The 44,126-nt window shown below is 41.2% G+C and carries 37 protein-coding genes and 1 tRNA gene; 25 read left to right on the forward strand and 13 right to left on the reverse strand.

The window, feature by feature from the left end; translation table 11 throughout:
* Positions 1-36 precede the first annotated feature (36 nt).
* Positions 37-870 (forward strand): TlyA family RNA methyltransferase, encoded by an 834-nt coding sequence (locus PL11201_RS08195; RefSeq protein ID WP_079678185.1) that lies wholly within the window; start codon positions 37-39, stop codon positions 868-870.
* 71 nt (positions 871-941) lie between these two features.
* Positions 942-1,577 carry a hypothetical protein gene (locus PL11201_RS08200; RefSeq protein WP_234996644.1) on the forward strand — a complete coding sequence of 212 codons (636 nt, stop codon included), beginning with the start codon at positions 942-944 and terminating at the stop codon, positions 1,575-1,577.
* 179 nt (positions 1,578-1,756) lie between these two features.
* On the opposite strand, the gene PL11201_RS08205 is transcribed toward PL11201_RS08200, so the two are convergent.
* On the reverse strand, positions 1,757-2,170 hold the full coding sequence (locus PL11201_RS08205; RefSeq protein WP_144017698.1) for a peptide chain release factor 1: 414 nt from the start codon (positions 2,168-2,170) through the stop codon (positions 1,757-1,759).
* A gap of 154 nt (positions 2,171-2,324) precedes the next feature.
* On the opposite strand from PL11201_RS08205, the gene PL11201_RS08210 reads away from it, so the two are divergent.
* On the forward strand, positions 2,325-2,531 hold the full coding sequence (locus tag PL11201_RS08210; protein ID WP_079678111.1) for a hypothetical protein: 207 nt from the start codon (positions 2,325-2,327) through the stop codon (positions 2,529-2,531).
* A 93-nt stretch (positions 2,532-2,624) separates the two neighbouring features.
* On the opposite strand, the gene PL11201_RS08215 is transcribed toward PL11201_RS08210, so the two are convergent.
* Positions 2,625-3,425 carry a class I SAM-dependent methyltransferase gene (locus PL11201_RS08215; RefSeq protein ID WP_079678112.1) on the reverse strand — a complete coding sequence of 267 codons (801 nt, stop codon included), beginning with the start codon at positions 3,423-3,425 and terminating at the stop codon, positions 2,625-2,627.
* Between the two features lie 652 nt (positions 3,426-4,077).
* Between PL11201_RS08215 and PL11201_RS08220 the strand changes: the two genes are divergently transcribed.
* The 3 genes from PL11201_RS08220 (at position 4,078) to PL11201_RS08230 (ending at position 7,222) form a co-directional block, all read left to right on the forward strand.
* Positions 4,078-5,397, forward strand: coding sequence for a bile acid:sodium symporter family protein (locus PL11201_RS08220; protein WP_234996645.1), 1,320 nt, complete (start codon positions 4,078-4,080; stop codon positions 5,395-5,397).
* 115 nt (positions 5,398-5,512) lie between these two features.
* On the forward strand, positions 5,513-6,454 hold the full coding sequence (locus PL11201_RS08225) for a spermine/spermidine synthase domain-containing protein (RefSeq protein WP_079678114.1): 942 nt from the start codon (positions 5,513-5,515) through the stop codon (positions 6,452-6,454).
* A gap of 171 nt (positions 6,455-6,625) precedes the next feature.
* A complete protein-coding gene (locus PL11201_RS08230; protein WP_079678115.1) occupies positions 6,626-7,222 on the forward strand; it encodes a M23 family metallopeptidase in 597 nt (198 codons plus the stop codon).
* A 290-nt stretch (positions 7,223-7,512) separates the two neighbouring features.
* On the opposite strand, the gene PL11201_RS08235 is transcribed toward PL11201_RS08230, so the two are convergent.
* A complete protein-coding gene (locus PL11201_RS08235; RefSeq protein WP_079678116.1) occupies positions 7,513-7,890 on the reverse strand; it encodes a hypothetical protein in 378 nt (125 codons plus the stop codon).
* Between the two features lie 387 nt (positions 7,891-8,277).
* Here PL11201_RS08235 and PL11201_RS08240 point away from each other — a divergent pair, with 387 nt between their 5' ends.
* Both PL11201_RS08240 and PL11201_RS08245 read left to right on the forward strand, forming a co-directional pair.
* Positions 8,278-9,747 (forward strand): CIA30 family protein, encoded by a 1,470-nt coding sequence (locus tag PL11201_RS08240; protein WP_079678117.1) that lies wholly within the window; start codon positions 8,278-8,280, stop codon positions 9,745-9,747.
* 145 nt (positions 9,748-9,892) lie between these two features.
* Positions 9,893-10,780, forward strand: coding sequence for a carbohydrate ABC transporter permease (locus PL11201_RS08245; RefSeq protein WP_079678118.1), 888 nt, complete (start codon positions 9,893-9,895; stop codon positions 10,778-10,780).
* Positions 10,781-10,976: 196 nt separating this feature from the next.
* On the opposite strand, the gene PL11201_RS08250 is transcribed toward PL11201_RS08245, so the two are convergent.
* Positions 10,977-12,170 (reverse strand): GNAT family protein, encoded by a 1,194-nt coding sequence (locus PL11201_RS08250; protein ID WP_079678119.1) that lies wholly within the window; start codon positions 12,168-12,170, stop codon positions 10,977-10,979.
* A 646-nt stretch (positions 12,171-12,816) separates the two neighbouring features.
* Between PL11201_RS08250 and ppsA the strand changes: the two genes are divergently transcribed.
* Complete coding sequence (gene ppsA, locus PL11201_RS08255; RefSeq protein WP_079678120.1) at positions 12,817-15,360, forward strand: phosphoenolpyruvate synthase; 2,544 nt, start codon at positions 12,817-12,819, stop codon at positions 15,358-15,360.
* Positions 15,361-15,535: 175 nt separating this feature from the next.
* On the opposite strand, the gene PL11201_RS08260 is transcribed toward ppsA, so the two are convergent.
* Entirely contained in the window at positions 15,536-16,870 is a 1,335-nt protein-coding gene (locus tag PL11201_RS08260; protein ID WP_079676739.1) for an IS701 family transposase, read from the reverse strand.
* 199 nt (positions 16,871-17,069) lie between these two features.
* Here PL11201_RS08260 and PL11201_RS08265 point away from each other — a divergent pair, with 199 nt between their 5' ends.
* From PL11201_RS08265 to PL11201_RS08275, 3 genes are all read left to right on the forward strand, one after another.
* A complete protein-coding gene (locus tag PL11201_RS08265; RefSeq protein WP_079678121.1) occupies positions 17,070-17,498 on the forward strand; it encodes a DUF488 domain-containing protein in 429 nt (142 codons plus the stop codon).
* 90 nt (positions 17,499-17,588) lie between these two features.
* Entirely contained in the window at positions 17,589-19,997 is a 2,409-nt protein-coding gene (locus PL11201_RS08270) for a penicillin-binding protein 1C (protein WP_079678122.1), read from the forward strand.
* 199 nt (positions 19,998-20,196) lie between these two features.
* Positions 20,197-20,457, forward strand: a complete 261-nt coding sequence (locus PL11201_RS08275) for a Mo-dependent nitrogenase C-terminal domain-containing protein (RefSeq protein WP_079678123.1) — start codon at positions 20,197-20,199, stop codon at positions 20,455-20,457.
* 94 nt (positions 20,458-20,551) lie between these two features.
* On the opposite strand, the gene PL11201_RS08280 is transcribed toward PL11201_RS08275, so the two are convergent.
* The 3 genes from PL11201_RS08280 to PL11201_RS08290 all read right to left on the reverse strand — a co-directional run bounded on the left by PL11201_RS08280 (position 20,552) and on the right by PL11201_RS08290 (position 25,999).
* On the reverse strand, positions 20,552-23,248 hold the full coding sequence (locus tag PL11201_RS08280; RefSeq protein WP_079678124.1) for a chloride channel protein: 2,697 nt from the start codon (positions 23,246-23,248) through the stop codon (positions 20,552-20,554).
* 70 nt (positions 23,249-23,318) lie between these two features.
* Positions 23,319-24,833, reverse strand: coding sequence for a bifunctional pantoate--beta-alanine ligase/(d)CMP kinase (locus PL11201_RS08285; RefSeq protein ID WP_079678186.1), 1,515 nt, complete (start codon positions 24,831-24,833; stop codon positions 23,319-23,321).
* 128 nt (positions 24,834-24,961) lie between these two features.
* Positions 24,962-25,999 carry a septal ring lytic transglycosylase RlpA family protein gene (locus PL11201_RS08290; protein ID WP_079678125.1) on the reverse strand — a complete coding sequence of 346 codons (1,038 nt, stop codon included), beginning with the start codon at positions 25,997-25,999 and terminating at the stop codon, positions 24,962-24,964.
* Positions 26,000-26,586: 587 nt separating this feature from the next.
* On the opposite strand from PL11201_RS08290, the gene PL11201_RS08300 reads away from it, so the two are divergent.
* The 3 genes from PL11201_RS08300 (at position 26,587) to menB (ending at position 29,791) form a co-directional block, all read left to right on the forward strand.
* The gene (locus tag PL11201_RS08300; protein WP_079678127.1) at positions 26,587-27,819 is read left to right on the forward strand and encodes an RNA-guided endonuclease InsQ/TnpB family protein; all 1,233 of its coding nucleotides are present in this window, start codon (positions 26,587-26,589) and stop codon (positions 27,817-27,819) included.
* 37 nt (positions 27,820-27,856) lie between these two features.
* On the forward strand, positions 27,857-28,888 hold the full coding sequence (purM, locus tag PL11201_RS08305; RefSeq protein WP_079678128.1) for a phosphoribosylformylglycinamidine cyclo-ligase: 1,032 nt from the start codon (positions 27,857-27,859) through the stop codon (positions 28,886-28,888).
* Positions 28,889-28,957: 69 nt separating this feature from the next.
* Positions 28,958-29,791, forward strand: a complete 834-nt coding sequence (menB, locus tag PL11201_RS08310) for a 1,4-dihydroxy-2-naphthoyl-CoA synthase (protein ID WP_079678129.1) — start codon at positions 28,958-28,960, stop codon at positions 29,789-29,791.
* A 54-nt stretch (positions 29,792-29,845) separates the two neighbouring features.
* Here the strand turns inward: menB and PL11201_RS08315 are convergent, their stop codons facing one another.
* Entirely contained in the window at positions 29,846-30,115 is a 270-nt protein-coding gene (locus PL11201_RS08315) for a hypothetical protein (RefSeq protein ID WP_079678130.1), read from the reverse strand.
* A 462-nt stretch (positions 30,116-30,577) separates the two neighbouring features.
* Positions 30,578-30,649: transfer RNA gene (locus PL11201_RS08320), tRNA-Gly, on the reverse strand.
* A 595-nt stretch (positions 30,650-31,244) separates the two neighbouring features.
* On the opposite strand from PL11201_RS08320, the gene PL11201_RS08325 reads away from it, so the two are divergent.
* Entirely contained in the window at positions 31,245-32,228 is a 984-nt protein-coding gene (locus PL11201_RS08325; RefSeq protein WP_079678187.1) for a LysR family transcriptional regulator, read from the forward strand.
* Positions 32,229-32,372: 144 nt separating this feature from the next.
* Here the strand turns inward: PL11201_RS08325 and acnB are convergent, their stop codons facing one another.
* Positions 32,373-34,976: a bifunctional aconitate hydratase 2/2-methylisocitrate dehydratase gene (gene acnB, locus PL11201_RS08330; protein ID WP_079678131.1), complete on the reverse strand. Its 2,604-nt coding sequence runs from the start codon at positions 34,974-34,976 to the stop codon at positions 32,373-32,375.
* Between the two features lie 143 nt (positions 34,977-35,119).
* On the opposite strand from acnB, the gene PL11201_RS08335 reads away from it, so the two are divergent.
* The 3 genes from PL11201_RS08335 (at position 35,120) to PL11201_RS08345 (ending at position 36,502) form a co-directional block, all read left to right on the forward strand.
* Positions 35,120-35,335, forward strand: coding sequence for a hypothetical protein (locus PL11201_RS08335; RefSeq protein WP_200816727.1), 216 nt, complete (start codon positions 35,120-35,122; stop codon positions 35,333-35,335).
* Positions 35,325-35,732, forward strand: coding sequence for a type II toxin-antitoxin system VapC family toxin (locus PL11201_RS08340; RefSeq protein ID WP_079678132.1), 408 nt, complete (start codon positions 35,325-35,327; stop codon positions 35,730-35,732). Before PL11201_RS08335 ends, PL11201_RS08340 begins: the two co-directional genes overlap by 11 nt.
* A 221-nt stretch (positions 35,733-35,953) precedes the next feature.
* Complete coding sequence (locus tag PL11201_RS08345) at positions 35,954-36,502, forward strand: cold shock domain-containing protein (RefSeq protein WP_079678133.1); 549 nt, start codon at positions 35,954-35,956, stop codon at positions 36,500-36,502.
* 411 nt (positions 36,503-36,913) lie between these two features.
* On the opposite strand, the gene PL11201_RS08355 is transcribed toward PL11201_RS08345, so the two are convergent.
* Both PL11201_RS08355 and PL11201_RS08360 read right to left on the reverse strand, forming a co-directional pair.
* Positions 36,914-37,276, reverse strand: a complete 363-nt coding sequence (locus tag PL11201_RS08355; protein ID WP_079678134.1) for a type II toxin-antitoxin system RelE family toxin — start codon at positions 37,274-37,276, stop codon at positions 36,914-36,916.
* Positions 37,266-37,517: a type II toxin-antitoxin system RelN family antitoxin gene (locus tag PL11201_RS08360; protein ID WP_079678135.1), complete on the reverse strand. Its 252-nt coding sequence runs from the start codon at positions 37,515-37,517 to the stop codon at positions 37,266-37,268. Before PL11201_RS08360 ends, PL11201_RS08355 begins: the two co-directional genes overlap by 11 nt.
* A gap of 263 nt (positions 37,518-37,780) precedes the next feature.
* On the opposite strand from PL11201_RS08360, the gene PL11201_RS08365 reads away from it, so the two are divergent.
* The 6 genes from PL11201_RS08365 to PL11201_RS08390 all read left to right on the forward strand — a co-directional run bounded on the left by PL11201_RS08365 (position 37,781) and on the right by PL11201_RS08390 (position 44,049).
* The gene (locus PL11201_RS08365) at positions 37,781-38,068 is read left to right on the forward strand and encodes a hypothetical protein (RefSeq protein ID WP_079678189.1); all 288 of its coding nucleotides are present in this window, start codon (positions 37,781-37,783) and stop codon (positions 38,066-38,068) included.
* A 205-nt stretch (positions 38,069-38,273) separates the two neighbouring features.
* Positions 38,274-39,482, forward strand: coding sequence for a sodium/glutamate symporter (gene gltS, locus PL11201_RS08370; protein ID WP_079678136.1), 1,209 nt, complete (start codon positions 38,274-38,276; stop codon positions 39,480-39,482).
* Between the two features lie 331 nt (positions 39,483-39,813).
* Positions 39,814-40,890 carry an AOC03_06830 family ribosome hibernation factor gene (locus tag PL11201_RS08375; protein ID WP_079678137.1) on the forward strand — a complete coding sequence of 359 codons (1,077 nt, stop codon included), beginning with the start codon at positions 39,814-39,816 and terminating at the stop codon, positions 40,888-40,890.
* A gap of 123 nt (positions 40,891-41,013) precedes the next feature.
* Positions 41,014-41,592, forward strand: a complete 579-nt coding sequence (locus tag PL11201_RS08380) for a hypothetical protein (RefSeq protein ID WP_079678138.1) — start codon at positions 41,014-41,016, stop codon at positions 41,590-41,592.
* Positions 41,593-41,659: 67 nt separating this feature from the next.
* On the forward strand, positions 41,660-42,358 hold the full coding sequence (locus PL11201_RS08385) for a pirin family protein (RefSeq protein WP_079678139.1): 699 nt from the start codon (positions 41,660-41,662) through the stop codon (positions 42,356-42,358).
* Positions 42,359-42,456: 98 nt separating this feature from the next.
* The gene (locus PL11201_RS08390) at positions 42,457-44,049 is read left to right on the forward strand and encodes a glycoside hydrolase family 57 protein (protein ID WP_079678140.1); all 1,593 of its coding nucleotides are present in this window, start codon (positions 42,457-42,459) and stop codon (positions 44,047-44,049) included.
* Positions 44,050-44,126: the final 77 nt, after the last annotated feature.

Below are 44,126 nucleotides of genomic sequence, written 5' to 3' on the forward strand. Positions count from 1 at the left end.
CCCCTGCTCCCCTGCTCCCCCTGCTCCCCATTTCCCGTGAAACAACGACTTGATACCTTATTAGTAGACCTTAATTTATGTGAGTCCCGCCAACAGGCTCAAGGGTTAATCCGGGCGGGATCGGTTTTAGTGAATCAACAAATGATTGATAAACCTGGAACGGAAGTTAATGTAGAAGCCCAGATTCAGGTGAAACAGCGATCGCGTTTTGTCTCCAGAGGTGGGGAAAAACTCGCTAAAGCCCTAGAGGAATTTAAAATTGAGGTGAGCGATCGCGTCTGTCTGGATGGGGGAATTTCCACTGGCGGTTTCACCGATTGTTTATTAAAAGCCGGGGCGACAAAAGTTTATGGTGTGGATGTCGGTTATGGACAAGTAGACTGGGGAATTAGAAATGATCCCCGGGTGGTTTTGAAAGAACGGACAAACCTGCGCTATTTAACTCCCGATCAATTGTATGGAGAATTAGATACACCGGAAAATTATCCTGATTTTGCCGTTGTGGATGTATCATTTATTTCTTTAACCAAAATTTTGCCCCCGTTGTGGCAATTGTTAAAGCCGAATCGGGAAGTGGTACTGTTAGTCAAACCTCAATTTGAGGTGGGTAGAGAACGGGTGGGTAAAAAGGGAGTTGTCCGAGATTCTAAGGATCACGCCCGTGCTATCTTTCAGGTGGGTTCTGTTGCGATATCCTTGGGATGGCAATATCGAGGTTTAACTTGGTCGCCTCTCCAGGGCCCGGCCGGAAATATTGAATATTTGTTGTGGCTACATACGGTCGGTCAACCCCTTCCTTCTGAGTTGGCGATCGCCCAAATTACTCAACTCGCCCAACAAACCCTAACCCAATCCCCCAGTCACCCTTAACTTTTTCAGTCTCTGTAATGAATTTATCCAAACTACTAAAGCGCATTACGATTTATGTCATCAGCGCTTTCATGTTTGTTTTTTGTGTGATTGTCCTCACGGTTGTGGCGATCGCCATTAAGGTTTTAGTCTTGAAACTTGCCCATAGATTTGTTTACCCCATTTTTATATTTGGCGATTTACTCAGGGGTTTAGAAATTATTGATTTACTTAATATTTTGGTGTTTGCGATTTTAGGGATGGGATTAGGAGTCGCAACGGGTTTGTTACCCACTCGAGATGCTCGAAAAATTAGTCAAGTTTTTCTGATTATTTTAATTCCAATTATTTTAGCGGTTCCTCAAGTCGTTAAATACAATCTTTGGGTCGAGGATATTGCTCAGGATGATGATCTTTCCTTTCCGCAAGCGCAAACTGTAGCTGATTCTTTTCTTCAACGCAGAATTAATCAGGATGGGGTTTTCGGGTTTTATTTATATACTGGACAATTTCCCATGGTTCCGACCCGACAACTGCAAATGCAGGAATTGGAACGTTTGGAACAGCAAATTAACTCTAAATTTGTGCGGGTAAGCGGGATTCCTCCGACTTTAATTACGATAATTATGGGGGTTTGTTTTTGGGGAATTCGGATGTTTTATTTTTCGGTTGCTGTGATTACGGCGATCGCCCATTATCGAGAAGGATTAAAGATTGTTGCCAAATAGTCAAATTTTAGAGGGTTGCTATATTGATTAAAAAGTCAAGTTTATGCTCATGTTAGCCGTAAGGATATTATCTCCCAAATCGAGATTTTTGTCAAGTAGTCGGGTCAACTAATCTGGCGAAAATTTCGGATGAAGTGGGATCTTGAAGCAGAAAATGGGGAGTTATGGGTTGAGAAAAGTCAACGCCAATAGGGTCTACCTTTCCAAAATAGACCGATTAAAATTCCCATGGTGGTAATTTGAGAGGTACTGAGTAAAATCACAGGGGGAAAGATGGATTTATAGAGGAATAAAACGACTAATAAACAAAGGAATAATGCCCATAAACAAGCAACGTTAAGAATAACTTTAGAGGGCTGAACTTCTATTAAATAAATTGATAAGGCTCCCACTCCCACCCCTACTCCAAATATAATCAACATCCCCAGGGGAGGAGTCAATAAAAGCAGCATCATTTGTTTGAATGCTGGAGAGTGAGTGATTCCCCAGAGGGTAAAAACTTCTGCGATCGCAACTATTAAATAAGTCAAGGCGACATTTTGTAACAAAGACGACCAGGGCAAATTTTTTAGCCGTTGGATAAAATTATTCATAGATTTTTTACTAAAATTCACCAGTCTTAACGGGTCTACCCAGTTGAACTTAATTTTATCGATTTTTTGATTCAACTCACGTTAAAATTTTTGATGTTGAGAACCCCGAACCCATTCCAAGTCTAAGACCGATAACGCAACAGAGGAGAAACCGATGATAGAAACATCAATTAACTGTGCAGAAGCCTGTATAAATGGCTGTGTTTTGGGGGATAAATGCCCCAATCGGGAATATATCCCAGAAACGGAGAACTTTATCAATAATACATCCTTAGACCAAATGTTAGAAATGGCGGAGGAAGCGATGCGGAAGAAAAGAATGCAGCCCCCCACTTGGGTTTTACCGGATTTTCCTGAGTAAATCTATGTCGGGTTGGGGGAATTAAGACCCACTAATTAACGATGGGAAAAGGGATAAAACTAATTATAAGATGCCCTTTTCCCTTTGAATCTATTAGTTAATTTTATTAGCTACAATCCGAATCCGCTTATAGTCAGCAATCCAAGTCCCATTCTTAAATAATTTGGGACGTAGGCGACTTTCGATATCGTTCATAATATTTAGTTGTTCTGAGGCTGGAATCCCTTTAAAAAATTCTCCAGCAAACATTCTCAACCAGTTATTTAAGCCTTTGTCTCCATCTGTTAATGGAGTGGGACGATCCACCAAGGTTGCCAGCTTTAACTCAAATCCTTGGGTTTCTAAAAGCATTCCATATTCGCTAATACTGGGAAAATACCAGGGATTCAGGGTTTTATTTTTGGGGTATCCCGCAGCATCTAAAGCCTGATCCATTGCTGTAATAATTGTATCAATATTGCCTTTCCCGCCAAATTCTGCCACAAAACGTCCCCCGGGTTTTAAGGCTCGACAAACTCCAGAAATGACCTTTTCCGGTTGCTTAATCCAATGTAAAACCGCATTGGAAAACACCGCATCAAACTGTTCTTTCCAGACTAAGTTGGCTCCATCAATCACCAAAAAATTCAGACCAGGATAGGTTTGATTGGCTTTTTTAACCATGGTTGAGGCTTTATCAATGCCGATAACTTCAGCCCCTGTGTTTGTGATTTTGTAACTCAAGTGACCTGTACCACAACCGAGATCAAGAATGTGTTCTCCTACACGGGGATCAAGCAATTCCAAGAGATCCACAGCTAAATTGGAGACAAAGCTATGGTGACTATCGTATAATTTTGCATCCCAATAAGGCACAGGAGCCATGGGAGCATAGTTTACGGTCTTAGTATTCATGGTGGCAGTAAGGCAGAATTTACTTGTCGTTTCTTATTATGCAACATTCTGTTCATGATTAACTAAAAGTCAAGGAAAATTTAGACTGATTTCAAGAGGCAGGTTTTGTGTTAAAGCCCAAAAGTTGATTCCATCGAGAAAAGCCGATCTTGACTCCTTGCGATTGGGAAACAGGAATCTCTTTATACCATCTGGTGAAGCGTTATTTCATCTAGTTGAAGATAGAGATTTACTCAACCCCTTATTTTATTTTTATCAAACTATTTAAAATTCTGAGAAAATGGTCATTACCGAAAGTATAGTTGCTTTGGGGTTAATCGGAATTGACAAAACAAACTAAATATGGTATCGATGTCCCATGGCACAAAATTGGGTCAAACAAATCTATCCTAAATACATTTTAACTTCACATTGGGAAACAATATTAGGCCCAAAGAATGATGCAATTTTAGTTGGGGTGATTACGCAAGGTTATGATCTAACGAAATCATGGTTTTCATCATTTATCCTTAGTATCCAGGACAGTTAATTTATGTTTCCCTTAAAATCCGATCTAATTTACAAAAGAATTTCTAGCCGAGCTTTTTTGATTAGTGTTCTGGCAGTTTTCACAGTGATTCTGACCGTGACACTGCACTCTGCATCCTTTGCTATGAATAATCCTGATTCAGCAATGAATCAAACAGTCCATGCTCAGGAGTTAATAGCCCAGGTGTCAACCTCGGATCAACCTTCCCCGAGCGCCCCTTCTGACATCCCAACCGCCGATACAGCTTTGTTGTTTCAAAATGACCGTTATGCGGTGAGAGTGTTTCGACAAGGAAACAAGGCTTATGTCAATATCTATGACAAAGAAAACAAAACTCTAACCCTTAAAAAAATCCCAGTTTCAATTACTCCGGCTAAAAATCCCAAAAAAGATCCGATTAAATACGTTGCTACGATCGATAACCAAAAATATATCGTCATTATTAATCCGTTAGGTGCTTCGGAGTTAACCATTTTGAAGGGGGAAACGGTAGTCTACCGCCAGGAGAGTAATCAGGTTGAGGTTGCCCAAAAAGTTCCGGGCATTTCTGACCAAACTGAACCAGTTAACCCAACCCTGGCTCTAGTCAGAACAATATTCATCAATTATGCCAAACTAACCATCTTTGCTCTGATGTTTGCGATGGCAATTCGCTGGCGGTTTGAGGATGTGATCTGGTTGGGTCAACAACCGTCTCTCCTGCTGCGATCGCTAGTCTCAGTATTCATTGCCGTGCCCTTATTAGGGGCATTAACCATGCTGATTCCGGGGTTGACCGTGGCACAACACATTGGGATTTGGGCGATGATCACCTGTCCCGGCGCGCCGATGATTCCGTTTAAAAGCCTACAAGCCGGGGGAAATGCCAAATTTGTCGCCAGTTTACAGTTTATGGTGTGCATTCTAGCAATTATTAGCATTCCCTTAACGGTTATGATTCTAGCTCAGTTCTCTCCCAATGAACCCTGGTTGTCGCCCCAAGAAATTGCCAAACAAATCTTTTTTGCTCAGGTGTTGCCCATGGGAATTGGTGTTTTACTGGCTGAATACGCGCCCAAATTTGCAGAGGATCTGGTGGAACCCGCGACCAAAATTGCCAAATTCATGCTTTTGCTGGTGGTGATTATTTTGCTCGCCGTCAGCCTAGAAAAAGTTCTTAATGCCGGATTTACGGCTTACTTGGCGATGGCTTTTCTCTCGATTACTTCCCTGGCCTGTGGTCATTTCTTGGGCGGATCTGAACCTGACACTCAAACCGTTCTAGCATACTCAACGGCCACTCGCAATGCTGGTTTAGCGGTTCTACTGGTCAGCTTAAATTTCCCCAATCTGGATTATGTTAAAGGTGGGATTATTAATACGCTGATTACCTATGCCTTAATGGCAGCCTTTGTATCTATTCCTTATACAATCTGGCGGAAACGAACAATGGTTAAAAATTAGAGCGGTATTAGTTAGTAAAAGATTAAGGTTAAGTTAAGCGACTTTAACATTTTGTAGCAGATCCAGAATGTTCTACCCTAGAACATTGGATCTGTATTTTTGAGGAAAAGTAATTATGTCAGGTAGCGAATTAAAAGCTGATTTTTGGGTGAGCGAGTATATCACACCTTGGGATATTTATGTTCATGGAATTACCAAGGTATTAGCCTATAAAAAAACTCCCTATCAAGATATGTATGTGGTGGAAACCGGGGCCTATGGAAAAGCCTTAGTTCTTGATGGGAAATGGCAATCTTGTACCGGAGATGAATTTCTCTACCACGAACCCTTAGTCCATGTCGCCTCGGTCTATCATGGGTCTCCTAAAAAAGTTGCGGTTTTAGGTGGGGGAGAGGGGGCGACCATTCGGGAGGTTTTGCGCTGGAAAACCATTGAATCTGTGGCAATGATTGACTTAGATGGGGATGTGGTCGAAGCCTGTAAAGAATATCTCCCAGAAATGCACGAAAATGCCTTTGATGACCCCCGCACCCAACTGATTATCGGGGATGCCATCGACTTTTTAGATCAGACCCAGGAAAAATGGGATATTGTGATTTCTGATTTATCCGATCCGATTGAAGATGGGCCATCCTTTAAACTGTTCACTAAAGAATATTTTGAAAAAATTCGTCAAATTTTAACCCCCGAGGGCTACGGGGTAATTCAAGCTGGCCCGGTTTCCCCGAATGAGATGAAACTGCACGTTCGTCTGGTGAATACCCTGAAAACGGTTTTTCCCCATGTTCACTCCTATACCAGTTATATTTCCACCTACGGAAGTCCCTGGAGTTTTATTATCGTTTCTGCTCAACCGATTAATACCCGTCCTGAACCGGAAAATGTGGATAAAGTGTTACAAGAGCAAACCACCGGAGGGCTACGGATGTTTGACGGGACAACCATGTTAGGAATGTTACAAGTTCCGAAACATTTGCGGGATGCGATCGCGGCTGAAACCGAAATTTATACCTTAGCTGAACCGCCGAAATTCTTTGGCAAAGGGGCTAACGCTTAATAAATAGTTATCTATTTGAACACTTTCCCATTATTTTAAGGTGGGAGAGTGTTAACAATTAACCAAAATCTAGTAGAATACATCCCGATACCCGCGTTCTGTGTACCGAAAAATTAATTATAAAAAATCCCACTAACAACCCCTTTTTAGTGATTGAGGAGTCAAACATTAATGGCAAAATCTAAATTATTTCGTCCGGGCAATATTATTTTACTAGCAGGATTAATCGGTCTGGGTTTTGGGGGACTGGGATGGAAACAACAGTTCGCCAAAGCTCAAAATGCTGAAGTCGCAACAGGTTTAAACTGGTCGGGGGCTTCTTTCCCCGTTGAAGGCTTTCAAGAATACACCTCCCCCTTCGGATATCGAGGGTCAGGTTTTCACTATGGTTTAGATTTAGCAGCCCCCCAAGGCAGTTATATTCGCAGTTGGTGGCAGGGGACGGTGACAGAGGTTTGGCAAGATGACCGTTGCGGGACTGGCATTGCGATTCAGTCTGGTCAATGGGAACATATTTATTGTCATATTCAAGGCAGCGTGGAAAAAAACGCTCAAGGGACTTATTTCATTGACCGACAAGGAGGAATTCAACTCTGGGAAGGTCAACAAGTTCCTTCAGGGACGAGAATTGCTAGGGTGGGAATGAGTGGACGAACAACAGGCCCCCACCTACACTGGGGATTAAAGCATAATGGCAACTGGGTTGATCCCGGTCGGGTATTGCGCTCGATGTACAATCAGCAAGTTCAACAGGCGAATCGGGGTTAATTCTTGACTCGTACCGCCTCAAGTTAAATTTCTGTCAAAAAAATGAGTAACCCTTGATACAATAGTTAACGTGAGATTTGAAAATTTCTACCCGCAGGCTGATGTAGAACGCGGCGTTTATGTGTCTTCAAATCGAAACAACAACGGTATCCATAAATTGAGACCAGCAATTGAGATTTTGCGCTGGTCTTTTTTGTTGGGTAATCGGGATCACGGATTTAAGAGGATTTCACGGATTTCACGGATTTTAATCTTTGTTAATATGCGTAGTTTCAGAAGATTTCATCGCTTTAGTTAAAGGCTGGATTCTGGAATTTGCTCATTATTTTTTGAGTTAATGAAACTATTTTTTCGATAAAATATTTTAAATGTTTAGGAGATTTAATCGCCCAAATATTAATGACTAAACAGGTTGTTCCTAGGGATAATAGAATATAGGTGGGAATCATCACCACACCAATCATAAACCAACTGAAAACGTGCAGCACCATCAATCCCGAATATAAACTAGCAAACCCAGAAATAAGGAGGATTTGAGAAGATGGACGATTTAGACCGATAAAAATTAAGGTTTGTAAGGTAGCCAATAAATTAAACGGGATTAAAAACGCACAAATTCCTAAACAATTATTTCGAGAAAACTCAGCAAGTAGGGTTAAATCCATCATGATCAAAACTCTGGTTTTTGAAAATAGCTAGAGATGCAATATTTTTTATAGTTTGGACTTTTCTATTATAGCCTTTTTAATGGCTATCGTTTCTTGGTTGTCCAAAAATTAGTAAACATCATCAAAAAACTACCGACCACAATCACTAAAGCGAGTCCGACGGGGATCGCCGTTTCCAAATCAATATTTTCCATTGTTTTTGTTTCTATGCAATCAAGAGATACCTTAACACAGATATTTCTACTTGGGGAAGGGAAAGGCCATAATTTTGAGGACTGACGATTTCACAGACCTTGAGCAACTTTGGCTTTCTTCTGTTACCATTAAATTTGTTACATATCTTAATCTATAGGAATAGTCATTTAACAAAATTATTGGGAGAAGGCAATGGTAGAGCAACAAAAAGGACAATGGGATGGGGGACGGTTTCTCAAAACCCTGGCTTATTTTGGGGTTGTTCCCTTTATTGGTAATATTAACTGGATACAAAATTTATTGGGAATAGGGAAAAAACAACCCAAACCGAAACCGAATATTATATTAGTAGTTGGGGCGACCGGAGGGGTGGGAAAACGGGTAGTAAAACGGTTGCAACAACGGGGAATCACGGTGCGTTGTTTGGTGAGAGATATTAAAAGAGCTAGAACCATATTAGGGAATACGGTAGAATTAATTGAAGCAGATTTAACCATTCCTGAAACCTTAACTCCGGCTATTTTTCAAGATGTTACCACGATTATTTGTTGTAATGGAACTAAAGTTCAACCCGTGGAGGGAGATACTCCCAACCGAGAAAAATATTATCAAGGAATTAAGTTTTATTTGCCGGAAGTGGTTGATGTACCGGAATTAGTGGAATATAAAGGAATCCAAAATCTGATTTATGCTGCATCTGGAACCCTCAAGAAAGCGGGAGATAAAATTATATTTGATTTTACCAAACCCACGGAGGAGATCAAGGAAATTTGGGGAGCCTTAGATGATATTGTCATGGGGGGAATTAGTGAAAGTTCGTTAAAATTAATCCCCGATGGCGGATTATTTACCGGATATGTTTCAACGGCTAACTCAGGGGGTTTTGTTTCGGTGAGAACTCGCAATTTTGAACCTGCTTTAGATTTATCAGACTATCAGGGAATTGAGTTACGAGTCAAAGGCGATGGAAAACGATATAAATTTATTATTCGCTGTAATGACGGTTGGGATAGTGTGGGCTATTGTTATTCCTTTGATACGGTTTATAATATTCCGATTACCATTAGAATTCCCTTTGCAGAATTAATTCCGGTATTTCGAGCTAAAACGATAAATGACGGAAAACCTTTTGATTCTAGTCAGGTATTTTCTCTCCAGTTAATGTTGAGTAAGTTTGAATATGATGGAGCTTTAAACCCGAAATTTCAACCGGGATTATTTCAATTAGAAATTGAGTCTATTAAGGCTTATGGTGGGAAAGTATTACCTCGGTTTGTTCAGGTAAGTTCGGCGGGGGTAACTCGTCCTGGGAAACCCGGATTAAATTTAGCAGAAGAACCCCCTGCGGTACGTTTAAATGAACAATTGGGAGGGATTTTAACTTGGAAGTTAAAAGGAGAAGATGTGATTCGTTCTAGCGGTATTCCCTATACGATTATTCGTCCCTGTGCGTTAACGGAAGCCCCCGGAGGTTCGGCTTTAAAATTTGCCCAAGGTGATACAATTAAAGGGCAAGTGAGTCGAGATGATATTGCCGAATTATGTATTCAAGTATTAACTCAACCGTCAGCTTGTAATACGACCTTTGAAGTTAAAACAGAACCGGATAGTCAATTTTCAGGAAATTGGGATGAGTTATTTTCTGAGTTAAAATCCGATTAACATAATTCGTTGTTGCGCTTCAGCGCAATCTTGAGGGCTAAAGCCCAACAACGTTAAAATCCGATTAACATAATTCGTTGTTGCGCTTCAGCACAATCTTGAGGGCTAAAGCCCAACAACGAATTTTATTATTGAATGGAACGTGATGTTAAAGTTTAAACCCGTTTTCACCCCTTATTTATTTTTATTTCCGGCTTTATTAATGCTTACTTTGACCGTATTTTGGCCAGCATTACAAGCCTTTTATTTGAGTTTATTTAGTTACGATTTACTCACACCCCCCGAATGGGTGGGGTTAAAAAATTTTCAACGGTTATGGACAGATGAAGTATTCTGGGAAACCTTAAAAAACACCTTTCTTTATTTAATCATAGTAGTTCCTATTTTAGTCTTTGCACCCCTAACATTAGCAATTTTAGTTAATCAAAAATTACGGGGAATGAATGGATTTAGAACTGCTTATTATGTCCCGGTTGTAATTTCCATGGTCGTGGCGGGAATTGCTTGGAAATGGTTATATGCAGAAAATGGTTTTTTTAATCAACTTTTGAACGCTATTGCTATTCCGCCGATTCCTTGGTTAACCAGTCCGAATATTACCTTATTTAGTGTGATGGCGGTGACTATTTGGAAAGGGTTAGGCTATTATATGGTAATATATTTAGCAGGATTGCAAAGTATTCCCTTAGAACTCTATGAAGCCGCCAGTATTGATGGTTCTGATGGGTTTAAAAAACATTGGGATATTACGTTACCTTTGATGAAACCCTATATGGTTTTAGTCGGGGTAATTTCGGCGATTTCCTCAACTAAGGTATTTGAAGAAGTTTATATTATGACCCAAGGAGGGCCGAGAAATAGCTCTAAAACCATTGTTTATTATTTATATGAACGAGGATTCCTACAGTTAGAATTCGGTTACGCTTGTACGATTGGGTTAGTTCTATTTTTAATTGTTTTAGGATTATCGATTTTACGATTAGTGATTGAACGGTTTACGGAAAATATCAATAGCAGTAATCATTTGATTTGACACTCCCACACCTGAAGGCAGGGGGATTCTTGAATCAACGACCGAACGTAAAATAATTATTGGCTTAAATTTCAAAAAACCTAGGGGCGATGTCAGCATCACCCCGGAAGATAACTAGATATTTTCTAGGGTAAAAGATCTGGTTCGTTCTTTTTTACAATTCGTTGAAGCCTGCTAGAGATTAATTATTCAGGATTTAATTATAGGAACGAGTCTCAATTTTGCCATCAGGATAGGCTAAATAAATTTGTTTCAAGTTAGGAAAACTATTACTTTTCAGCCTGCCTTCAAAACTTGGTGTTTGCACTTCCTCACCCTTTACCCCGACAGTGGCAACGAGCTTGTTATCCTGAATATGAATCAGGTATTTAGATTGTAGAATTTCCTGCTGTTTGTCTGAACAGAACTTGATTTGATATTTATAATAGGTGTGATCAAGATAGTGACAATTAGCCCCCCATTTGCCCTTAAACTGTAGTAATCCATTATTCAAAATCGGAGGGACAACACCCAAATCAATCGCCGTATTTCCTCTCTGAATTGCTGTATTGAACATTTGATAATAAAGAGCAATATTGACAAGATTTAACTGGACTGCATCCTGGCTAACCTGATCGATTATCCCGACTTTATTAAAATACGCAGGAGACCCCGCTAATTTAGGCCAGAGGACGTGTATTCCTCCCAAGCGTTTTCCCCCACTTTTAACAAAAATTAGTGAAGAACGAGCCACCTGCTCCTCTGTATAAAGTGTTTGAAACGGATGAATCGAGGCATTCGCATCGTGACGCCGTTTCATCAGTGGAACCCACATCTGCTCATAAAACTCTCGATAGTCTGTCTCCGTTTCCCCAAACTCGATCTCAAAACCGGCTTTCAATGCTTTTCGAGTTTTGCGGCGTTCAGTCTCAGGTAGTTGGGACAGCAATTCTTCAATGGTTTTTGGTAAGGGGGCAATTGATTCTAGGAACATTGGAGCCAGATACACACCTTTTTTTGGGGGTCTTGCCCAGAAAAGGTGGTTAGTGACGACAACATCAAGATCCGATAATTCCGGGTAGGACTGTTCGTGGTATCGTCCCAATGGGTTGATTCGGCCGAGGTCTTGTTTTTGGAAAGTGTTCAGATCAAAAAATATGTCATTCACCATGTGAGTTTGCTTTGTATTCCCCAAAAACAACACCTTGATTGTGGTGTCGCTTCCAGGCAAATTACCGGAGAGATAAGTAGCGCGAAATAGGTCTGAATTTACTAAGTCTCCGAGGTAATGTCCAAAAGACCGTAACTTCTTCAGTGGACGAAGAGCATCAGCCAGGGCTGTTTTTAACTGAAGTTTTTGGTGCATCAAGGTATTTATTCCTAAAAATTGGGTTATGTGTTTTGTGATCATCGCTCTCATCTATCGATGACAATGGATCAGATTGTATATTTTGGCTATGGTCTTGATCTGGAAACGCACCCGGTGAAAAATTTTTCAGCCCAAATTCGGTAGGAAATTGATTATGGCTGAAAGAGTATGGTTGACCAATTGTATACTCCTGCTCGAACAAATGACCAGTGCCAGGGCTGTTTGATGATTGGGAGGGTTAAGTCTTAAAGAAACGAAACAAAATCCTCAAATATTCGCAACATTTGTTAATTTTAAGAAACGTTCTGAAGAAAACATATTTTTTTACAAAAAGCCTGTATCGCTTTACTGACAATATTCTTTTACTTTTAGTTACTATAGGCATAAAAAGAACCTATATTGCAATAATGAGAGAAAGTAGTAACATTTTAGATGGAGGGAAAAAACCCTCTCCTGACTACAAAAGTTCAAGCCTAGAGAGAACAAAGGAGAGAAATCTGAAGAACTGCAAAGTTCAAGATTCAAAATTCAGGAGTTCTAAACATTAAATTTGTTATGATTTAGAGCGAGTAAATTCAGAATGTACAGGTAAGGATTAATACATTCCAATCTAAGTTTGAACTTAAATAAACAATAAAGATTGACTGAATTTTAATAGAACAGTCATTCCAATGGGAGGAACTTTAACATGGTTGACGCTTATGCAACGACTGCAACAGTAAATTCAGAAGCGAAAGAAAAAGCTTTTGTACTGTGGTTTGATGAAGTAGGAATTTCTGATATTCCATCGGTGGGCGGGAAAAACGCATCTTTGGGTGAAATGATTCGAGAACTCACTTCCCAAGGTGTTAATGTTCCCAATGGATTTGCTACCACTGCTTATGCTTATCGTTATTTTATTGAGTCTGCGGGTTTAGAGAAAAAACTACGGGAACTCTTTGCAGACCTCGACGTTGAAGATATGCCGAACCTGCGACAACGGGGTAAACAGGCTCGTTCATTAATCCTTGACACTCCGTTTCCACCCGAATTAGAAGCAGCGATTACCAGCGCTTATAAAACACTCTGCGAACGCTACAGCACGGACGGCGATTTTTGTAATCAGTTTGGCGACGAATATAAAGAGGAATGCAAACGTTATTCCAATGATGTGGACGTTGCTGTGCGTTCCTCCGCCACCGCCGAAGACTTACCCGATGCTAGTTTTGCCGGACAACAGGAAACCTACTTAAACGTTTATGGCGAAGAAGGAGTTTTAGAATCCTGCCATAAGTGCTTTGCCTCAATTTTCACCGACCGAGCAATTTCCTATCGCACCATTAAAAATTTCGACCATTTTAACGTGGCTCTGTCCGTCGGTGTGCAAAAAATGGTACGGTCTGACCTGGCTTGTTCCGGGGTGATGTTCTCCATTGATACGGAAACCGGATTCAAAAATGCCGCCTTAGTTACTGGGGCCTATGGGTTAGGAGAAAACATTGTTCAAGGTACGGTTAACCCCGATGAATATTTCGTATTCAAACCGACCTTACTGCAAGGGTTCCGTCCTATCTTAGAAAAACGCTTAGGCAGTAAAGAACTGAAGATGGTCTATGACATCGGAGGTTCTAAACTAACTAAAAATATCTCAGTTCCGCAATCGGAACGGGATAAATACTGTATTACTGACGACGAAATTCTACAACTGGCGAAGTGGGCTTGTATTATTGAAAACCACTATTCGCAAGTCCGGGGTACTTATACTCCGATGGATATTGAATGGGCAAAAGATGGGATTACCGGACAATTATTCATCGTCCAAGCCCGTCCCGAAACCGTGCAATCCCAGAAATCCGCTTCCGTTCTGCGCAACTTTAAACTGCTAGGAACCAGTAAGGTTCTGTCTCGCGGTCGGGCCGTGGGTGAAATGATTGGTCAAGGCAAAGCCCGGGTGATTCTGGACGTGCATAAAATTGATGAATTCCAAGCGGGTGAAGTGTTGGTCACCAATAAGACTGACCCCGACTGGGAACCGATTATGAAGAAATCTAGCGCTATTGTTACCAACGCGGGCGGACGGACGTGCCACGCGGCAATTATCGCGCGGGAAATGGGCATTCCCGCCATTGTCGGTTGCGGTGATGCCACCTCAGTAATTAAAAACGGCCAAGAAATTACCGTTTCCTCATCTGAAGGAGAAGAAGGTCGGGTTTATGAGGGGTTAGTTCCCTTTGAAATCCAAGAAACCGTTCTCGATAATCTGCCCAAAACCCGCACGAAAATTTTAATGAACGTGGGCAACCCCGAAGAAGCCTTCGGTTTGTCTTCGATTCCCTGCGATGGTGTGGGGTTAGCGCGGCTGGAGTTTATTATTGCTAACCATATTAAAGCCCACCCCCTAGCGTTGTTGAAATTTGACCAACTCGAAGATGAGTTAGCCAAACGGGAAATCGCCGAGATGACCAAAATCTACGACCATAAACCGGACTTCTTCGTCGATAAACTGGCCCATGGTATCGGGATGATTGCCGCGGCCTTCTATCCGAATCCGGTGATTGTGCGGATGTCCGACTTCAAGAGTAACGAATACGCTAACCTGTTAGGCGGCCGTCAGTTTGAACCCAAGGAAGAAAACCCGATGATTGGTTGGCGCGGTGCCTCCCGTTACTACGACCCCAACTACCGCGAAGCCTATGGGTTAGAATGCGTGGCCCTGAAACGGGTGCGGGACGAAATGGGTTTAACCAACGTTACCCCGATGATTCCCTTCTGTCGCACCCCCGATGAAGGTCGGAAAGTGTTAGCAGAAATGGAAAAACACGGGCTGAAACGGGGCGAAAATGGTTTAGAAGTTTATGTGATGTGTGAACTTCCCAGTAACGTGATTTTTGCCGATGAATTTGCCGCCGTGTTCGATGGATTCTCGATTGGGTCTAACGATTTAACCCAATTAACATTAGGCTTAGACCGGGATTCTGCGTTAGTTGCTCATATCTTTGATGAACGCAATGAAGCGGTGCTGCGGATGGTGACTATTGCCATTAAAGCGGCGAAAAAATATGGTCGCAAGATTGGAATTTGTGGTCAAGCACCCAGTGATTATCCTGAGTTTGCCCGGTTCTTGGTGGAGTTGGGAATTGATTCAATTAGTTTGAATCCTGACTCGGTGATTAAAACGATTCTGGATATTGGCAAGATGGAAGAAGCTGGCACGTTGTTAGATGAAGTGATGGACGTTGCCAAAGCCAAATAAACTATTGTAGAGACGTGCCACGGCGCGTCTCTCTCTATAGAGATTGTTTCCTAAATTTTAGGATTTGATATATTAGGGTATGGCGATGCTGTACCCTTTATTTATGGGCATAATCTTGCCAGTGAATATCCCTCTTCTGTCAGTCTCCGAAACCAACAAGTAATAAAAAGTAGAGTTATCCATTGGGAAAATAAGATTGAAATTGATTAATATTCTGAATTAATTTATGAAACCCAAGCAATAAATAACGATCAGGAAAAACATCTAACCACGGGGCAATCAACCACAATATAATAGTAGGCTGAATTATTAAACGCAAATTATTTAAAACATTTTTCCATCCCTCTTTATGATTCCATTGTTGGTGATTCGAGCAATCTGTGGTGTTTTTTTTGCTCTCCGATTCTCTGGGACTTCCTTGACTTAAAGACCGGAAAACTTCGGAGTTGAAACTAATCATTAAATACACACAGAAAATGATTTCCCACCATTTTTCTATATCTTGAAAATCCGTCAACCGATAGTCAGTCCAACCCAGTTCTTGTTTACATTGTCGAAATCCATATTCCACCCATGTTCTTAACCCGTATAAATTACCTAATGTCTTTTTTATCTGGTTCCTATTTTCTGTTAAATTTGTCATGACAAATGAAGTTGAGGCTTCTGGCATTGTTTCTGGATCTGTGGTGATTTCCCAATAGGTTCTCGGACTTCTTTTTCCAAATATAATTTCTCTAATATATCGGGTTTCTGATTCTCCATTGCTAAAAACTCTCTCAAATTTACACCATTTGTTTGCTCTAACTTTCTCCTCGCTTGACATCCAGACTCCATGATTACTTCTTATTGCCAGCACCCAAGGTAATCCAAATTTATCTAATGTACTGATAAACGAACTACTTTCACCATAAAGGCTATCTGCTAATACCAATTCAATTTGAAATCCCAGTTCAACCAACTCTGTTAGGATTTCTGATGCGATTTCAATCTTAGTTTTGTAGACATCTCCTTCTTTTAATGTTCCTTTGGGTTTAAATACTCTAAACACTAAAGGAAAAGTTATATTTTTATAAACACCGTAAGCATTAACTGATACTATTCCCCGATCTATTTTGCCCACACTTCCCAAGTATTGTCGGGCTACATAGTCGGTTTTTTTACCCTTTCTCCTATCTCCTGTTTCATCAATTATTACTATAATCTTCTCTTCTTTCAATGCTTTTAGAGTTCGAGCTAATCTTCTTTCCTTTAATTCCCTTGCTGACCAAGGCGAATTGGCTAAAAAATGATGGAGTGATTGCGGCGACCTAATTCCTACTATTTTAGCAATTTCCGGTAAAGATTTTCTCGGAATTGGTGAGATGATTCCTAGATGTAAGTATTTAAAACATTCGTAACTTCTAACTTCAGGGAATAGGTCTTTATAACCTTGACAATATTCATCAATCACTGAAACTGTTGGTTGTGCATCTCTGGCTAAATGTTTGATAATCTGTAATTCTACATCCATTACCCTATCCCCCTTCTAGCTACCCATGTGGTTTATTTTCTAATTTTACTTCTAGGAGACTGACAGAAGAGGGATATAGCAGTTGCCACATCTATTAGGACATTCTTGAAAGCTAAAAGCTACTTATAGTAAGTATTTACCTATTGCCCATTGCCCATTCCCTATTGCCTCTTGCTATATATTGCATTTTTATGGAAATATGAAAAATAATATTTCTAAACTCAAAAATAAACTAATTCTAACCTTCGGATATGGTAATCGAAAAAACTATGATGTGTTTTTAGAATATCTGAACAAATATCAGGTTAATTTTGTCATTGACATCAGAATGACTCCCCGGGCTTGGAGTCGTAAATGGTATGGGAATAAACTTCAAGAAGTTTGTGAAGCTCATAATGTTAAATACATCTCTAAAACTGCTTTGGGTAATACATCTGGTCAACAAAATTGGATTCCTCCCGACCGAGAAGCCGCCGGTATCGCTCTGCGTGAAGTTGCTGAACTCGCTGAAAAAGGAACGGTCTTATTATTGTGTGCTGAAATGAACTTTAATAGATGTCATAGAACAGATGTGGCTAGTCATCTAATTAAACTAATTTCTAATAGTCAAATCGAACATTTAGAGTAGATTAACTTATTTTTTTTAATACAAGAGATATTGATAAGGATTTGGCAGTCGGTGGAAAGAAATATCCTAAAACCGATACTAGGTAACCAAATGAACCGAATTTCGCCCCGGATTTTATCTTGTTTTCGCCATCGGGCAATCCGCACTATTTTAGTCCTATTCTGTTTAGGGGGAATAGTACGATTATTTCCCTATTTGATCCCCATTCATGCAGCAGATATTCAACAAAGAGATGTGGCTTTTGAATTTAGCGATCGCAATAATTTACCCTTGGGAACAATTCTGAGTTCCGATCAAAATCATACCGCAATTGTTCCTTTAAGTCAAGTTTCACCCCATTTTATTCAAGGAATTATTGCGGCTGAAGATAAACGCTATTATCAACATGGGGCGGTTGATTCGGTTGCCCTGATTCGTTCTATTTTAGAAGCCTTTCAAGCCAAGAAAATTGTTAGTGGTGCGTCTACTATTACCATGCAATTAGCTAGATTATTAGAACCCGCACCTCGAACCTTACCGAATAAATTCGGTGAAATTTGGTTATCTTGGCGACTCACCGCCGGAATGAATCAACAGGAAATACTAGAAAATTATATTAATCGTTTACCCATGGGAGGTAATTTATATGGCGTTGAGGCGGCGGCAAAAACCTATTTTAATACCTCATCATTAGAGTTAAATTTAGCCCAAGCAAGTCTATTAGCCGCCCTTCCTAATGACCCCACCGACCTGAATCCTTATTATAATTTATCCTCCTTAAAAAAACGTCAAAATTATGTATTAAAAAGAATGGTTGAAGATGGATATATTACCACTATTCAAGCGGAACGCGCCTATCAAGAAAAGTTACAATTCCAACCCCAACAACAAGGAATTATCGCCGCCCCCCATTTTTTATTCTGGCTAACCGAAAAGTTAACCAATTCTCTCCCCCCTTCCCCCATTAATAAGGGGAGTATTTATCAAGAAATAACCCCTAACCCTCCTCCTCCTAACTCTCCCCCCCTTACCAAGGGGGAGCCGGGGGGGGTCAGAGAGTCAACCTATAAAATTAAAACCACAATAGATCGCCCTTTACAACAATTTGTTGAAGCCCAAATCCAACAAATTATTACCAGTTTAAAAGACCATAATGTTCATCATGCTGCGGCTTTAGTAATTAATAATCATACCGGAGAAGTATTAGCTTATGTTGGTTCTCCTGATTATTTTAATACCGATAAATTCGGGCGAAATGATGGTGTTCAAGCCTGGCGACAACCCGGATCAACCTTGAAACCTTTTTTATATGAATTAGCCTTATCAAAAGCAATTATTCAACCCCATAGCATATTAGCAGATGTCCCTAGTTATTACGCCATTCCAGGGGCAAAACTTTACAGTCCAACGGACTATAGCGAAACATTTTTAGGCCCGGTGCGGGTGCGGGTAGCCTTGGCAAACTCTTTAAATGTTCCCGCCGTGAAAGTATTAGAAAAAGTCACGGTGACCGTATTTTTAGAACGATTAAAACAATTAGGATTTCAACATTTAACCCAATCTCCTGATTATTATGGTTTAGGATTAACTTTAGGAAGTGGAGAAGTAAGTTTATGGGAATTAGCCCAGGCTTATTTAATTATGGCAAATCAAGGTAAAATAGTCACACCAAATGTGATCATAAATCAAACTAAAGACATTAAAAATTCTCAACTTTCTATTGATGCTCCTGTCACCTGGCAATTAATCACCAATATGTTAAGTGATGCCCATGCCAGATCCCATTCCTTTGGTATTGATTCTGTCTTGAATTTACCCTTTCCCGTTGCAGTTAAAACCGGAACTTCTTCCAATTATCGAGATACTTGGACAGTAGGTTTTACCACGGATTATACCGTAGCAACTTGGGTGGGAAATTTTGACGGTCAAGGGATGCAAAATGTATCGGGAGTGACGGGTGCTGCACCCTTATGGAACCGGATTTTATTGCATTTACATGAAACAAAAGAACCTGCTAATTTTCCCGCCCCAGAAGGGTTAATTCAGTTACCCATTTGTGCGACTACCGGGTTACGTCCGACGAAAGATTGTTCCGGTGGAATAGTATTAGAATATTTTGATCCTAAAGCGATCACCGAATACGAGAAAAAATCTCCTAAATTAGTTTTAAATTCTGAATATAATGAATGGTTATCTCGACAATCTCATCCTCAGTTAACCCAAAATCAGTTAAAAATTATTTCTCCTGAAGCTGATGATTATTTTATAATTAATTCGGGAGAACCTGCTCAGTTAGAATTTAAAGTTATTGGCAATTCTCAAGAGTCTGTGGAATGGTGGTTAAATGGGGAAAAATTAAATTCTCAGTCTGATCATTCTCTGTTTTGGCAATTACAACCTGGACAATGGAGATTAACAGTTAAACAAGGTACTCAACAGGATAGTGTTCAATTTCAAGTGCAAAAAGCCAACAAAAAACCATATCGTCGAGGTTTTTCGCTTGTCAATACTAATAAATAGGTTTAGATAATTTATGGCTCTAATTAAGTTGTAGCTGTATTGGTTAATTGTAGTGAATCATACAGATTCTTTTCTTTACAAAACCTTTATAATCCTAGACAAATTCTTTTCCAATCCTTTACCTAATTGTTGATTGAGATTTATAAACTAGAAAATAGACAACCGAAAAAAGTTGTATTGTCCCTCAACAAGTTTAAATATGCTTAACCTGATTTCTCCTCTGCTTAACCCTCTCCGTCAATGGTTGGATAATCTGGATATTCACAACCCTGATTTGGCGTTATTTTTATATCGGGTAATTCCGGCGCAGTGTCCGTTTGCCCGGAATATCAAACTATTTGGACATACCATTGTACACATTCCTCCCCTGTGCAAATTCAATCCTTTATATGAACAATTGATGGGTTTGCGGTTTCGGGCAATGTGTTATTTAGTTGATGACTGTGGTATGACGATTTGACCCTTGAAATTATAGCAGTCGTACCGGGCTGTTAGGACAAAAACAAATGCTTATTCTTTACTATTGCTTGTTGCCTATTCCCTATTCCCTTCTATCAGTATTTTTCAATAGCAGGTCGAACTAAAATAACTGTACATTGACAGTTTTTAGCGATCGCTTCTGGAATATTACCTTGAATTACTTGTCGTAACATTCCCTCTCGACTTGCGCCTAATACAATCACATCACATTGATCTTTATCCGCTAAGTCAATCACCGCTTCCGATACGGAATTAGAACAAACATTGCTAAAAATTACCTCCGTATTTAAACGATGACTTAAATTTTCCGAACCTTGGTTAAAATCTATAATTTCTTGTGTAGAAATCATACTTTTAACTACTCGAAAAAGACAAATTTTGGGAGAGAAACTTAACTTAACTAATGCAGGTAAAAGCTGCACCGAAACTGAATTTTCCAGAGTGTCTCTAACTGGAACTAACCAACGATGCCAAGCCAAAACTGGGCAATTAGCAGGATCAGAATTGGTATTAGTTTCAGGAGCATGAGGCGTTTGATTTTGACCCCATTTTATCAACATAACTTGGCAGGGAACTAGACGAATAACCGCATCCATCACATTACCAAAAATTCGATCTGGTGCTGATATATCCCCATGCCAACCCATTAATAATAAATCAATATGTTCCTCTTGAGTTATTTCTAAAATCGCTTGGGCAACATCATGGGCAACTCGAATTTGAGTATGAACAGAAATCTTTAAATTCTGCCCTAAACGTTCGGCTTGTTGTAATAAACGCCGACTTTTTGTTAATCGTACAGAGGTTTCCGAAGGAGATTTACTATAGGGAATAGTAATCACTGTAATACATTCTAATTCATAATTGCGTTCCTGGGCGATCGTTACGGCAACTTTTAATAATGCTGGGGCAGTTTGGGGGTTATATAGTGATACTAATAAACGCCCATTTCCCGTTTGCGGCCCCCTAGTTTGATAGACAATATAAGAAGATTCATGATGTCGCCCGACTTGGGTTGCTTCCCCATTAATCTGCCCTAATTCTGCCCGAATAATATCACTGCGAGTAATAATTCCCACTAAATGATGACGTTCTACAACGGGTAAACGACTGAGTTTATAATGACCCAATAAGTATAATACCTGAGTTAAATTATCATCGGGATTAACAGTAATTGGTTGAGTAGTCATTAACTGATTAATCGGAGTATGATTGGGTAATTGACGATTACTAATTTGGGCTAAATCAGTTTGGGTAATAATTCCGACTAACTTGCCATTTTCAGTGACAGGAAATCCACGATGATGAGATTTTGCAAAGGCTTCAATCACTTGTTCTAAAGTCAAATGACCTGCCAGGGTTTCGACATTTCTTTGCATCACATCAGCAGCCCGTAATTTCTCTAATATTCCATCAATAGGTTGATCAGGTTTGAGTTCGATTCCACTCAATTTTAATAACTGATCATAGAGAGATTCAGGATCAATTTTTTCCGCAATTAAATAGGCTACAATAGAAGAAATCATTAACGGTAAAACTAACCCGAAATCCGTTGTAATTTCAAACACAATCACAACCGCCGTCATCGGTGTTCGCGCCACAGCACAAAAAAAAGCCCCCATTCCCGCAAAGGCAAAAACCATGGGTTGGTCAATTCCTAACATAAATTCTGATTCCCAGGTTCCGACTAAATTACCTAGGGCTGAACCTAATACTAAAGAAGGGGCAAATAATCCCCCAGGTGCGCCAGAACTGGCTGCAATTATAGTCAGAAGAAAATGAGCCGTAAATACTAAAGCACTGGTTTTCCAGGGTAATTCCCCACTTAAAATTAATTCTCGAATTCCGGTATTATTTCTAAAGGAAAGGGGCAATAATGATACGAATAAACCCGATAATAACCCGGCAACTGCCATACGCTGAGGTAATCCCCAACGTAACACTCGGCGATTAAATTTTGAACCGGCAATAATACTGTGACCAAAAATTGTTCCTAAAACTCCCGCTAGAATTCCTAATAGAATAAATAAAGGAATTTCTCTAGCATAGAGCAATCGATCCTGTATGGTTTCTAATATGATCGTTTTTGTCACACTATTACTGAATTCTTGACCTCCTAATAAACGGGAAACCACCGCACCAATAAAAGAGGCAATAATCGCCGGGCCGAGGGTAATTCCTGACACATCATGCAGCAGTTCTTCTACTACAAATAACACCCCGGCGATCGGGGCATTAAATCCAGCGGCTAATCCGGCGGCGGCACCACAAGCGATTAATTGACGACGGTAATTCGGAGAAGTAGGAACCCAACGACTAATCCAAGCGGCTAAAGCGGCACCAATTTGGACAGTCGGCCCCTGACGTCCTAAAGTTAATCCAGAACCCATCGTAAACATCGTGCCAATAAGTTTAGCAAATGCCACTCGGAAGTCAAGGGAAATGGGTTCTCCAGCCAATGCTGCTTTTACTTGTGGAATCCCACTTCCGGCGGTTTCTGGTGCTAATCTTTCCACTAAAAAACCCGTTAATAAACCGCCAATTAATCCCACACCTGGAAGAAATATCCAAGCAGGAATCGCGGAATTTAAGGATGTGGAAATTCGCCAAGAACCTAACCAACCCGCACCTTCTTTTAATAGAAATGCCGCTAAACCGGACACTAAGCCAATTAAACCCGCTTCAATAATGGCAAAACGTTTCGGGGTCGTGGGTGATAAAATTTTGGAGAACAGAACGGAAACTTCTCTGGGGATAGAGATGCGCCACATAATCAGTCATCAGTTAACAGTTATCAGTTATCAGTTATCAGTTAAGAAGTTAACAGTTATTAGTCATCAGTTAACTGATGACTGATTTAACGATCCGTTGAATCACATCCTCGATGGTTAAATTGTCCGTTTGAATTTCCATCGCATCGCTGGCTTTTCTCAAGGGTGAAATAGCTCGATTACTGTCAAACCGATCCCGCTCGGCAATATCCTGTTCTAATTGTTCCTGAGTAATTTCCGTTTTCCCTTGACTATGCAGTTCTAATAATCTCCGTTTTGCCCGTTCTTGTACAGATGCAGTTAGGAAAATTTTTAATTCGGCATCGGGGAATACCGTTGTGCCAATATCCCGACCTTCGGCAACAATTCCACCTTGATTCCCAAACGCCTGTTGCTGTTTAACTAAAGCCTGACGCACAGCCCATTGAGCCGCGATCGCCGACACCTGAGCCGTAACTTCCAAGGATCGAATGGCCTCAGTCACATCCTGACCATTAATCAGTGTTCTGGGTTGCTCTCCGTCGGGGATCAATTCAATTCGACATTGACTGACAATTTCAGCTATAGCAACTTCATCCTCAACTGGAATTCCAGACTGTAACACCAACCAGGTCACGGCCCGATACATGGCCCCGGTATCCAAATATAACAATCCCAACGCCTGGGCAATTTTGCGGGTAACGGTAGATTTCCCGGCTCCGGCGGGGCCATCAATGGCAATTATCGGTTGACGACGGCGCAGAATCACATTATCAATTAAACGAGTCTGACCCACGCGAGCCGCGATCGCTAATAACCCCTTGGTTTCAACAATGGTTAAGGGGATTAACGTCTGGGGTTCCACTAGCTCAATATATTCTATCCGTACCCCCGGTTCCGTCTCCAATTCAGTTTGGACAAAGGTTTTAATCTCCGTTGCGGAATTACAACCTTTGTGGAAATGTTCTTGCCCGCGACGTAGGGCTCGATATAAAACCGTTGCTTGTTGTTGTTCTAAGGTCGTTAAATATTGATTCCGAGAACTATAGGCCAATCCCGACGGCTCCCGCACAATTGGACAGGGAATAATCTCAATGGGCAAGTTCAAATCCTGAACCAGAACTTGAATAATCGCCACCTGTTGGGCATCTTTTTGGCCAAAGTAGGCCCGATCCGGTTGCACTAAATTCAATAGTTTTGTCACAACCGTCGCCACTCCCGGAAAATGTCCGGGGCGAGATTTCCCGCATAATCCTGACATGATTGATGTAGGAGGAATCACCATCGTCTGCACTGAGGATTGATACATCTCCCCTACTGACGGGGCAAATATCACATCAACTCCGGCCTGTTCACACTGCTGCAAATCCGTTTCTAACGCCCGAGGATAGGTTTGGAAATCCTCATTTGGCCCAAATTGCAGAGGATTCACAAAAATACTCACCACCACCAAACCATTCTCGGCTCTAGCCCTTTGAATTAAGCTCAGATGCCCCAAATGTAAGCCCCCCATCGTGGGAACTAGACCCACAAAATGTAGGGGGTTTTGAGTTCGATAGGAACGAAGATAACACCGCAGAGCAGCAACGCTAGTCAACAAACGAATCATAAATCAGTTAACAGTTATCAGTTATCAGTCATCAGTGTAAGAGTTCATTGTTAATATTTGTGGGCTAAAAACTGTTAACTATTTAACTGATGACTGTTAACTGTTAACTGATAACTGATTTATGATTACTGATTAGCAGTCAATACATCAATTTGCACGGGAGCCACTCCACTGCCAATCATCCCAATGGCTTGAGCTGCGCCCGTCGATAAATCCAGCACACGACCACCCGCATAGGGGCCACGATCATTAATCCGCACCACAACGGATTGGCCGTTATCTTTATTGGTTACTCGTACCGTCGTTCCAAAAGGCAAGGAGGGATGGGCCGCGGTTAAATCGTATTGATTAAAGGTTTCTCCATTGGCCGTTAGACCCCCGTCAAAGCCAGGGCCATACCAAGATGCCCAACCCTCAATCCGTTGAAACAAAAATCCCGTTGCCACGTCTGGAATCGAAAGCTTGGGTTGACCTTCAATGGCATTTAAGGGAGGAGCATTCCCAATTTGGCGTCTGAGTCTATTCGTGGCTTGTAGGGCATCAGTTGCCTTGTCATTGGTGGTATCAGGCAGAATCGTTTGCGAGTCGATGCTGACCAGTTCCTGACCGGCTGCTTCAATCAGGTAACGCTGACGTTGTTCATCCCATCGCACTTGAATCGTGCTGGCATCAAAGTTATTGCGAATCAGTTGATTAATTTCAGCTGCAACCGCAGTGGCCCTGGAAACGGGATCGGTGGCGACGGTGGCTTGAGTTGCAGGGGTTGTGGGGTTATTGGGTAGATAGGCTTGATCTGAATACGACCCCACTTTGATGCGTTGAAGGGTTGGGGGTGTGATGGCTTTGGGATCGAAATTCGTGTTTTTGATAAACGTCAGGACGGGAATATTTCTAATATAGAGGGTGGCAGCTTGTTGTTGATTCAGTTCATGGGCTTTGATTTTGGCCACGCTTTCGGGTAATAACGACGCATTAGCTTGTTGGGATTGATATTCTCCCACTTTAATCACATCAGTGGATTCTGAACCCGTTAGACTTTTTCCTTGACTGAGGTCAGGATTCAGTTTAGACGCTGATATTGATTCAGCATGGCCCGAGGAGGTTAAGCTCAAAACAGGCAGAAGAATAACTGCTGTAAGACCGCCCCAAAGTTTATGTTTCATAGATATACTCTCAAAACTGCTGGTTATCGAGTTGAAGCTTTACCCTGGTTGATATCTCCTGAATTCGGAGCCTTGAAATCAGCTAATAAAATGCTGAAAGTTTCAATTGTTGGGTTTTAAACCAAATATCAGGTAATTCAATTCGTCAACTCACACTCGTTCCCCATTCACCTTTGTTTGAGGAACTGCAACAGACTAACATGAACTTGGAATTTTGGGGATCACTACATATCAAGGGTTTGGGGGTTTTTTCAAAAACTAAACTGTTCAGTGTCAAGGTATAACCCTGATCGATAAAAGGATGTAGAGATTCTAAGGCCATGAAAATTTTCCCCATCACGTTTTGATTAAATTTTCTTATGGGTTTAATTAATAGTCTGGCCATCAGTGCCACGAGAACCCAAAATAATCGTGCCGAAAGTTGATTAACTAACACCGCCGGGAATTCCCCCGCTCTACCTATACCCAGGTGAGCGGTGGGATGAAAGGCGGGTCAACTCCGTACCTACGTTGACCCCGTCTTTCCGATGATCTTTACTGTTTTCGGGAGTATGTAGTAATATATTCCGACCAGGAGGTGATATTGAGTGCTACACAAAGCTGTACAAGTCCGTCTGTATCCAACTGCATTGCAAAAAGCACTACTAGCCCAAACATTTGGATGTTCGCGCTGGTGGTGGAATTATGCCTTAAATAAATCCATTCAGGTTTATCAAGATACGGGCAAAGGGCTGGGACAGGTAGCACTCAACGCCCTACTGCCTAAACTCAAAAAAGCCGAAGATACCCTGTGGTTAGCTGATTCTTATAGCCAAGTTTTACAAGCTACAACACTTAATTTAACCACTGCTTACAAAAACTTTTTTGAGCAACGCGCAGGCTTCCCTAAGTTTAAATCTAAACATAGTAAACAGTCAATTCAATACCCTCAAAACGTCAAAATTGTTGATAGTAATATCAAACTTCCTGGCAATATTGGAATAGTCCCAGCCAAAATACATAGACCAATTGAGGGAAAAATCAAGACTGTAACTATTAGTAAAACACCATCAGGCAAATATTTGGCATCTATCCTGACAGAAGTAGAAGGGGAAAATCCCACTATTTCAGAAGGTAAAATCTATGGTGTTGACTTAGGAATCAAACACTTTGCCGTTGTTACTGATGGTGAAAAGATTTCTAAATACGATAATCCTAAACATCTTGCTAAACATGAGAAAAACCTCAAGCGTAAGCAGAAGAAATTAGCGCGTAAACAAAAGGGTAGTAAATCCAGAAATAAATATCGTCAAGTTGTTGCCACATTATACGAACGAGTTAGTAATTCTAGGCAAGATTTTCTACATAAACTTAGTCATAAGTTGGTCAGCGATAGCCAAGCTGTCATAGTAGAAAATCTTCATGTCAAAGGCATGGTTCGTAATCACAATTTGGCAAAAGCAATATCTGATGCAGGATGGGGAACTTTCAACAATTTCTTAGCTTACAAACTAGAACGAAAAGGCGGTAAATTAGTTGAGATAGATAGATGGTTTCCCAGTTCCAAACTCTGTTCCAATTGTTTCTATAAAGTGAGTGAGATGCCGTTGGATGTTCGTGAATGGACTTGTCCTAATTGTGGTAGTGATCATGACCGTGATGGAAACGCAGCTATGAATATTAGAACAGAGGGTATCAGAATCATCAAGGCGGAAGGTGCAGCCGTTTCTGCTGTAGGAGGGGAAGTAAGACCCCATCTTGGGCGAAAGTCTAAGATAGGGCATTCGCCTGTGAGTACAGAAGCCGACACTGTACTTGGTACTCCAAGTCAGTGTGGGTAGTTCACATATCCTTTAGGTAGCTCAAGGAAAGCAGAAGATGGATTATCGGGAAGCTGGTGTTGATATTCAAGCGGGTCGGGATTTTGTCGATCAGATTCGCAACCTCGTCCAGAAAACCTATCGACCGGAAGTTCTCGGGGGACTCGGGGGGTTTGGGGGCTGTTTTGCCCTGCCTGCGGGCTATACCGAACCCGTTTTAGTATCGGGAACCGATGGAGTCGGAACCAAGTTAAAATTAGCCACGATCCTCAACCGTCACGATACCGTGGGGATTGATTTAGTTGCCATGTGTGTAAATGATGTTCTCACCTGTGGGGCGGAACCCTTATTTTTTCTGGACTATTTAGCCACGGGAAAACTTGATCCTGACCAACTGACTCAAGTGGTGGCCGGGGTCGCCCAAGGGTGTCAACAGGCTGGATGTAGCCTTCTGGGAGGAGAAACGGCCGAAATGCCCGGATTTTATCAACCCGGGGAATATGATATGGCGGGTTTTTGTGTGGGCATTGTGGAAAAAAGCCGAATGTTAAATGGGTCTCAAGTCCAAATTGGGGATATCGCGATTGGACTGGCCAGTAGTGGGGTGCATAGTAATGGGTTCAGTTTAGTTCGTAAAGTGGTGAGCGATCGCGGATGGGAGTGGAATCAATCCCCGGAAACCCTGGGGGGTCAATCCATTGCCGAGGTTTGTTTAACCCCGACTCAAATTTACGTTAAACCCGTATTACAAGCTCTGCGTAACGGTTTAGAGATTCATGGCATGGCCCATATCACTGGAGGAGGTTTACCGGAAAATCTGCCACGCTGTCTGAGTTCGGGACAATCGATTAATATTCATCCCGACAGTTGGCCGATTCTCCCGATTTTTCACTGGTTAGCTCAAGAGGGTGAAATTAGCTCTGCGGCGATGTTTGATACGTTTAATATGGGGATCGGTTTTGTGGTTTTGGTCGCGCCCCAACAAGCCGAAAGTACAAAAGCATGGTTTCAAACCCAAGGAATTGCCGCCTATTCTATTGGGGAAGTGGTATCAGGAACGGGGGATTTAATCGGATTACCTACCCATTAATTGATACAATCAAAGGCTATTGTTCAATTGTTCAATTGTTAAATTCCATTCCCTAATTAATTACCCATAATGTCAGTTGCATGGCAAATTGCCAAAACCTACGAAGATATTCTGTATCATAAAGCCGACGGGATCGCTAAAATTACGATTAACCGTCCTGAAAAACGCAATGCTTTTCGACCTAAAACTGTTTTTGAACTCTACGATGCCTTTTGTGATGCCCGAGAAGACCTTAATATCGGTGTGGTATTGTTGACAGGAGCCGGGCCCCATACCGATGGAAAATATGCCTTTTGTTCCGGCGGGGATCAAAGCGTGCGGGGGGATGCCGGATATATTGATGATACGGGTATCCCTCGATTAAACGTTTTAGATTTACAACGGTTAATCCGAAGTATGCCGAAAGTTGTGATTGCTTTGGTGGCGGGATATGCGATCGGGGGCGGTCATGTACTGCATTTAATTTGTGATTTAACCCTAGCGGCGGATAATGCAATTTTTGGTCAAACTGGGCCGAAAGTCGGCAGTTTTGATGGGGGATTTGGAGCGAGTTATTTAGCTCGAATTGTCGGTCAAAAGAAAGCCCGAGAAATTTGGTATTTGTGTCGTCAATATAATGCTCAACAAGCCCTAGATATGGGGTTAATTAATCATGTTGTTCCCGTCGAACAATTGGAATTAGAAGGAATTGAATGGGCTCAGGAAATTCTGGAGAAAAGCCCGATTGCGATTCGCTGTTTAAAAGCGGCGTTTAATGCCGATTGCGATGGCCAAGCGGGTCTACAGGAACTCGCCGGAAACGCCACCTTACTCTATTACATGACCGAGGAAGGAACGGAAGGGAAACAGGCTTTCTTGGAGAAGCGATCGCCGAATTTCCGTCAATATCCCTGGCTTCCTTAGTTCAGGATGTTATTTTTGCGGGGACTAGGAACTCCTGGCCCCCAAATTTTTCAATTAAGCGAATAAGGATTCTGCTTCCTCTAGCTCTTGAACCCGATGGGATGGTAATGGGATCACATCCCCCTTGCGAGGCGTTTCTTGGGGCAAGTGGATCAGGTTTTCTAGGGTTTCCCAAGATGGAGCAAAGGCGGGAAGTGCCAATTGACAAGACTTCCAACTGCCTTTGACTGAAACTTGAAGAAGCTGGCAATGCCCTCCACGATGGCCTTCGGGGGTGTATTTTTGGCAGTTACGGCAGACCGATATCAAGTTTCCAGACTCCATACTTTTATTTCCCCAAGAACATTACCTATCTATAATTATCGGGGATCATCAAATTCGGCTTTTTTATCGTCAAACTTAGATTCTGTATGGTTTTGAGTTAAATTTTGGGACTCAAAAAATTTAACACTTATTTTATTTTTTGTTTGAAATCAGATTCAAAATATTAAGAAATGTAAATTTGATATACTGTACCTGAAACAAAGTAAAATCTATAGGGATCAAGGCTTAATTTAGATTAAGGCATAGATAAACTCAGTACAAATCCCGTTTAAAACGACTTAATAGCTAAATTTGTAATCACCTAGAACAGCAGGAGGCAACCCTTCAGGCGTTCGCAGCCACTTACCCTACGCTAATGAAGTATTCAAGTCACAAATAACGAGTAAAACCACGATTCAAACTACGGTTGATCAAGAGTTGCGCTCTCAGTAGGGACGGGGTTTTAAACCCATTTTTTCGATAAGCGGACGATGGGACTCGAACCCACGACGTTCAGCATGGGAAGCTGACATTCTACCACTGAATTACGTCCGCGACTGGGTTTCGATTTGAAATCGATTCCCATTATAACCTATATTTTCCCAATTTTCAATAATTATAGCACTACGCGCTAGGGAACAGGGAACGGGCAACAGGGAACAGTAAGCTGTGAAAGGTTGTTAAAGTTGATCTGATTAAGGACTTGCATAGATAGGGTGAGTGGATCTTATTGTTTTTTAGCTATTATTTTGCAATTAATCATTGACTTTTATCGATAAAAAAAGATTACCACTACCCCCCTCGCGATCGCAAGACCTAGGAGAAAAATTTTTATCCCTGAATGGCAACGCCGTCGAAACCCCCACTCTTATTACCCTATAGAAACTTTTCCTCCGAACCGAGGCTTATCACTACTCCTTTTGATTTCTCGATTTCAGTGTTTTTGGTTCTAGGATTGATTAATCAAATCATTACTATCATTCAATCTCATCTAAGCTAAATCTCTTGACTGGCAATGGTTTTACAAAATTCTTTGACCTGAGTTAATTACATTGCTAAAATTATATGTAATACTATAAAAATATAGACTTATATCTATAACAAAATGGCAAAAACCATCAAATATTGGATAAAAGGAGGATATAGAATTTTGATGCAGGCAACATTACACCAACTAAAGGTATTTGAAGCGGTGGCTCGTCATAGTAGTTTCACTAAAGCCGCCGAAGAAATGATGATTACCCAACCAACGGTCTCTACCCAAGTTAAACAACTGACTCAGACCGTGGGTTTACCGTTATTTGAACAAATTGGCAAACAACTCTATCTGACTGAAGCGGGGGAATCTTTATTATCTACCTGTCAGAATATTTTTGAACAGTTAGACAATTTAGAAATGCAGGTGGCGGCTTTAAAAGGGACAAAACAAGGACGGTTACGGTTAGGGGTGGTTTCAACGGCTAAATATTTTGTCCCCCGATTATTAGGTTATTTTTGTCAACAATATCCTGGCATTGATATTGCCTTACAAGTCACGAATCATGCCACCTTAATTCAACGGATGCAAAATAATGAAGATGATTTATATATTCTCAGTCAACCCCCCGAGGATATTGCCTTATCCAGTCAACCTTTTTTAGATAATCCTTTAGTAGTGGTGGCTAGACAGGATCACCCTTTAGTGGGAGAAAAAAATATTCCGATTAAATCTTTAATAGGACAACCTTTTATTATGCGAGAACAAGGTTCAGGAACACGGCAGGCGATTCAAAAGCTATTTGATCGTTATAAAATTGATGTGAAAGTTCGGTTAGAATTAGGGAGTAATGAAGCTATTAAACAAGCAATTGCCGGAGGTTTGGGACTGTCTGTTTTGTCTAAACATACTTTAATTTCAGAACAATTAACGGGAGAATTAACAATTTTAGATGTGCAGCACTTCCCGATTCATCTGCGTTGGTATGTCACCCATTTAGAAGGAAAGCAAATCTCTATTATTGCAGAAACGTTTTTAAAGTTTTTATTAGAAAATACCAGTCATATTCCCACGCTAGAAACAATGATTTTACATCAGCAACGCTCTGCAAACAATGGTCATGAAGATTTAGTGAAAAAAGGATGGAATACAAACTGAAATGGGATAGTCAGTCGGGTGTATTTCATGACCCTGAACGCACTCGACTGACTATTTTTGGGGAATAAGATAGTTGTTTATAATCACAACACCAGTATATAAAACAATTCCCCCATTCCTTTGCAGGGAAGGGGGTTAGGGGGTTTAGGTCAACGCCGGAATACCCAAAATATCCTCAATTTTCGGCATTTCTTCTAAGGGAATTACCCGACCTTCATCTTCAAATCCGGCAATTTGATCGAAGTTTAAATAACGGTATAAATCCGCAGCAAAAGGATCAACTTTTTGGGTCACAATTTCCCGATATTCTTCAACCGTTGGAATGCGTCCTAACAACGCACAAACCGCCGCTAATTCCGCCGAACCTAAATAGACTCGCGCATCTTTCCCCATGCGGTTATTGAAGTTTCGAGTAGAGGTAGAAAACACCGTTACCCCATCTTCAACTCGGGCTTGATTTCCCATACAAAGGGAACATCCGGGCATCTCTGTTCTCGCTCCAACCGCATCAAAAACCTGATAAATTCCTTCATCCCGCAATTGCTTTTCATCCATGCGAGTTGGGGGACAAATCCACAGACGAACATTCGTTTTCGCTGCCCCTTCTAATATCTTCGCCGCCGCCCGATAATGCCCAATATTCGTCATACAAGAACCGATGAATACCTCATCAATTTTGTCTCCCGTACATTCCGACATTAACTTAATATTATCGGGGTCATTAGGAGCCGCCACAATCGGTTCTTTGATCTGGTTCAAATCCACTTCAATAATATCAGCATATTCCGCATCCGTATCCGCTTCCATTAACACCGGATTTGCTAACCATTGTTCCATTTTTGCTACCCGTCGCATCATCGTTTTGGAGTCTTGATAACCCCGTGCGACCATATTAGTCATCAAGGCAACATTAGACCGTAAATACTCGGCAATGGTTTCTTGACTGAGCTTAATCGTAGACCCAGCACAAGACCGTTCAGCCGTTGCGTCGGTTAATTCAAAGGCTTGTTCCACCTTTAAATCCGGTAAACCTTCCATTTCCATAATCCGACCATTGAAAACATTTTTCTTGTTTGCCTTCTCCGTCGTTAACTTGCCTTGCTGCATGGCAACATAGGGAATGGCGTTGACAATATCCCGCAGGGTAACACCCGGTTGTAATTCTCCTTTAAATCTGACTAACACCGATTCCGGCATATCCAAAGGCATCACCCCGAGTGCGGCGGCAAATGCTACCAACCCCGAACCGGCCGGGAAGGAAATCCCCAGGGGAAAACGGGTGTGGGAGTCGCCCCCGGTTCCCACCGTATCGGGTAACAACATCCGGTTTAACCAAGAGTGAATAATCCCATCCCCCGGACGCAGGGCCACACCGCCCCGAGTGGAGAAGAAATCCGGTAATTGTTGATGGGTTTTGATGTCAACGGGCTTGGGGTATGCTGCGGTATGACAGAAACTCTGCATCACCAAATCGGCTGAAAATCCCAAACAGGCGAGTTCCTTGAGTTCGTCCCGGGTCATGGGGCCAGTGGTATCCTGGGAACCTATGGTGGTCATCAACGGTTCGCAGGATGTCCCTGGACGGACTCCCGGCAACCCGCAGGCTTTTCCGACCATTTTCTGGGCGAGGGTAAAGCCTTTTCCGGTGTCTTCGGGTAGGGAGGGACGGACAAATAGGGTGCTGGGTGCAAGTCCCAAGGCGGCGCGGGTTTTATCGGTTAAGCTGCGACCAATTAATAACGGAATTCGACCCCCGGCCCGGACTTCATCTAAAATCGTATCGGGTTTGAGGGTAAAGGTAGAAATCACCTCTCCGGCTTCATTCGTAATTTCACCGTTGTAGGGATAAATAGTAATCACATCCCCGGTATTCAGTTTACTGACATCACACTCAATCGGTAAAGCGCCGGAGTCTTCGGCCGTATTAAAGAAAATCGGGGCAATTTTACCCCCGAGAATATAGCCCCCAGAGCGTTTATTGGGAACGTAGGGAATATCATTACCAATATGCCACAACACGGAGTTAATCGCCGATTTCCGAGAAGATCCTGTACCGACAACATCTCCGACATAGGCGACGGAATGCCCCTTTTTCTTCAGTTCAGCTAGGGTTTCTAAGCCTCCGGGCATCCGACTTTCTAACATCGCTAGGGCGTGTAAGGGAATATCGGGGCGGGTGGTGGCGTGGGGGGCGGGGGAAAGGTCATCGGTGTTGGTTTCCCCTGGGACTTTAAAGACAGTCACGGTAATGCTTTTAGGCAGTTTCGGACGTCCGATAAACCAGTCCGCTTCCGCCCAAGCATCAATCACTTGTTTAGCAAAGGGGTTAATCTCTGATAAATGCAGAACATCATTAAAGGAGTCGAAGACTAACAGGGTTTTGCTGAGGGCGGTAGCGGCGGCGGCGGCAATATTCTCATCCCCTGCTTTAAGTAAGTCGATTAGGGATTGGACGTTATACCCGCCCACCATTGTACCTAAAAGGGAAACGGCCCCTTGATGGGATATCAGGGGACAGGTGATTTCGTCTTTAGCAATGGCGGTTAAAAAGGCGGCTTTGACATAGGCGGCTTCATCGACACCGGGGGGAATGCGGTCTCGGAGCAATGTCATCAAGAATTCTTTCTCCTCCTCTGGCGGGTTTTTCAAGAGTTCGCAGAGTTCGGCGGTTTGTTCGGCGTTGAGAGGAAGGGGCGGAATTCCCAGTTGGGCGCGTTCTTGGGCGTGTTGACGATAGGCTTGTAGCATGGGTTGGGGTGTTCTCCTGTAATACCTTGATTCTAGTTATTGTATTGTAATGGGAAGTTCACGGGAGTTACCGGTAAACGGATTTTCAAGAAAAGATGATTTATAGATTATGATCTGATTAATAGTTGTTTGGGAAATTGACTATGATTACAAAAAAAATGATTCAAGAAAAAATAGCGGATTTAACAGAAGAACAACTTAATCAAGTTTATGACATGATTGAACAACTAAGTCGTTCAGAAAGTACGGTTAAAAAACCCAGTTTAATGTCTGAATTACAAAAAATATCAATTGATGCTCCCGAAGATTTTTCAGTTAAAATTGCCATAAATTTAGGGAGAGATGTGAGTGAGGGCTAAAATTTTTGTTGATACTCTTTTTCTGGTTGCTTTAATCAATAAACGGGATCAATATCATCAAAAAGCCTTAGCATTAGCTAAACAATTTGAAACTTATCCTTTAATTACTACTGATGCGATTTTTTTAGAGGTTGGTAATGCTTTATCAAGTGATTATAAAAATGAAGCAATTGAACTAATGGAAAAATTTTTAGTGTCTGATGATGTTGAAGTGATCCGTTTAAATACTGATTTATTTGATAAGGCATTAATTTTATATAAAAAATATCAAGATAAATCTTGGGGTTTAGTTGACTGTCTTTCTTTTGTAGTCATGCAAGAAAATCAGGTAACTCAATCTTTAACGTTTGATCAACATTTTGTACAAGCTGGTTTTCAAGCGTTGATGAGACAATAGGAAAGTTGATTTTATATATCTCAGAAAAATAGTTCTTCGGGGTGTTGATGATAGGCTTGTAGCATGGGTTAGGGTGTTCTCCTATAATGGTTTAATTGGTCTGATTTTAGGGCTTAATGGTTGGGTAGGGTTCAACGGCCGTTGACCCCTACAGGTTATTGTAATGGGATCAGGAAATAGGTTAAAGTAAAATTGCAAAAATTTGTATTTTGGTAATCCTGATGAAAGGTCAAACCCATAAAGGTATTTTAGTTAAATGGAAAGATGATCAAGGTTTTGGTTTTATTAAATCAGAAACCAATAGAAAAGAAGTTTTTATTCATATAAGTGCTATTCCCAAACAAAGTCGTCGCCCCAAAATAGGAGATACAATTATCTATGAATTAAAGATCGAAGATAATGGTAAGTTAAAAGCTAATTCTGCTACGATTCAAGGCGTTAAAATTAAATCTTTATCTAAAAAAACAAATACTAATCAAAATAAAAATAATAATTTATTTACTAAACTTATTGGGTTAATGGGAATGGGGTTTTTTGCAATTATCGCACAAAATTTTATTTCTAGTAGTTCTCCACCAATAGTTCAATCAGTAATCAAACCAGGTTGTGAAATCAAAGGTAACATATCTCAAAATAGTGGGAAAAAATATTATCATGTTCCAGGAATGGAAGATTATGAATCTACGGTAATTAGTCCTGAATATGGTGAAAAATGGTTTTGCACGGAACAAGAAGCTATTTCTAATGGATGGGTTAAAGCACCTAATTAATCTGTAATGGTGTAGGGGCGAACGGCCGTTCACCCCTACAATGTAATTAAGATGGAATCAACATTTATCATTAAATCTAAAATTATGAAATACAATCCTGATCTACATAAACGTCAATCAATTCGATTAAGAGGATATGATTATTCTCAATCAGGTTTTTATTTCATTACAATTTGTTGTTATCAACGTAAATGTTTATTCGGAAATATTATTGATAGTCAAGTGGAGTTAAATAATTTGGGGGAATTAGTTAAAGAAGAATGGGTAAAATCAGCAATAATCCTTTATCTTGGGAAAATGATCAATTACATCCTAATAATCCTTCTAAATGGTAATTAGTGCGATCGCTTGTTGTGGAAGAATGGGGGGAAAATGTGATCGCATCTCAGAAACCCGGTTGCTAATGCACGTTTATTCATCCCCATAAAATTCATCTAAAATGGAATTAATCTGATTAATACTAATATCTTCCTGTTCAGATTTACTGTAAATCGTTAACAATAAAACCGAAATTGGAGATTCAACACAATAAATTAACCGATAACCTCCGCTTTTGCCTTTTTGAATATTACTATTTTTAACCCTGACTTTGTAAATAAAATAATTGATCCCAAATCCTTGTAAGCGATCGCCAATAAAATTTCCTTTTTGCAGTTCCATAATAACAGACTGAGTATCAGAACGAATATTTCGGTATTTTTTAGCTAAATCTCTTAAATTTCGTTTGTACTCAGGTGTTAAATCAATGTTAACGAAGGATGAATTATTCTGCATCTATCCCCTCCCACATTTTTTCTAAAGGAATTCGTTGTCCAGATTTCATTTCGTGTAATGCTCGTCTTAAACTCGCTTTTATTTCTTCTACAGGGGTATCATCAGGATCAAATTCTAATTCATCCTGTGGAGCAACTAAAACAATCACTTTCACCCGAATGGGTGTATTAATATCAAGGTTATGATCTAAAATTAATTGCCCTTTTTCATCCACTGTTCCCATGACTTCAAATGCTTGCATAATTCTATCTCCTGTCATAGTTTACCCAGTATTATTATAGCAAATTTTATTAAATCAGGATCGGGTATAAAGTGCGATCGCCTAGACATCCTGTTTCCAGACTAACAACAAAACTTTTAATCGATATTAATACTTACCCTGAACTTCATAAGCTAACGTAAATCGGTAATATGTTAAAAAATATTAACCCCGTTGATTAACTGATGACCCATAGTAATATCTGGGTTAAAATCAAATCTAAAATAACAAACGAGAGGATAATTGTGTTAGAATTGCTACGAACCCTAATTCAAAGTATTCAACCCTTTTTAGTCCCGACTTGCTTTGTTTTGGCTTGGGGATTATTGATTTTGATGACTTGGAGTATTGTGGCTGCAATTGGAAATACGGTGAAACAAGCCAAACAAATGCACCAAATCCCCTGTGCTCATTGTATATTCTTTACCGGGGACTATCACCTCAAATGTCCGGTACAACCAACTATTGCCCTATCTGAAGCTGCTATTAACTGTCCAGACTATAGCAGTTGTCACCCTACTTCTACCCTCTAATTTACCCAAAAATTCATGATTTCTGAATTCATAGATCAGATTTCGGAGAATGTACCGATCACTTTCTCCTGTGCTTGTTTGAAAAAATCCTAATAATTGGGAACAAAAATTATAATTAATCATTAAAATTGGCTATTATCTTCAGTGATGACGATGATGGCAAATTAACGTATAATCAAAAACTTAATAGTTAATCCTTGAGACTATGAATATCATCCAACTCGATGTCCGCCTAACTGTTATTGTGGGAATTTTAGTCCTGTATTTGGGAAAATACCTAACTAAAAAGATTAAATTCCTTCAGAATTTTAATATCCCTGATGCGGTTTCTGGAGGTGTCCTCGCTTCCTTATTTTTTGGGATTTGTTATGGGATTTTTAAACAACAAATCGAATTTAATCTCTATATTCGCGATACCTTATTGATTGTTTTTTTCACCACCATAGGGCTTTCTGCGAAACTAAAAACCTTGATTAAAGGGGGCAAACCCCTATTCATTTTGTTGGTCGCGGCGGTCTTTTATTTGATTGTACAAAATATGACCGGGGTGGCGATCGCAGCCTTGACGGGGTTGGACTTACCGATTGGGTTGCTGGCCGGATCGGTGTCCCTGAGTGGCGGACATGGGACAGTGATCGCCTGGTCTCCCCTATTTCGGGACAGCTATGGCATTGCCAACGCGCCAGAAATTGGGATTGCAAGTGCCACCTTTGGTTTAGTCTTTGGAGGAATTATTGGGGGGCCGATCGCCAAATTTTTAATTAATAAAAACCGACTCCAAGCTAATAATCCTAATCAAGATTTAATTATTGGCATCAAGGAAGATGAGAAAAATGTCAAAATTGACTATAACACCATGCTGAACTCCGTTTTGGTGATTGCTATTGCCATAACTTTAGGACTAGAAATTAATCTGATCGCTACAGCAATGGGTTTAAAATTACCGATTTTTGTCAGTTGTTTGTTAGCCGGAATTATTCTCACCAATACTGTCCCCTTGGGATTCAAACGCTTTCCTTGGCCGTCCGATACTCCAGCTTTGGCGTTAATCTCCGATATCAGTCTGGGTTTGTTTTTATCGATGTCTTTAATGAGTTTGCAGTTATGGACATTGGTGGATTTAGCAGGGCCGATCGCCCTATTATTGCTGGTGCAGTTATTCATGATCACGGTTTATACGATTTTTGTCGTGTTTCCCGTCATGGGCAAAAACTATGATGCGGCGGTGGTTTCGGCCGGATATTCAGGACTAGCATTAGGGGCGACTCCCACGGCGATCGCCAACATGACCGCCGTCACCGAAAATTTTGGAGCGTCACCCCAAGCCTTTATTATTGTTCCGTTAGTGGGTGCTTTTTTTATTGATATTGCCAACGCCCTAATCATCCAAAATTTTCTCAATTTTGTATCGTAGTCAACGGGGGAGCGTCTCCACAGACTCATTAGTCATATTGGGTAAGTTGTGTTTCTAACATAGTTAATGATTTAAAATTGATAAAATGTATCTGATTGTGAAATCAGATTAACCAAAAAATAGGTCTTTCTATCAGTAATATAGCAATCCTATTTGAGTTGTATTCAAAATTTAGGTTCAAAAGGGAACACCAGATAAAACTTATGGCTGCTTCATATCAGTTGTAAATTATTATAACCTCCGTCTCGAAGGTGCGTATTGCTATAGCTCGGTTGTATGTTAATATATTTTTTTATCGATAAATCACTGAAATAAAAGGCAATCAGAAAGAATGATCACTCGTCAAGATCTCAAGCAATTACAGTCTCTAATCAATGTTCCTGCTGTTTCAATTTTGTTACCGACTCATCGGACATCACCGGATAATAAACAAGATCCCATTCGGGTTAAAAATTTGGTAGATGAGGCAAAAACTCGCCTGGGCGAAGAATTTTCTCAGAGAGAGTTAGAACCCTTGTTCAATCGACTGGATACCTTGGTCAGCGAAATTAATTACCCCCATACCCTTGATGGATTAGCATTGTATGTGAGTCACGAATTTGCCAAACTCTATTACCTGCCCTTTTCTGTCCCCGCACGGGTTGTGATTGACAAAACCTTTGCTACCCGAGATTTAGTCTATGGGTTACACCGAGATCAACGCTATTGGGTTTTTCTGTTAAGCGAGAACTCCACACGCCTACTGGCTGGCACCGGACAAACCCTAGAAGAAGTTGAAGACGGAAACTTCCCGATGCAAATGACTGGCCCGGGAGCGACGGCCCCGATTCCCTTCGATGCGGATACGGCCTATCTCGACGACCGATATCGTCGGTTTTTTCAGCAGGTGGATAGTACCTTCACTGAATATGCCCAGGACGAGTCACTGCCTTTGATTGTGGGCGGAGTCGTTCGCCAAGTTTCTTTCTTTCAAGAGGTTTCCCAACATACTTCAGCCATCGCCGGGACTCTGAGTGGCAATTTTGATCGAGCCAGTCTTTCTGAACTCAGCCTCCAAGTATGGCCAATTGTTCAGTCAGTCCGGGAAGCCAAACAAGCCAATGCCCTCGCTGCCTTAGATGCGGCCATGGGAGTTAAGGCGGTGGTTTCTAGCATCGAAGAAACCTGGCGATTAGCCCAGGAAGGTCGAGGCAAATTACTTTTGGTGGAAAAGAATTACCATGTCCCCGCCATCTTGACTGAAAATGGAGGTCTGGAGTTAGTGGAAGCATCCGGCGGTACGGAGGTTATGGACGATGCTGTAGATGAAATTATCGAAGCAGTGCTGGCTAAGGGCGGAGAGGTAGCTATTGTAGATGATGGAGCACTTTCGGCTCACCAGGGAATTGCTTTAACGTTGCGATACTAATTCTGTTGAACTTGATTTAGTCCGGGGCTTCTCCTGTTTGCCAAAATCCACCTATCCCGATTCAGACTATCTGGATAGGTTTCTGTGCAACGTTGGGAGGCTCCCTCAACAAAGCCTACAATCATGAATAAAAAAGATCAAATTTTTACTGATATATATTGTATGGATCAATCCACCAATCTCTATATGATTGAGATTGCGCTGAATCATTACACTGATATTTTCAATCAGTGGGATCCTGCTCCCTTTAAACGTCGAGAGATAGACCCAGATTTGGAGTCTTATCTGCTAAGAAGTTCCGATGAAATCCCGTTCAAAAAAAGTATTGAATTGTGTTTTATAGTTCCCCAAGAACAACGGGATGAAAAAATGGAGGAGGAATCACGCCAGGGTCTAAAGAATAGTTTTGCTTTTAAAATATACCTATTTAAAAAAGAGATTAAGAGAGCTAACAGCCGGATCATTGATTTTATTTTTGTGGGTTTTATTTCTCTGGGGATGGCAACGATTTATTCAGACAATTCAACGGCAGTTGTCACCTCTGTTTTTTTTCAAGCCTTAGTAATTAGTGGATGGGTTTTTATTTGGGAAGCAATCTCTCTACTGTTTTTCAAAAATCGGGAATTTTATCATCGCTACCGTACTTATAAAAGATTGCAGAATGCCCCGGTAATTTTCACGGAAAAAGAAAATACTCCCTGAATACACCCTAGTCCTAAAAAGTTGACTATAATTAACTGATACTATAGCGTTTTACCCCCTCAAAAATATGATTACATTACGCAAATCTCAGGATAGAGGACAGGTTAAAATTGATTGGTTAGACAGTTATCATACCTTTTCCTTTGGCAACTATTACGATCCCGAATATATGGGATGGCGGGCGTTACGAGTAATCAATGAAGATCGAGTCCAACCCCGGGGGGGTTTCCCGACCCATGGACACCAAAATATGGAAATTATTACCTATATTTTACAGGGTTCCCTAGAACATAAAGATAGTTTAGGGACAGGTTCTATTATTAAACCTGGTGAGGTTCAACGCATGAGTGCGGGGACTGGTATTCGTCATAGTGAATTTAATCCGTCTTCTACTGATCTGGTTCATTTATTACAAATTTGGCTTTTACCCGAGACCCAAGGTTTACCCCCTAGCTATGAACAAAAATCTTTTCATCCTTTAGAAAATTCCGGTCAATTCCAATTAATTGCTACAAGAAACCCAATTGATCATGCGGTCAAAATCCATCAAGATGTTAATTTATATGCCGCTATTTTAAAACAAGATGATCGCCTTTCCTATTCCTTTTCTCCCGAGCGTTATGGTTGGATACAAGTGGCTAAAGGGGAAATCATTCTCAATCAAATCTCCTTAACTGCGGGTGATGGGGCTGCGATCGCCCAAGAACCAGAAATTACCCTCACCGCCACCACCGATGCGGAAATATTACTCTTTGATTTGGCCTAAAATTCAATTGACCCGGATCTTACCCTTTCGTTTTAAAATCTTAATAATATTGAAAAACTATCTAGCTCCGATAACAAGCATATTTCCATTAAATCCCTATGGCTATTGGCTATCTCGCCCTGGTTCTCCATGCCCATCTTCCTTTTGTTCGCCATCCTGAAAGTGACTATGTATTAGAGGAAGAATGGCTGTTTGAAGCAATTACCGAAACCTACATCCCTCTAATCAAAATGTTTGAAGGGTTAAAGCGGGATGGAATTGACTTCAAAATCACCATGAGTTTGACTCCACCCCTGGTGTCGATGTTGCGAGACCCTCTGCTTCAAGACCGATATGACCAACATCTGACCCTACTCCAAGAGTTAACTGAACAGGAAATTGATCGCTATCAAAAAACCCCTCATCTTCGTTACCTGGCCGAACATTATGCCGAGGAATGGCAGGAAGCCCGTAAACTGTGGGAACGCTATCAAGGCGATTTAGTCACGGCTTTTAAACAATTTCAAGATAGCAATAATTTAGAAATTATCACCTGCGGTGCGACTCACGGCTATTTACCGCTAATGAAGATGTATCCCCAAGCGGTTTGGGGACAAATTGAAGTCGCCTGTCAACACTATGAAGAAACCTTTGGCCGTCGTCCTCGGGGAATTTGGTTGCCCGAATGTGCCTACTATAATGGCTTAGAACGAATGTTAGCCGATGCGGGAATTCGGTATTTTCTCACCGATGGTCATGGGATTCTCTACGCCCGTCCCCGTCCCCGTTTTGGCACCTATTCCCCTGTCTATACAGAATCTGGTGTGGCGGTATTTGCCCGGGATAACGAATCTTCTCAGCAAGTTTGGTCTTCGGAAGTGGGCTATCCCGGGGCGGCGGAATACCGAGAATTTTATAAGGATTTGGGCTGGGAAGCCGAATATGAGTATATTAAGCCCTATATTATGCCCAATGGTCAGCGCAAAAATACCGGGATTAAGTATTACAAAATTACGGGTCGGGGTCTAGGACTGGGAGAGAAAGAACTTTATGACCCCTATTGGGCTAAAGCTAAAACTAGCGAACACGCGGCTAACTTTGTGATGAACCGCGAGCGCCAAGTGGAACATCTCCACGGAATTATGCAGCGTCCTCCAATTATTGTCTCTCCCTACGATGCCGAACTATTCGGACATTGGTGGTATGAGGGGCCCTGGTTTCTGGATCAATTATTCCGCAAAACCTGGGAGAACCAAAAGGTTTATGCCATGACCCATTTAGCCGATTATCTCCAAGAGTTTCCTACCCAACAGGTTTGTCATCCTGCCCAGTCTAGTTGGGGATATAAGGGATTTCATGAATATTGGCTCAATCATACCAATTCTTGGATTTACCCCCATCTCCACAAAGCGGCGGAACGCATGATTAAAATGGCGGGTCGAGAACCAACAAGTGAGCAGGAGTTACGGGCGCTCAATCAAGCGGCGCGGGAATTACTCCTAGCACAGTCCTCCGACTGGGCTTTTATCATGAGTTCGGGAACCATGACTCCCTACGCCGTGCGTCGTACCCGTTCCCACCTGATGCGGTTTAACAAAATCTACGAAGATCTCAAAATTGGTAAAGTAGATTCAGGTTGGCTGGAAAAGGTCGAAGCTATTGATAATATCTTCCCCAATATCGATTTTCGCGTCTATCGACCCTTGATGTAAGAAGTAGTAATTACGAATTACGAATTACGAATTGGTAATATTTCACTTCCCCTGCCCCCCTGCTCCCCCTGCTCCCC

The organism is Planktothrix sp. PCC 11201 (genome assembly GCF_900009135.1).
Classification (GTDB): Bacteria; Cyanobacteriota; Cyanobacteriia; order Cyanobacteriales; family Microcoleaceae; genus Planktothrix.

Coding starts and splice junctions, on each gene's coding strand:
- PL11201_RS08200 (WP_234996644.1), top strand. CDS start 942: ATGTTTGTTTTTTGTGTGATTGTCCTCACGGTTGTGGCGATCGCCATT.
- PL11201_RS08205 (WP_144017698.1), bottom strand. CDS start 2,170: ATGAATAATTTTATCCAACGGCTAAAAAATTTGCCCTGGTCGTCTTTG.
- PL11201_RS08210 (WP_079678111.1), top strand. CDS start 2,325: ATGATAGAAACATCAATTAACTGTGCAGAAGCCTGTATAAATGGCTGT.
- PL11201_RS08215 (WP_079678112.1), bottom strand. CDS start 3,425: ATGAATACTAAGACCGTAAACTATGCTCCCATGGCTCCTGTGCCTTAT.
- PL11201_RS08220 (WP_234996645.1), top strand. CDS start 4,078: ATGAATAATCCTGATTCAGCAATGAATCAAACAGTCCATGCTCAGGAG.
- PL11201_RS08225 (WP_079678114.1), top strand. CDS start 5,513: ATGTCAGGTAGCGAATTAAAAGCTGATTTTTGGGTGAGCGAGTATATC.
- PL11201_RS08230 (WP_079678115.1), top strand. CDS start 6,626: ATGGCAAAATCTAAATTATTTCGTCCGGGCAATATTATTTTACTAGCA.
- PL11201_RS08235 (WP_079678116.1), bottom strand. CDS start 7,890: ATGATGGATTTAACCCTACTTGCTGAGTTTTCTCGAAATAATTGTTTA.
- PL11201_RS08240 (WP_079678117.1), top strand. CDS start 8,278: ATGGTAGAGCAACAAAAAGGACAATGGGATGGGGGACGGTTTCTCAAA.
- PL11201_RS08245 (WP_079678118.1), top strand. CDS start 9,893: ATGTTAAAGTTTAAACCCGTTTTCACCCCTTATTTATTTTTATTTCCG.
- PL11201_RS08250 (WP_079678119.1), bottom strand. CDS start 12,170: ATGATCACAAAACACATAACCCAATTTTTAGGAATAAATACCTTGATG.
- ppsA (WP_079678120.1), top strand. CDS start 12,817: ATGGTTGACGCTTATGCAACGACTGCAACAGTAAATTCAGAAGCGAAA.
- PL11201_RS08260 (WP_079676739.1), bottom strand. CDS start 16,870: ATGGATGTAGAATTACAGATTATCAAACATTTAGCCAGAGATGCACAA.
- PL11201_RS08265 (WP_079678121.1), top strand. CDS start 17,070: ATGAAAAATAATATTTCTAAACTCAAAAATAAACTAATTCTAACCTTC.
- PL11201_RS08270 (WP_079678122.1), top strand. CDS start 17,589: ATGAACCGAATTTCGCCCCGGATTTTATCTTGTTTTCGCCATCGGGCA.
- PL11201_RS08275 (WP_079678123.1), top strand. CDS start 20,197: ATGCTTAACCTGATTTCTCCTCTGCTTAACCCTCTCCGTCAATGGTTG.
- PL11201_RS08280 (WP_079678124.1), bottom strand. CDS start 23,248: ATGTGGCGCATCTCTATCCCCAGAGAAGTTTCCGTTCTGTTCTCCAAA.
- PL11201_RS08290 (WP_079678125.1), bottom strand. CDS start 25,999: ATGAAACATAAACTTTGGGGCGGTCTTACAGCAGTTATTCTTCTGCCT.
- purM (WP_079678128.1), top strand. CDS start 27,857: ATGGATTATCGGGAAGCTGGTGTTGATATTCAAGCGGGTCGGGATTTT.
- menB (WP_079678129.1), top strand. CDS start 28,958: ATGTCAGTTGCATGGCAAATTGCCAAAACCTACGAAGATATTCTGTAT.
- PL11201_RS08315 (WP_079678130.1), bottom strand. CDS start 30,115: ATGGAGTCTGGAAACTTGATATCGGTCTGCCGTAACTGCCAAAAATAC.
- acnB (WP_079678131.1), bottom strand. CDS start 34,976: ATGCTACAAGCCTATCGTCAACACGCCCAAGAACGCGCCCAACTGGGA.
- PL11201_RS08335 (WP_200816727.1), top strand. CDS start 35,120: ATGATTACAAAAAAAATGATTCAAGAAAAAATAGCGGATTTAACAGAA.
- PL11201_RS08345 (WP_079678133.1), top strand. CDS start 35,954: ATGAAAGGTCAAACCCATAAAGGTATTTTAGTTAAATGGAAAGATGAT.
- PL11201_RS08355 (WP_079678134.1), bottom strand. CDS start 37,276: ATGCAGAATAATTCATCCTTCGTTAACATTGATTTAACACCTGAGTAC.
- PL11201_RS08360 (WP_079678135.1), bottom strand. CDS start 37,517: ATGCAAGCATTTGAAGTCATGGGAACAGTGGATGAAAAAGGGCAATTA.
- gltS (WP_079678136.1), top strand. CDS start 38,274: ATGAATATCATCCAACTCGATGTCCGCCTAACTGTTATTGTGGGAATT.
- PL11201_RS08375 (WP_079678137.1), top strand. CDS start 39,814: ATGATCACTCGTCAAGATCTCAAGCAATTACAGTCTCTAATCAATGTT.
- PL11201_RS08380 (WP_079678138.1), top strand. CDS start 41,014: ATGAATAAAAAAGATCAAATTTTTACTGATATATATTGTATGGATCAA.
- PL11201_RS08385 (WP_079678139.1), top strand. CDS start 41,660: ATGATTACATTACGCAAATCTCAGGATAGAGGACAGGTTAAAATTGAT.
- PL11201_RS08390 (WP_079678140.1), top strand. CDS start 42,457: ATGGCTATTGGCTATCTCGCCCTGGTTCTCCATGCCCATCTTCCTTTT.